Genomic DNA, 55231 nt, shown 5'->3' on the forward strand with positions numbered 1-55231 from the left:
CGCAGCATCGCCTCGTCGACGTCCCAGGGCGCGTTCGTCGCCGCCAGAACCAGTAGGCCCTCGTTCTCTGAGCCGATCGCGTCCAGTTCCTGCAGCAGTACGTCGACCAGTCGGCGTGACTCCGAGCCGCCGTGCTTGTGCCGGGCGAACGCCAGCGCGTCGAGTTCGTCGAGGAAGAGCACGCACGGCGCGTTCGCCCGGGCCCGCTCGAACGCGGCGTGCAGGTTCCGCTCGGAGACGCCGAGGTACGGGTCCATCACGTCCTCGATCCGGACGTTGACGAACGGCAGGCCGCACTCCCCCGCGGTAGCCCGCGCGAGCAGCGTCTTGCCACACCCAGGCGGGCCGTAGAGCAGTACTCCGCCACCGGACTTCCGCCCGTACCTCTGGTAGAGCTCCGGGCGGCTGAGCGGCAGGATCACCATCCGGTGGATGACCCGCTTGATCTCCTCCATCCCGCCGACCTGGTCGAAGGTCGTCGTCTCCTTCGGCGCGTCGCTGTCGAAGCCGGCCTCGTCCTCGGGCCCGATCTTGACCTTGACGCCGCTGCGCGCGGTGATCATCTCGTCCACGAGTTGCTGCAGCCGCCCGGTGCCCTCGACGACCCCGGCCTGCCGAGCCGCCTCGAGGCAACTCCGGACCAGCGCGAGCCGGCCGTTCGCCGCCGCCAGTTCGCCGACGACGACCAGTTGGTCATCGGGGAGACCCCGCTGATCGAGCAGTACGACGTACTGGTCGAGCGCGGCCTCGGTCTCCGCGGCTGAGACGAGGGTCTCGGCCAGCACCAGCCGAAGCAGCACGTCGTCCGGGCTGGCCTCGACTGCCTTTCGCAGTGCGGAGATCCGGTCGTTCGTCATGCGCCCCACTTCCGGTTGATCATGCGGTGCACCAGCGGCGGCGCGACCCACGAGTAGACACAGAACCCCAACCAGCCGAACGCCACCACCGTCGACAGCGGGCCGAGACCGACAGCACGCAGTCCGTAGATGACCGCGACCGCGCCGATCCACACCACCAGCGGGTTGAACCGCTGCATCGGCCGCAGTGGGCGGAGCAGCGGGTGATTGATCAGCTTCGCCGCCCGGGCCGCCTCGCGCAGGTCGTGGTCGTTCGGGTTCGAGGCCGCGGCGGACGCGAGCGAGCGGTATCCCGTGCGCGGATCGCCGGTGAAGAAGGACGCGGTGCCGTGCAGGGCCCGCGCGCCGGGATCCTCGGGGTCGATCGAGAGCGCTTTCTCGCTGTGCTTGCGCATGTCCTTGTGCCGGCCCTGCGCGAAGGCGATCTGCGCCCGGGCCGACGACACCGCGGCGCTCTCCGGGGCGTGCGAGGCGGCGCGTTCCACCAGAGCACTGGCCTTCTCGGTCTGCCCGGCCGCCAGGCAGACCATCGCGTAACCGAGCAGCAGGTCCGGGTCGTTCGGGTCGAGGCTCAGCCCGTTCAGGTACGCCGTCTCCGCATCGGTCAACTCGCCGGCGGCCCGGAGTGCCGAGCCGAGGACCTGGAACATCGGAACGTTCGGGCCGTAGCGGGCCAAGCCGTCCCGCAGTACGTCCGCCGCCTCCATGTTTCGGTCCAGCGAGTGCAGCGCCGCGCCCCGGAACAAGAAGGCGCGATAGTCCACGGCCGCATCGCCCCACAGGCCTTTCAGCTCGTCGAGCGTCCGCTCGGGATGGCCGATCTGCAGCCAGTGGCCGGCCATCTGGAGTCTGGCCTCTGCCGGTTCAGTCACAGCCACACCGCCACAATCGCTAGCAGGACAATCTCGAGAAAGCCACAACCGATCACCGCGGCGATCCCCGGACTCCACAGCGACCCGTAGTCCGCGTTCCGCAACTGGAACGCCCGGTCCATCGGCTGCTGGATCCGCACCTGGGCCAGGCAGGTCGCCACCGCCACCACCCGGATCGCCACCCGGACGCCGGAAGTCGCCGTCAGGTCGTCCGTCAGCAGGACCAGCACGATTGCTTCCGCCACCAGGCCGGCGCCACCGAGAGCCAGGATCAGCCGCCGCTTGGAGGCGGCGACTCCGAGGCGCCGGGCGTTCAGGAACGCGATCAGCGTCGTGGCGATCACGCCGCCGAAGAACGCGACGTACGCCTGCGACGTCAGCCGCCAGGGTCGGGCGGACAGGTCGACGTCGGCGCCGATGGTGGGGCGCAGCAACTCGTCCGGCATGGGGATCCCTCTCCGATCAGGTCAGGCCCGCGCAGTTTAACCTGGGCCGATGACCGAGAACTGCCTCTTCTGCGGGATCGTGGCCGGCACCATCCCGTCCCAGCAGATCGCCGAGAACGACCGGGCGATCGCCTTCATGGACATCAACCCCGCGACCCGCGGGCATCTGCTGGTGGTTCCCCGCGAGCACTCGACCGATCTGCGCGAGGCCGCGGCGGAGGACCTGACCGCCGCCACCCTGCTCGCCCAGTCCCTGGTGAGCCGCGTGATGGACCGCCTGGAGGCGGACGGCGCGAACCTTCTCAGCTGCATCGGCGCCGATGCCTGGCAGTCCGTCTTCCACACCCACCTGCACGTCATCCCCCGCTACAAGGACGACCCGCTGAAGCTCCCCTGGCACCCGACCTCGGGCGACTCCGACAGCATCACCGCCACCGCCGCGGAACTTCGCTGACCCGTACCGCGTAACGCCCGCGGGTGCTCATGACACTGAATCGGCGAAAGGACCTTCGCCGAGAGCACCTGGGGTCGACATGGCCGCACTTGAAGCAACCTGCGCTGTTCCTGGGGCCACTGGGTCAAGAGAGCCGCAAAGACGTGCTCTAGCCCGGCGCCTGCTTCCTCTGCAAGTGGCTGTCTTCTTGCAGGGCCTCGGGTTCTGGGTGCCGATCGAGAAGCTCTTCATGACCGAGATCGGCTTCGACGCCGCCACGATCGGCGTGATGGCCGCCGCGTACGCCGGGCTGGTGCCACTGGCCGAGGTGCTCTCCGGAGTGCTGGCCGATCGGTGGTCTCGGCGCGGGGTGCTCGGCCTCGCCTGCGTCGCGATGCTGCTCGCCGTACTGGTCGGTGCGCTCAGCCAGAACGTGATCACGTACATCGTGGCCGCGCTCATCCTCGGCATCTACTTCGCGATGTACTCCGGAACGATCGAGGCGATCGTCTACGACACCGTGCTCGAGGAGACCGGCGGCAGCGACGCGTACGAGCACCAGGTCGGCCGGGTCCGGCTGATCGAGAGCCTGGCCCTCGTGCTCAGCGCCCTGGCCGGCGGCTGGATCGCGGGCGCCACCTCCACCCGGCTCACGTACTGGATCACACTGCCGTTCATCGTCGTCTCGGTGCTCGTGCTGACCCGGTTCCGCGAGCCGCGGCTGCACCAGGCCGGCGACCGGGTGCCCCTGCGGCAGCACTTCAAGATCACTGTCAGCGCGATCGTGCACCGCGGCAGGCTGATTCCGATCGCCGCGGCCTCGATCACCGCCGCCGTGATCCTGCAGGGAGTCTTCGAGTTCGGGCCATTGTGGCTGATCGCGCTCTCCGCCTCGGCCGTGCTCTACGGCCCGTTCTGGGCGGCGATGGTGTCCACCCTCGGTCTCGGCGGTCTGCTCGCCGGGAGGCTGAGGCTGCACAAGCCGATCGCGGCGGTGGCCGTCGCGGTGACGATGCTGCTCGCCTGTCTGACCATGACCACCAGCCACAACCTCCTGGCGCTGACCGTCGCGATGGTCATCCTCACGCTGCTCGTGGTCGTCGCGGGGATCCACGTCAGCCGCCTGATGCACGACGCGGTTCCCTCGACGATCCGGACCGGCGTCGCCTCCGGCATCAGTGCGGTGTCGTGGTTGGTGTTCCTGCCGTTCGCGCTCGGCTTCGGAGCTCTCACCAAGCAGTCCGGGGTCTATACCTCCGGGTGGATGATCACGGCCATGGCGCTTCTGGCGGGCGCCGCGCTGGTGTGGGTCGTGGTCCGGCCGGTCCGGTCATGACGAGCTGCTTGCTGATGCCGATTCGTCGTACAGGCGGTGATTACTCTGAGCCGATGGAGGGCTTCCCACCGGACCAGGAACTGGTCGCCCGGCTGCAGGACGGGGACGAGGACGCGTTCGCCCTGGTGCTGGACAGCTGGTCGGGCGGGATGTTGCGGCTGGCTCGGTCGTTCGTGTCCACGGAGGAGTCCGCGGCGGAGGTTGTCCAGGAGACTTGGCTCGCGGTGATCGAGGGGATCGGGCGGTTCGAGTGCAGGTCGTCTTTGAAGACCTGGACCTACCGGATCCTCACCAACACGGCCAAGCGGCGCGGCACTCGGGAAAAGAAGGTCGTTCCGCTGAGCAGCGCCGAGGACAACGGGCCGACCGTGGATCCGGCGCGGTTCCGGCCGGCCGGGGTTCCGTTTCCGGGGCACTGGTGGGAGTTCCCGCCGGCCTGGCCGACTCCGGAGCAAGGGCTGCTCGGCGCCGAAGTACGGGAGATGTTGTCGGCCGCGCTCGCTGAGCTGCCTGATCGGCAGCGGGTGGTGATCACGCTGCGCGACGTCGAGGGCTACGCGTCCGAGGAGGTCTGCGAGCTGCTCGAGATCTCCGCCGCGAACCAGCGGGTCCTGCTGCACCGCGCCCGAGCTTTCGTCCGCGGCAAACTGGAGGAGTATTACACCCAGGAGGTGTCCTCGTGAACGATCTCGACTGCCGGCAGTTCGTCGAGCAGGTGACCACCTTCCTCGAAGGCGACCTCGGCGCCGACGCGGAACAGCGGTTCATCGAGCACCTCGCGCTCTGCGACGGCTGCGACCGCTACCTCGACCAGATCCGCCAGACCACCCAGGCGCTCCGCGACCTCCCGGCCGAGGGCATCTCCCCCGCCGCCCGTGCCAACCTCCTGAACGCGTTCCGTTCCCGCCCTTAGGGCTCTCTCCGCGCGACCAACTCGTAGACGGCGAGGATCTCGCCCACCAGAGCCTCCCAGTCATACCTCTGTACTGCGCTCAGCCCGGCCTCGCGCAGTTTGTCCCGCTCATCAGGCGAGCCGAGCAGTCTCGAAGCCCGCGCCGCCAGCGACTCGGCGTTGCCGGGCTCGAACAACTCCCCCAGCCGTCCGCCGTCCAGCACCTGCCGGAACGCGGCCAGGTCGCTCGCCAGCACGGGCGCACCGGCTGCCATCGCTTCGAGCAGCACGATCCCGAAGCTCTCACCGCCCAGATGCGGCGCGATGTAGACGTCCGAGCCGGCCAGCATGTCCGCCCGGGCCACATCGTCGATCGCGCCGAGGAAGAGCACGTTGTCCCGGCACGACGCGGGTAGCGAGCGGCGAGCCTCGTCCGCCTGCCCGGTTCCGGCCACGAGCACTTGCAGCCCAGGCCGCTCGTCCACCAGGCGCGGCACCGCCGCCAGGAGGACGCCCAGCCCCTTCCGGTGCTCGTCCATCCGGCCGAGGAAGCTGATCGTGCCGTCGGTCCCCTGCCACTCCGGGCGGACCCGGCCGGCGAACCGGCTCGTGTAGAGACCGTTCGGGATCACCACCGCCTCGCCGCCGATGTGCTGGACCATCATCGACCGGGCGTTTTCCGACACCGCGATCCGCGCGTCGATCTTCTCCAGCGCGGGGCGCAGCAGACCCGCCGCGGCACTCATCGCCCGGGACCGGACCTGCCAGGTGTGGAAGGTCGCGACGTACGGCCCGTCGCCGGCCCAGAGCGCGATGATCGACGCGCTCGGGGTGGTCGGCTCGTGCACGTGCACGACGTCGAAGTGCCCGTCGGCGAGCCAGTTCCGCACCCGGGCGGCGGTCCGCGGGCCGAAGCTGACCCGGGCGATCGACCCGTTGTACGGCACCCCGACCGCGTGACCGGCCGAGACGACGTACGGCGGGGCCTGGTCGTGGTCGACGGGGGCGAGCACGGACACCTCGTGGCCGCGGGCAAGCAACGCCTCGGCGAGATCGCGGACGTGGTTCTGCACCCCGCCCGGCGTACCGAGCGAGTACGGGCAGACCAGGCCGATCTTCATCAGTCCAGGAAGATTCGCTGCAACATGTGCCAGTCCTGCGGGTGCGCGGCGATGCCTTCGGCGAACGCGTCAGCGCAGCGCTGGGTCATCCGGGCGGGTCCACCGGTCTTGTCGATCGGGTCGTGGAAGGTGATCACCAGGTCGGGGCCGTCGTAGTGCAGCGTGGCCGGGATCAGCGGGGCGCCGGTCCGCACGCTGAGCGCCGCGGGACCGGCCGGCATCCGCGTCTGCCGGTCGAAGAACTCCACTGGCACGCCTCGCTCCGACAGGTCCCGGTCCGCGACCAGGCAGACGAATCCGCCCGCCCGAAGACGTTCCGCCAGTACTCCGAACACGTGCTCGTCGCTTCCGGTGAGTGGAAGCACCTCCATCCCGAGTTTCGCACGGTAGGCGACGAATCGGTCGAAAAGAGACTCGGGCCGGAGTCGCTCGGCGACCGTCGAGACCGGCATACCGGTCCGGCCCGCCCAGGCGCCCGCGTGGTCGTAGTTCGCGAGGTGCGGGAGTGCGCAGATCACACCCTTGCCGGCGGCGTGGGCGTCGCGCAGTACTTTCTCGTTCACGGTGCGAACCCGGCCGACGATGCGAGCGTCGTCCCACTCGGGCAGCCGGAAGGCCTCCTGCCAGTACCGCAGATACGACCGCATCCCGGCCCGCGTCAACGCATCGAGCTCGGCCGCGGTTGCCGACGGCCGAACCACGGCGAGGTTGGACCTCAGCCGCTGCACCCCACGCCCGTCCCGCCGTACGACGAAGTCAGCCACCCGGTGGAACACCGCGGTAACCACCCGCTCAGGCAGCCTCCGCACCAACCCCCAGGCCACCGCGAACGCCAGATCAATCCCCCGCTGCCGCAATCCCTCCACGACTCAGGAGGTAGCAGGTGGCGCGTCGTTGCCATCCTGCTCATTCGCGGCCGGCTTACCAGGCGCGGGCGAGGCAGGCGGCGGAGTACCGGGGGTGCCGAGGCCGGCGTTGGCTGGGTCGGCGAGGACCTGCTTGCGGACCGACAGGGTGCGCTGGACGACCGTGATGGTGCTCGCGACCGCCAGCAGGCAGAGGACGATCTCCAGCAGGATCGGGAGGTTGAGCACGTCGGAGAAGAAGCCGATCACCAGCACGGAGACCAGCCGGTCCGACCGCTCCGCCAGACCGCCGCTCGCCTGCAGGCCGAGGCTCTCCGCCTTCGCCCGCGCGTACGAGGTGGTCGCGCCCATCACCAGCGCCCACAGGGTGACCGCCGCCATCCACGGCGTGTCACCCGCGCTGCCGGCGTAGTACAGGACGAGGCCGCCGAAGATCGCGCCGTCGCCGAGCCGGTCCAGGGTGGAGTCCAGGTAGGAGCCCCACTTCGACGACGTGCCCGAGGTGCGGGCCATGTAGCCGTCGATCAGGTCGGAGAAGACGAAACACGTGATCACGACCGTGCCCAGCCAGATGTGGCCGCGCGGGAAGAAGATCAGCGCACCGGCGCAGACGCCGATGGTGCCGACCAGGGTGACGGCATCGGCGCTCACACCGAGCTTGAGCAGGAGGTTGGCGATCGGCGAGATCACCTTGGTCCAGAACTGCCGGAATCTGTTAAGCATGGCGACGCGATCGTAAACCAGCCGGGTCCCCACCCGGTGACTCGCCACCCACAAGCCTTCCCCCACCCCCCGCCGGTACCGCACCATGGGCCTCACCCCCCAACCGCCGACGGGAGGTCCAGATGGCCGAACCCGGGCACCCCACCGAGGGCACCAGCACGCCCATTTCAGCGACCTCGCAGACCGCCGGCAGTCACCAAGCACCGCCCATCACCGACCGAACGGGCCGCTGGGTGCGCGCCCTCCGACTGACCCCGTGGGTGCGCCCCGTCCTCCGGCTGGCCCGCTGGGTGAGCGGCGCCCTCCGACGGTGTCGTCGTCCCTACCCATGCCCCGCCTGTTCTCGGTTCGGACGGTTAGTACGTGGTGGCGGTTCGTGGGTGGTGGTGGGGTTGGTGGGGTTCGCGTTGGTGGCGGGGTGTTCGGTGGCTCGGAAGGCGGATGAGGCTCGACCTAGGCCGACGCCGCCGCCCGCGGTGCTGCCCAACGTGGTCGTGCCACCACAGGCCGAGGGTCTCGATGGAACAGCCGGCGCACCCGGCCCTCACGTCTGTACCGCGGTGACCTCCACGCTGACCAAGCAACTCGGGGTGAAGGTGACGGCTAATCCCAACGCGTGGAATGACGGCGGGCTGCCCGCGCTCGATCTGTGCACGTTGCTGCTCGAGGGACGGCCGGTCGTGGTCGGGGTGAGCGCACTGCCGATCCAGCCGGATTCGCTCAGCCGCCTGGCGGCCGGCGCCGGAACGCTCGAACTGGTACCCGAACTCGGACCGGAAGCACGAATCGGCGCCTCGCGGGTGGTGTTCGCGGTGCGAGACCGAGCCGTCAAGATCACCCCCGCCGGAGGGATCAACGGCGGCTATCCGGGCGGGATCGATCGCGCGAAGGCGGTCGCGATCGCCCGGGCGGTGCGCGACGTAGTACCGGCGATGGTGCGGCCCGGGCGGCAGTCGGATGCGGCCTGCCAGTTGTCGACCTCGGCCGCGGAGCGGTTCGTCGGAGTACTGGTCCAACTGCGGCGCGACTACCGGGTGAACGGGGCGCTGACCTGCATCTGGGGAACCTTCGACGCGACCGTCTCGATCGTGGAGTCGTTCCATACCGACACCATCCCGGAGGCCAAGCAAACTCCCCCGCCGCGGCTTGCGCCGATCGGGCAGCCCGGGTACTACCTGCCTGACCAGGGCGAACTCGTCTTCCGCAAGGGCCGCCGGGTGGTCCGGGTGACGGGACTGACGAACCCGCCGCGGGAGATCACGATGGAAGCGCTGCTCGAGATCGTCGAGCCTTTGATGCCGCTCTTCATAAGATAGGGCCCGGCACGCTAGATTGCGGACCGTGAGCAGTTTCCCTGCCGCCGCGAGACGAGTGCGTGACAGTAGCGCCGACCCTGTCGCGCGATTCTGGGCGCTTCGGGAGTGCTCGCTGCACTTTCCGCTGTACGGGTTTCGCGCCACTTGGCACCATCTCACCGTTCGCGCCGGGGTGCCGGCGGAGTTGTCGGAGGATCCGGAGTCCTTGACCCGGGCAATCGACGAGTTGGAGGAGGCCCGGCGGCACTGGTTGCTGCTGCGGACGACGTACGCCCGGCGGCGCCGGATCGAGAAGGCTGATGGCCAGAGGCAACCAGCCCGCACCGATCAGTGGCTGAGCGCAACGAGTCTGGCGTATTGCCCCGACCCCCAACGGCATCCGGACGAGCGACTCGTCACCGTGCTGCATCGCCTGGTCGACGCCAACATGAACAACCTCCAGCCGCAACCACTCTGCGCGGTGTGCGGGACTGCCCGTCCGGTCGACATGCTCTGCACGGCGTGTGGAGTCGATCCCCGAGGCCCGACGGCGAAACTCTCCGGCGACCTGCAAAAGCAGGCAACCGCCAACTGGCACGAGGTCTGGAACCGAACGGCTCAGAAGCCCCGCCGCTCAGCAGTCAACTAAGTGGTGGGCCAGGACTTGGCTAGTAAGGCTCGGGTGTCGGTCAGGAGCTGAGGGAGGACCTTTGTCTGGCCTATGACCGGCATGAAGTTGGCGTCGCCCTCCCAGCGGGGGACTACGTGTTGGTGGAGGTGGGCGGCTATGCCGGCGCCGGCAATGTCGCCCTGGTTCATGCCGATGTTGAAGCCGTGGGCGGCCGAGACGATCCGGATGGCCTGCATCGCCTGCTGGGTGAGGGTGGCCACCTCGACCACCTCTTCCGGTGTCAGCTCGGTGTAGTCGGCGATGTGCCGGTACGGGACCACCATCAGATGACCGGGGTTGTACGGATACAGATTCAGTACTGCGTACGCCGCGTCCCCCCGCTGCACGATCAGGCCGTCCACGTCCGACAGCAACGGGATCCGGCAGAACGGGCAGCCGCTTCCTGCTTCGGTCGTGGTCGGCTTGTTCTCCCCGGCGATGTAGGCCATCCGGTGCGGCGTCCACAGCCGCATGAACGGGTCCGGCGCCCCGATCCCGTCCTGCCGAACCACCTCCTCCGGCTCGTACGCCGAACCGGAGGAATCACCACCGGGGAGATCAGTCATACCTGAATTCGTTTCGCGACCGACTCGACGATCTCGGCGATGGCGTCGGCGATCGGGATGCCGTTCTTCTGGGTGCCGTCGCGGTAGCGGAAGGAGACCGAGCCGGCCGCCATGTCCTCGTCGCCCGCGATCAGCATGTAGGGCACCTTGGCCTTCTGGGCGTTGCGGATCTTCTTCTGCATCCGGTCGTCGGAGTGGTCGACCTCGATCCGGATGCCCTGCGCCTTGAGCTGCGCGGCCACCTCGTACAGGTAGTCGACGTGGCCGTCGGTGATCGGGATGCCGATCACCTGGACCGGCGCGAGCCACGGCGGGAAGACGCCGGCGTAGTGCTCGGTCAGGACCGCGACGAACCGCTCGATCGAGCCGAACAGGGCGCGGTGGATCATCACCGGGCGCTGCCGGGAGCCGTCGGAGGCCGTGTACTCCAACTCGAACCGCTCCGGCAGGTTGAAGTCCAGCTGGATCGTCGACATCTGCCAGGTCCGGCCGATCGCGTCGCGGGCCTGGACGGAGATCTTCGGGCCGTAGAACGCGGCGCCGCCCGGATCCGGGACCAGCTCCAGCCCGGAGCCCTCGGCGACCTCGCGCAGCGTCTCGGTCGCCTCCTCCCAGACCTCGTCCGAGCCGACGAACTTCTCCGGGTTCTTGGTGGAGAGCTCGAGGTAGAAGTCGTCCAGGCCGTAGTCGGCGAGCAGGCCGAGCACGAAGTTCAGCAGGTCGCGGAGCTCGTCGCGCATCTGCTCGCGGGTGCAGTAGATGTGCGCGTCGTCCTGGGTGAAGCCGCGGGCTCGGGTCATCCCGTGGATGACGCCGGACTTCTCCAGCCGGTACACGGTGCCGAACTCGAACAACCGCAGCGGCAGCTCCCGGTACGACCGGCCGCGCGCGTCGAAGATCAGGTTGTGCATCGGGCAGTTCATCGGCTTCAGGTAGTAATCCTGGCCCTGCTTGCGGACCTCGCCGTCCGGCCCGCGCTCCTCGTCCAGGTGCATGGGCGGGTACATGCCGTCGGCGTACCAGTCCAGGTGGCCCGAGGTCTCGAACAGCTGCGCCTTGGTGATGTGCGGCGTGTAGACGAACTCGTAGCCGTCCTCCACATGCCGCTGCCGCGAGTAGTCCTCCATCACCTTGCGGAGCACGCCGCCCTTGGGGTGGAAGACCGCCAGGCCGGAGCCGATCTCGTCGGGGAAGCTGAACAGGTCCAGCTCGGTGCCGAGCTTGCGGTGGTCGCGCTTGGCGGCCTCCTCCAGCCGGGTCAGGTACGCCTTCATCGCGTCCCGGGTGTCCCAGGCGGTGCCGTAGATCCGCTGCAGCTGCGGATTCTTCTCGCTCCCCCGCCAGTACGCCGCGGCGACGCGCATCAGCTTGAAGTTGCCCAGATACCCGGTCGCCGGGACGTGCGGACCACGGCAGAGGTCCTTCCACGCCACGCTGTCGTCGCGCCGGATGTTGTCGTAGATCGTCAGCTCGCCGGCGCCGACCTCCACGGACGCGCCCTCGGCCGCATCCGCCGAGGCGGACCCCTTGATGCCGATCAGCTCGAGCTTGTACGGCTCGGAGGCCAGCTCGGTGCGGGCGTCGTCGTCCGAGACCACCCGGCGGCTGAACCGCTGCCGCTCCTTGATGATCTGCTGCATCTTCTTCTCGAGCTTGGTCAGGTCCTCCGGCGTGAACGGAGTCTCGACGTCGAAGTCGTAGTAGAAGCCGTTCTCGACCGGCGGGCCGATGCCCAGCTTGGCGTCGGGGAACAGCTCCTGGACCGCCTGCGCGAGCACGTGCGCGGTCGAGTGCCGGATGATCGCCAGCCCCTCGTCGGACCCGGCCTTGACCGGCTCGATCTCGTCGCCGTCGGCGACCACCCGGGCCAGGTCGCGCAGCTCCCCGTTGACCATGGCGGCGATGGCGGAGCGGTCCTGGCCGAAGATCTCGGCGAACAGCTCCCCGACGGTCGTCGTCTCGGTCACGCTCCGCTCAGCCTCGCCCTCGACGCCGATCAGATGGACCTTGACTTCCGGCACGTTCACTCCTCGAGTACCCCGGTCCGCCGTGCGCGGCCCGTCACACCGCAGATGGTATCGAGTCCGGCGGCGCGCCGACGCGGCCCATCCACAGGCCACCCCTGAGGGGGACGCCGACCTGACGAAAGTCAGGGGTAGGTGCCACCCAAGGACGGATGTGCGCAGGGGTCCCGGATTCCTAGGTTCGTAGTCACACTCCGAATCGAAGGGCTCCGTGTGATCACCCTCCAAGCACTCAGCAAGCGTTACGGCGAGACCCGCGCCGTGGACGCGCTGGACCTCACCGTCTCCCCCGGCCGGGTGACCGGCTTCCTCGGCCCGAACGGAGCCGGCAAGTCCACCACGATGCGGATGATCCTCGGCCTGGACACCCCCACCGAAGGCAGCGCCCTGGTCGACGGCCGCCCGTACGCCGACTGGCCGGTCCCGCTCGCCAAGGTCGGAGCCCTTCTCGACGCCAAGGCTCTGCACCCGAGAAGGACCGCCCGCAACCACCTGATCGCGATGGCCCGCAGCAACGGCATCGCCACCAGCCGCGTGGACGAGGTGCTCTCGATCGTCGGCCTCGACTCGGTCCGGCAGAAGCGGGCCGGGGAGTTCTCCCTGGGCATGGGCCAGCGGCTCGGCATCGCCGGCGCGCTGCTCGGCGATCCCGAGGTGCTGATGTTCGACGAGCCGGTGAACGGTCTCGACCCCGACGGCGTCCGCTGGGTCCGTCAGCTGATGCGCTCGCTGGCGGCGGAAGGCCGGACGGTGTTCGTGTCGAGCCACCTGATGAGCGAGATGCAGCTGACCGCGGACCAACTGGTGGTGATCGGTCGCGGCCGGCTGATCGCGGACGCCCCGATCGCCGAGGTGATCGCGGGTTCGTCCCGCACCACCGTCCGGGTCCGGATCCCCGACCACCACCACCTCGCAGTACTGCGTGATCGGTTGGTAGGCGAGGCAGAGCAGGTCCAGTCGGTGCCATTGCTGACCCAACCCCACCACCCCGGTCAGGTAGGCGACCAGCTGATCGTGACCGGAGTACCGGCCGAGCGGGTCGGAGACCTGGCATACGAGCTCGGAGTACGGCTGCATGAGCTGCACACGGAGCGCGCGTCCCTCGAGGAGGCGTACATGGAGCTCACCGCCGACAGCGTCCAGTACGGCGTGGCGGTGGCCTCATGACGGACGCGATCCTGCACTTCACCGAGGAGCTGATGTCCTCCTGGTGGATCTACACCGCGCTCTTCGGCTTCGCCGCGCTGGACGGGTTCTTCCCGGCGATCCCGAGCGAGACCCTCGTCATCACGGCCGGGGTGTTCGCCGCGACCGGCGAGCCCAACCTGTACGGCGTGATCGCGATCGCCGCGCTCGGCGCGTTCGTCGGGGACCACGTCTCGTACTACCTCGGCCGCGGCGCGGGCGGACGGCTGCTGGACCGCCTCGAGCCGGGGACGAAGCGGCACAAGATGAGCGTCTGGGCCCGCACCGCTCTCGCCGAACGCGGTGGACTCGTCCTGGTGGTGGCGCGGTACGTGCCCGGCGGGCGGACGGCGGTGACGCTGACGATGGGAGCCGTCCGCTACCCGGCTCGCAACTTCTCCCTGTTCGCCGGACTCGCGGCCGCCAGTTGGGGGCTCTACTGCACGCTCGTCGGCTACATCGGCGGCAAGGCGTTCGAGGACAACCCGCTGAAGGGCGTCGTGCTCGGGATCGGTCTCGCCCTCACGGTGACGTTGATCGTCGAGCTCGTCCGGCACCAGCGCCGCAAGCGCCATCTGCCTGAACCTCAGGTCGAGCCTGAGTCCGCACTGTCGAAAGCAGGAGAGCGATGAGCACGGCAACCATCACGGTCCAGCAGAGGTCGACCTGGTCAGGGCTGGCAGACACGATCGAGTCGGAGTGGACCAAGCTGTGGTCGGTCCGGTCGAGTTGGCTGAACATCCTCGGCGGAGTGGTGCTGACCGGGCTGCTCGGTATCCAGTTCGGCTTCTCGACGGCCTACGACAACACCCATCCAGCGCCTGGCGAGGTTGCGGAGAAGGCTGCGGTGGGTGGCGTCGGCGTGAGCGCGGTGGTCGTCGTGCAGGTCGTGGTCGCGGCCTTCGCGATGCTTCCCGTGACCTCGGAGTACGCGACTGGAAGCATCCGCTCCACGCTCCAGTGGACGCCCGTACGGCGGAACGTGGTGCTCGGCAAGGCCGCTGTTCTCGCGCCGGTGTTGTTCGCCTACGGCCTGCTGCTGGGCGTGATCGCGGCAGTCGCCGGTGGTCTCGCGATGGGCGAATGGGCTGACTGGGATTTCGTGACACTCATGGTGGACCTGGTCTCGATCGCGGCGTACCTGACGCTGGCCGGGCTCTTCACGGCCGGGATCGCCTTCCTGATCAGAAGTACCGCGGGCACGCTCACCGCGGCGTTCCTGCTGCTCCTCGTGGTCCCGATGATGCTCGCCCAGAGCAGCCTGCGCGCCTTCATCTGGCTCGCGGCGCTCCTCCCGGGCGGCGCCGGCCAGAAATTCCTGTCCGGGGCCACGGACCCGCTCTCCCCCACCGCCGGCTTCTTCATCCTGCTGCTGTGGGCCGCCGGTGGCCTGTTCGCCGGCCTCAAGATCCTCCAACGCAGAGACGCCTGAAGCTCGCGCAGCACGACAAACCCGCGGGGTGACGGCCGGAATGGCCATCACCTCGCGGGTTGCTGTTCGTCAGCGCGGAACGTTCAGCGCGATGGTGATCTGCTCGGCGACCTTGGCGGCCAGTTCCAGCGCGGCCCGCCGGGTCGACGGCTGCAGGGCGGAGTGGTCCAGCGGGCCCTCGGCGGCGATGTGCGGATCGGTCGGGATGTCGACGACGGCGGCCGCGCGCGACTCGAAGTACGGGCGGAGTTGCTTCTCGACCTCCTTGTTCACGTCGCCGGGTCCGTTGCTGACCGCAATCACCGCGCGGCGGATCAGCCGCTGGGCGTCGGGGCCCTGGTGGTCCAGCTCCTCCAGCATCTGTACGGCGGCGGCGCAGGACAGGCTCTTCCACTTGATCGGGATCACCAGCACGTCGGACGCCTTCATCGCCTCGCGCCAGTTGCTGGAGCCCTCGTTGTTGCCGGTGTCGATCACCAGCACCTTGTAGAAGCGGCTCAGCAGCCGGTGGATCTGGTCGAAGTCCTTGGCCTCGATCTGCGCGTACGTCGTGGTCGCGGACGTGAGCACGTCGTACTGGCCCGACACCTGGTGCCGCAGGTAGGCGCCGACGTCACCGAGCCGCGCGTCCGGCTGGGTCAGCATCTGCATCGCCTGCAGCAGATCCGTCACGGTGGAACGGCTGTTGGTGTCGTGGGTGCGCAGGTGCATGTTGCCGCGCAACTCGTTGTTGTCCCAGGCCACCACACCGCCACCACGGGCCTGGCCGAGTGCGCCGGCGAGCAGCAGCGTGGTCGGCGTCTTGCCCGAGCCGCCCTTCGGGTTGGCGATGGTGATCGTCACCGGCCGGCGGAACGCGGTCGCCGCGGTCGCGCGAGCGATCCGCTCGAGCCGCTCGTTCGTGCCGGGGCGAAGCCGCAGCACGCTGCGAACGCCCTTCTCGGCCGGAGCCTCCCTGGGCAACGGAAGCGCCTGCAACAGCTCGTCGGACCGGTACGAGACCTGACGGTCGGGCTGCGGCGGGTGCTGGCCGGGGATGCCCTGCGGGAAGAAGTGCTGGGCGGCCGGGGACAACCCTGACGCCTGCGGCTCGTGCGCGGCGTGCTCCTGCGCGGCCGGCTGGGTCCACGGGTCCTGGGCGGGCTCGTGCGCCGCTGCCTTGCTCCACGAGTCACCTGCAGGCTCGTGCGCGGCTGCCTTGCTCCACGAGTCACCCGCGGGCTCGTGAGCGGCTGCCTTGCTCCACGAGTCACCGGCGGGCTCGTGAGCCGCCGGCTTGGTCCACGGGTCGGCGGCCGGGGCCGGCGCGGCAGGCTGCGACCAGGAGTCCGACAGCGCGTCGTGCTTGTCTTCCTCGGCAGCCGGCTCCTCGACCTCGTCCGGGTCGGGAGTGGCCTGGCTGCTGCGCGGCGGCTTCTGGGCGGGCGGGCTGGGGGGCGGAGCGGGCGCGGGATTGGGATCCGGCTGCGTCCAGGACGGGGTCGGCTGCCACATCCTCCGGACCTCGGCCGCCGCCGCTTCCCGGTCCTTGTGCTGTCCGGAGTTGTGCGAGTCGGTCACGACCTGGATCCCCCGATTCTGTGAGAGGGGGCGGGGCTGCCGCTCCCCTGGGGTTTGCTGGAACGTCCCAGGCATGGTCCACCCGGGAAAGGTCCACTATCCCATGACCCGGTGTCCACGCGATGTCACCCGCCGGAGCGTCGCCGTACCACCCGGCTACCGTCTGCCGACCGGTCGCTCAATCGGTCACCAGACCCGCTTCGTAGGCGACGATCGCGGCCTGCACGCGGTTCTTGACTGCCAGCCGGGTCAGGATCGCGCTGACGTACGCCTTCACCGTTCCCTCGACCAGGAACAGCCGCCTGGCGATCTCGGCGTTCGACAGTCCGGCACCGACGAGCGCGAGCACTTCCCGCTCCCGCGGGCTCAGCACCTCGACCTGTTCTTTGGCAGCCGCCGCTCGCGACATCCGGCCGCCGCCGGAGCCCGCACCGAGTTCGGCGATCACTCGCTGTGCGATCTTGGGCGACAGGTACGCGGCGCCGTCGGCAACGGCCTTCAGCCCGGCGATCAGCTCGCGCGGATCACCCGACTTCAGCAGGAACCCGCTCGCGCCGTCACCCAGCGCTTTCGCGATGTAGGCGTCCTCGGAGAAGGTGGTCAGCATCACGACCGCCGTCCCGGGCACGGTCCGCCGGATCTCCGCGCCGGCGGCCAGCCCGTCCATCCGCGGCATCCGGATGTCCAGTACCGCGACGTCAGGCCGGTGCCGCTGCGCCGCCTCGACCGCCTCCAGGCCGTCGGCCGCCTCCGCCACGACGTCGATCGCGTCGTCCGATCCGAGGATCGCCCGCACCCCCGCCCGGACCATCGCCTCGTCGTCTGCCAGCAGCACCCTGATCGTCACGGAGTTCCTTCGGTGGTGGGCTGGACCGAGCCCGTCTGGACGATGTTCTTGGCGACCAGGACGCCCTCGTGGAAGCACAGCCGGTAGGCGTAGTTGATGGAGAACGGACCATCGGGCCGGTAGAACCGGCAGGTCCAGTCCTCCGGTTCGGCCAGTCTGTCACTCGGCGGATCGACCATCTGCATCGGCGGCAGCAGCTTCTCGACCTCCGCCAGGGGAGCCCCGAGCCGCAAGGTGTCGTACTCCTTCGGCCGCAGGATCGAGTTGTACCCGGCCACCAGGTAGTAGCCCAGGGCAACTACCCCGACGACGGCCCCGAGCACCGCCGGCGCCGCGATGACGGTGATCAGCCCGCGCCGAGCGTTCCGGCGTACGGTGGCGCGTTCGTCGGCGGTCGCGGACTCCACCGGTACTTCGGGTTCGGCGCGGCCGCCCGCCGTGGGGATCCTGGCGTGGACCTCGAATCCGGCGGTGGGGCGCCGCTGGGCGGACAAGGTGCCGCCGACGATCCGGACCCGTTCGGTCAACCCGGTCAGGCCGCGACCGGTGGACGGCACCTCCGCGGGCACCCGCCGGGTGGCGCCGGTGTCGACGACCCGGACCACCACCTCGTCCGCGACGTGCGAGACCGTCACGGTCACCTCGGCACCAGGCGCGTGCTTGCTGGCGTTGGTGAGCGACTCCTGTACTACGCGGTGCACGGCGCGGTCCACCATCGGCGAGAGCTCGGCCGTGCCTTCCTGCACGAGCTTCACCGCCAGCCCCGAAGCAGCCGCCCGATCAACCAACTCCGCGACGGTCTCCTGCGCGGGAACCACCGACGCCTCGCCGTCCCGCAGTACGCCGATGATCTCGCCGAGCCGTTCCGTCGCGGTGGCGGCGGCCTCGCGCAACTCGGTGGCAGCGCGGCGATGCCGTTCGGGCAGGTCCGAGTCGACCTCCAGAGCCGCCGCCCGCAAGGCGATCAGGCTCAGCTCGTGGCCGACCGAGTCGTGCATGTCCTCGGCGATCCGGGAGCGCTCTCTGAGCCTCTCCTGATCGAGCTCCATCCGGTGCTCGCGCTCGATCCGCTCGGCCCGATCCCACCCGGCTGAGGCGAGCAAGGCCTGCTGGGCGCGGTACCGGCCGATCAGCCAGGGCAACACGACGACCAGCAGGGACATCAGCAGGATCAACAGCCAGCTGAGCACGGCCTCCGAGACGACGACCTCGGGATGGATCACCAGCGCGAGCACCAGCAGCGCGACGAGCTCCCAGCTCGCCATGATCACGAAGTGCTTGAGCTTGGTCTCCCGCCGCCCCGACAGGTAGCTCAGCACAGAGATCGCCGGCAGCAGGGCGATCGGCACACCCTTGGTCGTTCCCAGGCAGACCGCGAGGATCACCACCTCGGCGCCGATCACCAGACTCAGCGCGACGACCGGCCAGGACCGCCGGATCAGAACGGCCGCGCCGAGAATCGCCAGACACCCGGCCTGCATCCAGGCCGGATCGTTGCGAGCGCCACTCTCGGCGAGCACCACAAGCGCCAGGCCACCCCACAGCCCGAGGTCGCCCACCCGCTGCCAGTTCACGCCTAGACGCTACACAGCGCCACGGCCGGCGCAGTACTGCCGAAAGTCCGGTGTCTCAGGAATCCGCGGCATCGACCAGTTCGAACGGCACGATCGACAGCTTCGGCACCGACTCGCCCCGGAGCTGGGCCAGCAGCAGATCGACTGCCTGCCGACCCATCTCGGTCTGATTCTGGCGAACATGCAGATAGGGCGGCCCGGCGATCGGATCACCCGGGGAATCGAAGCAGCTGATCACCTGCTCGCGGGGCCGTCCGAGCGCCCGATCCAGCATCCGCGCCAGGTTGTACTCACACGCCACGTACGCCGTCACCTCAGGGAAGCGGTCCCGGAAGGCCCGGATCAGCTCCAGGTCGGACCGCACGCTCTCCGGCGTGAACGACCCCGGCAAGGTACTGCGCAACTCCGTCAACTGATGCGCCTGGTAGTTCCCCGGCTCGCGCTCGGCGAACGCCGCCCGGAAACCCTCCAGCCGATCCTCGATGCTGGACGTGTTCAGCGGCGGCGGCGACACGAACGCGATCTGGCGATGCCCGAGATCGAGCAGTCTCTCGGTCAGCGCGCGCGACGCCGCGACGTTGTCGGTGTGCACCGCCGACACCGGGATGCCGGACAGATGCCGATCGACCAGCACCAGCGGATACCCGTCCAGTACCTGCCGCAGCAGGCTCGCGTTGTAGAAGTCGCCGTGCACGGGGAAGACGATCAACCCGTCCACTTCGCCTGACCCGACCAGCGATTCGACGGCTTGTTCCTCATCGGCCTGACGACCGCGAGTACGCCGTACGATCAGGTTCGCGCCTTCCTCGGCGCAGCGCTCCTCGATCGCCTGGAGCAACTCCAGCCCGTACGACTCCGACAGATCCGGTACTACGAGCGCGATCGTCCCCGGCCACTGGTTCCGCCGGGCCGGGCGCAGGGCTCCCCTGAGCGGCGTGGTGACGCCGTCCAGATCGGGCAGATGCTTCACCACGAACGAGCCCTTGCCGCGGATCCGCTCGATCAGGCCGGCCTCCCGCAGTACTTCGAGGGCCCGCTTCGAGGTGATCCGGCTGACCTCGAACTGGGCGGCGAGTTCCATCTCCGAGGCGACCCGGTCGCCCGGGCCGAGCACGCCGCTGCGGATCTCCTCGAGCACGTGGGTGCTGATCCGCTCGTAGAGCAATGCCACCGTGATCGCCTTCCTGCCGAGTCAGGTTGATATACCATCACAGGCTGGCCGCGCTGAGGCAAGAGGGCGGATCCGGCATATTGACCTATACCAAGTCGGCTCTCTAGCATCCGAGCACCCCGACTCCGATAGGCGGCCCGCATGAGTTCTCCCGCCGACCAGGTTCTCGCCTCGTTCCTGGAGAGCTTCTGGGATCCCGCGGCGCGGTACTTCACCACCTACAGCGACCGGCGGATCCACCCCGAGCACGCGATCGGCCCGCGGGACGGGCTCTACACCGACTTCTGGTGGGAGGCGCAGCTCTGGGATCTGGTGATGGACGCCCACGAGCGGACCGGGCTGTACGAGGAACTGATCCACGACATCTATGACGGCTTCGCCGGGTTCTACCCGGATTTCCTTATCGATTACAACGACGACATGGGGTGGTGGGCGCAGGGCAGTGCTCGCGCCTACGAGCTCACCGGACAGGACCGCTATCTCGACCGGGCTCGCAGCATCCTGGATTCGATCTGGGCGCACCGAGACGCCACCTACAACGGCGGCATCTGGTGGCGCCGGTCCGTGCGGGACCAGAAGAACGTGGCGACGAACGGGCCGGCCGCGATCACCTCGGTGAAGGTGTACGCGGCGACCGGCGATACGCAGTACCTGGATCGGGCGCAGACGCTCTACAGCTGGATCAAGAGCAACCTGCAGGCCGGCGGCGCTGTGTACGACCGGATCGAGCAGGGCACGTCGGTGAAGACGCTGCACACCTACAACCCGGGTTACTACATCGGGGCCGCTACGGCGCTCTACAAGGCGACGCGTGATGGCAGCTATCTGTCGGATGCGCTGTCTACTGCGGATTGGGTCCTGGGTGAGTTGCCCGACGGCCTGCCGTTCGAGGGCATTGGGGATGGTGCTGGCTTCAAGCCGGTGCTGGTGCGCCACCTCCATCGGCTCGCGGTCGACCTGGGCCAACCGCAGTACCTGCCGTACTTGCGCCGGAACGCTGCTCGCGCCTGGGAGAACCGCCGAGTTGGCGATGGCCTGATCGGGCCGGACTGGTCGAGCCCTGCGCCCGACGGGCCGCTGCAGAGTCTCACCGCCGGGGCAGGCGCCGCCGTACTGCAGATCGTCGCGCTCTGAGCTATTTCTGTCGGAGGCCTCCTGCAGGGTGGGGTTTTGGAGGTTTCGGATGCAGATTTCCGGCAAGGTCGCGGTCGTGACGGGTGCGGCGGTCGGCATCGGTCGAGCAGTCGCGCAGCGGTTGGCTGCCGACGGTGCCGAGGTTGTGCTCGCTGACATCGATGAGGACGGCCTGCGCCAGACGCAGGCGTTGATTGGCCCAGCGGCTCGGTACGTGGTCGCTGATCTGCGCGATGACTCGTCGGTGGCGAAGCTCATGGCGTCTCGCCCGCAAATACTGATCAACAACGCGGGCGGCGGCGCAGTACTGCGGCCGTGCTTTCCCGAAGCGAGCGTCGACCGCTGGTCCGCCGCGCTCGACCTCAATCTGCGCGCGCCAATGCTCGCCACCCAACTGGCTTTGGACTCGATGCGCGAGGCTGGCGGCGGCGCGATCATCATGATGAGCTCGACCGCGGGCTTGGGCTTCGACCCTCACGTCTCCCCCGAATACAGCGCCGCCAAGGCCGCGCTCATCCGCCTGACCGCGACTCTCGCACCGCTTCGGGACACCCACCAAGTGCGAGTCAACTGCATCGTCCCCGACTGGGTGGCCACCGAGCGCGGCATCGCCGAACGCGCCGCTCTCCCTCCGGCTGATCGCGGCCCGACCCAGGTGCCTCTGCAGACCCTCACCGATACTGTCGTCCGACTCGTCACCGACGACTCGCTCGCCGGCAAGTCCCTGCTCCTCGATCGTGAGGAGGACCCACACTTTCTGAACTGAGTGGCTAATTCCAGACGAAACGTGTCCGGCGACCCCCGGTGGCTGTCAGCATGCGGGGATGACTGACACTCGCCCGTCGGTGCCTGCCTTCGCTACTCGTCCTGTTGCGGGAATCGCCCTCGCGCTGGCGGTCGTCCTGACCGCGCTGTCGGGGCGCTACGGCTTCCACCGGGACGAGCTGTACTTCCTCGTCGCGGCGGACAACCTCGCCTGGGGATACGTCGACCAGCCGCCACTCACTCCCCTGCTGGTCAAGATCTCGACGACGATCTTCGGCAGTACTCCGATGGGCCTGCGGGTGCTCTCCACGCTCGCGGCCGCCGCGACCGTGGTGGTCGTCGCGCTGATCGCCAGGGAGTTCGCGAACGACCGGCGCGCGCAGGTCCTCGCCGCTGTGTGTGCCGCGCTGTCGGGGTTCCTGCTGGGCGTCGGCCACCTCGCCTCGACCGCGACGTACGACTTGCTGGCATGGATGGTCATCGCCCTGCTGGCTGTGAAGTTGCTCCGTACCGGCGACGGCCGCTGGTGGCTCGCCCTCGGTCTGGCGACCGGGATCGCCCTGGAGAACAAGTATTTGGTCGTTCTTCCGCTCGCGGCGTTGCTCGTCGCCGTCCTGATTCTCGGCCCGCGGCAGATCCTGCGAACGTGGTGGCTGCTCGCCGGCATCGGCGTGGCCGCGGCGATCGCCGCCCCCAACCTGATCTGGCAGGCGACGCATGACTGGCCGCAGCTCACCGTTGCTGGAGGCATCAGCGAGGACGACGGCACCGAGAACCGGATTATGTTCATCCCGCTCCAGATCCTCCAGCTCTCCCCGTTCCTGGTGCCGATCTGGATCGCCGGATTCCTCCGCCTGTGGCGCTCCCCCGCCCTCCGCTGGTCCCGCCCCGTCGCCCTGGCCTACCCCATCCTCTGCGTACTCGTCCTAGCCCTAGGCGGCAAGTCGTACTACGCCCTCCCGCTACTCCTGGTCCTGGTAGCAGCCGGAGCACAACCCACGATCGACTGGGTTACCCGCACCCGCTCCCGCCGTACTCCGCTCGCAGTCGGCCTGGTCCTCACCGCCCTGACCTCAGCCCTCTTCACCCTGCCGGTGCTCCCCACATCGGCCGTCAACTTCGTCATCCCCGTCAACCAGGAACAAGGCGAGCAGATCGGCTGGCCCGAACTCACCTCCGCCGTAGCCGCCGCCTGGCAAACCATCCCCGAGGACCAGCGCGCCCGCGCCACCCTCTTCGCCGGCAACTACGGCCAAGCAGGCGCCCTCATCAAGTACGGCCCCGACCACGGCCTACCCACGGCCTACTCCGGCCACATGAGCTTCTACGACTGGTCCCGCCCCGCCGACACCCAGGACGGCCCGGTCCTCCTGGTCGCCCAGGAGCGCAGCCCGCAGTACGAAAGCAACTTCAAGGACTGCAACCAGGTAGGCACGGTGGACAACCACCAAGACGTAGACAACGAAGAACAAGGCACCGCCCTCGTCCTCTGCGCAGCCCCCGCATCCCCCTGGTCCACCCTCTGGCCCAACCTCCGCCGCTACTACTGACCCCCCAGCAAGCAAAAGAAGTAACCAGCCCAGCCACAAATGCCCGACAGACAGCACCCGCCACAGATCACCCGACAGACAGAACCCCAGCCACAGCAGTCACCCGACAGACCCACCCCGACCACAGCGTTCAGCCGACAGCCCGCCCCCGCCACAGACAGGGGGGTGCGGGTGGCGAAGCCCCCGCCCGGCGCCGGCGAAGCCCGGCGCACAAAACGACGATGGCGACCAGGCCCACGCTTCCGGTGGGCACAGGTCGCCGATCGACATCGTGGGCGATACTGGGTTCGAACCAGTGACCTCTTCGGTGTGAAGGCGGATTGTGCGTATCACTGGTTCGCCGCACGTCTCGGGAACTGCTGCGCTGCGTGACAGCCCTCACCTGAACCCGTGGAGCCTTACCGCGTTCGCTGCCTTCTCGCTGCCCATAAATCCGACAATCATGTGCCCGGCGCTCTAGGCTGACCTACGTGACGGAACCCAGATCCGCTGACGACGATGGTGCGAGTGTTCTCCCGCAGGTGCCAGCCTCCGCGCGGGTGAACCTTGGCGGCGCGTGCTGGTGGTGCGGCTCCGTCGCTGACTCGGGTGAGCACAAGTTCAAGCGGTCTGATCTGGTGCGCGCATTCGGCGCTGGTGTGTGGACTGGCTCAGATGCGGTCAGCCACGGTTCTGGGGGTCGCGCCTCCCCAGTGAAGTCGTCGCGCGCCGATCGACTCAAGTTCCCGAAGGTAATGTGCCAGAACTGCAACAACGCCCGCAGTCAAGCGATGGACGCTGCGTACGACACATTCTCTGCGTACATCGCCAACAACGAAGAGCAGATCTTACGGGATGCACGCTTCCAATGGTCTGACATCTTTACTGGCGATTGGAAGTCTGGCAGGGAGGAAGTTGCGCGATACTGGGTGAAGCACATCTGTACCAGGTTGGCCACCGAGGGCGTTTCGATCAGCGCAGAGGTGATTGAATTTCTGGACGGCGTGCGTGATTCGCCAACACATCTTGAGATGGAACTCGGCATTCGCCTCGACATCGTCGAACTTGCGAAACACCTGCGCACCGTCCACGGCGAGGAATTCGGAGAATCGTTCTGGATGGGCGACGTGACGTGCTATTACGACCCGGATCGCAATGTCGTCGAGGCTGCCTGGAGCCATTGGGGCCTGCTCTGGCTGCGGTTGGAGTACGTGTACCGTCTGGATGACTCCAGTAGTCGCCTCAACTTTTGGCGCAAGAAGGTAGGCCTTCCCAGGGGGGTACTCCGTGGATCCGTCCGGCATTCCAGATCAATGCGGAGATTGCAATCCGAAGTAGTTGCTCACCGCGCCGCCCCCGTGCCTGTATCCGCGCGCCTAGATCGAGGCTCTAGATGGGCTCACTGAGACGAGGCGTGGCCGGTATGCGACCGCCGATGATCTCGTACGTCAACACCCTATGGGTGACGGCGTTGCTTTGCAGCCATTCAGCTGCTTGCCGCAATGCGGCAGGGATCACGTCGATATCCGGCGCGTCGGCTCCTCTGTCGCTGACGATGACGACTCTCACAAGCACACCTGATCCGTCGAACCAGTGATCGAAGCGCGATATTACTGCTCTTGCAGGTATCTCCCCGCGCCGCATCTTGCCCCACAGTTTTCGTACTGCCGGGCCGACGACCTTGGCGTAGAGCTGCTCACCCAACGCGTCGATCGTGGGATCACTGAGCTTCTTGGCGAGATATACGCCGAAACCAACAAGCGCAGCGATCTCCAAACCGGACGCCCGAGGCCGGAAGACAGGGAATGGGGGAAGACTTGGAAAGCTATCTTCGATCGAGGCAGTATCGTCCGCGAGGGTCAATCCGAGATCTCCGACCGACAAACCCACCTCTGTTTGAAATGGTATTCCCAGCTCGTCGATGTCATGCGAGTTACCGCCGGTCATCCCAATAATTAGAGCATCGCCCAGGCTGGCATCTACACGATTCGATTGATCAGAATCATCAGTCTGCGCCATCTCGTTGAGACCCTCCCTCACTGCCGCCACTGGGATTCACTCACCAACGGAGCCGTTCCTCTCGGCCGGGACGGTCTCAGCCGCCCCCCTGGGCTCCGGTTGCCGGCCAAATTCCGCGTAGATCGGAGCACCCTGCTCAAGCGCCTGCTGCGCACGCGACAGCCGCCGGACCATGGACGGCCGCATGCGGGGAGCCGCCTCATCGAGCGTCATGAACTGGAAGCGGCGAGCTTCGGTCGCGTCGAGGGTGATCTGAGCGATCTGATCGTCTGTCAGCACTCCCCCGTCGAAGATGAACATGATTCCGTCGAACCAAGGGCCAGAGGCTGGAATCCAGTCCACGACAAGCGGTGAGCCGATCTCGATGTCAATGCCGATCTCTTCCCGAGCTTCCCGCCGGACCGCATCCAGAGGCGACTCATCGAACTCAGTCACGCCGCCGGGGATTTCAAGGGTCGGCTTGTAGACCGCCTCCAAGAAGAGGATCAGGCCCTCGCTGTTGCGCACGAGAGCGCCCGCCGCCGTTGTCTTCTTCGGGAGCCGTCCGGCGATACCGGGGTTGAACTCCTTCTCGGGTTCACCATCGGCCGCTAGGTCGACGTCACGATAGGGGTGGGTCATTTACCTGCACCTTCTAAGTTGAGCCCGCTTTGGTCATAGAAGTCTCGGACAGCATTTGTGGTGATGAACGGTTTGAGCTTCACGGCTAGGCGTTCGAGGTGGCGGTGCGCACGGATGGAATCAACGTGCCCCGTCAGCGCGACTATTTCCGCTCCGTAGTGACAAGCGAGTTCCAATTCGCCTTCTCGCGCTGCCGCAATCCCAAGTTCGGCTGCGCTATAGATTCTGCGCCTGGGCCGGTCTCTCGATCCTTCCCAGACCTGAGTGAGGTGCCTCCTCGCTTCCGTGGTGTTGCCGAGGTCGTTCCAGCACGTCCCTGCATGGCTGGCGAACATGATTTCATCCCACTGCGGCTCCCAGGCGCGCGGTGCCACCGCATCAATCTGCTCGTATGACCGCTCGGCTCTGTGGAGTGCGGATGTCGCATCCCCCACGGCTCCGAGTGCGGCGTGTGATCGAGCAACCAACAGGTCGGCCTCAACCAGGACCTGCGGGCTACCGGCCGACTCGGCAACGTTCTGGGCGGCTTTGGCTACACGCAAGGCTGAGGCGGCCTGCCCAACGTGAAGCGCCTGGTGCGTGATGCTCGTCATCAGGTACGCCGACAACGCGACATCCCCGACCTCGCGGGCAAGCCGGAGCGCCTGAGTGAAGTACGCCTGGCCCATGCCGTGGTGTCCGGCGTCGTAGTACATCCAGCCAACGACTTCGCATAACTCAGCGACGGCGGAGAACAGCTCGGAGCGAGACTGCGCCTCGATCTCCTTTTGCAGCATCGGCAAGGCGACATCGTGCAGATACCTGCGGGCAGTCGCTCGGCACTCCGCACCGCCTGCCCGCCGTTCGATGGTGTCGATCGCAGTGATCATCGTTCGGACTTGCTGCACGTTCGCGCTTGTAACGCGGCTTCCGTCGGCGCTGACAACCGCCTGCCCTACCGCCGACGTGAGCCAGTCGAGCACCGTTGCAGCAAGGCCCTCGGGGCGATACACGACGCTGTCGGCCGACGGCTCTGCAAGGTTCTGGAGGATCGTCACAGCCACGTCCAGGCCGGAAGGGTAAACAGTCAATGAGTGGCCAGCCTCGGGCGCAGCGCTCCCGGCCGCCAGTGCGGGCCGCATCTCCCTGAATCGCTCAATGACGGCCTGCGGTGCATCTGCCAATGCCCGGGACAGAACCCCCTGCATGTCTTGCCTGAGGGTGGCCTGCGGGCGCTTCCGCCAGTTGTACAGGGTGCGGGGGGCGACCCGGAGAACGTCCTGTGCAAACGTCTCATCCGTCATCGCCGGATCGACGGCACGGTAGGCGTCTTGTAGCACCTGAACGGCCTCCGAGGTCCACGCCTTGCTCTGCACATTCATTCAGCTAGACCGCCGATGTGCAGGGCAATGTGCAGACGAGTTGCAGGCGCCTTTCATGGTTTGACGCCTCGATCGGCCGTTGACTTATCGCTATGAGATTCCAGCGTTTCAAGCCTCACGGTGAGGTCCTCGACGGTCCTGCGCAGCTCGGCGAGCTGGTCCTGAACGGATGGCTGAGCGCCTTCGAGATCGAGGCCGGACAGGTCCTCACTGACAAAGGTGCCCCGGCCCCGGGAAGACACAAGCAGTCCGTCTCGCTGCAGCTCCCGGATCGCGTTGTGGAGCGTCATTTCGGCCACGTCGTACTCGGTCGTCAGCGCACGGAGCGGCGGGAGCTTCGCTCCCGGCGGGAACTCCCCCGCGCGGATTCGACGGCGGATGTCATCTGCCAACTGTGCTTGCAGCGGCTGTGCGCTGCTCCGGTCGATCGCCACCCCACAACCGTACCGGAAACCACTAGGGCACGCCGGTGTATTGACAAGATTCAAAACCCTAGGGCACGCTAGGGCAATCGAGATGACGCCCCGGTGGCTGGCACCACCGAGGCGTCTGGGTCGCACTAATCCATTGCGTAGAGGAGCACCACCCAATGAGCATCATCCACCTGTCGGCCGTCAATGACGAAGAGCCGACCCCTGCGGACCTCGCCGCTATCGAGCGGGAGTGGCCGCAGATCGCTGCCGATCTGGAGCTGTTGAACGCACAGATTGAGCTGATGAACGCGGGTCCGTTCGCGTCGGTCCTGGACTGGCGGCGGGTCCGCCGGGCCGAACGCCGGATGCTGGACATCGCCGAGGGATTCGCCGACCGCCGCGCAGAGATGGAGGGCGTCGCATGAGCGCCCACCTCTTGCGTAGCAAGACGATCGCGAACCGCCGCCTGAAGACGCTGCCCGAGCGGTGGGCCGACGAACTCGGCACCGACTCCCCCGCCGCCGTGAATGAAGAGCTAGGCGCACGTTTCGAGCACCTGTCCCGGTTCGTGCTGAACAACGAGATGCGCCCGCACGGTGAGGTCTCAGATGAGACCGCGACCGCCTATGGCGACCTGTGCGTTCTGGTCGGCTTCCTGGCCGACGCCCACGACCTGCTGACCCGGAAGGAGACGCACCGATGAGCACCCCGCTTCGTACGTCGTACCCGGTCCCGGTAACCGACCTGATCCCGGCTGGACGCCGCCTCGCGGCCGAGCTGGGCAGGGTCCCGTCACAGAACCAGTTGATGAAGGCACTGCATGTTGGCAAGGACAAGGCCAAGGCCGTCCACGCTGCCCTGACCACCGAGGACCGCCACGAGACCCGGCTGCACTCGGTGCCAGACCCGGACGAGACCGCCACCGAGACCGACCTGCCCGAGACGGCTCCCGAGGTTGCCCCGGAGGAGTTTTCGCAGGTCACGGAGCCTGTAGACCCGGTCTCGGCTGCCGATGCCGAGCCGGGCGAGCTGGTCCCCGCGGCTTCCGATGGCGGGGGCATCTCCTCGGCCGTTGAGGCGACCACGAAGACCGCTGCTGAGACTGAGGCTGACGCGCGTCCGGTGCGGTCGTGGCCGGTGCTGTTGCTGGCGCTGCCCGCGTTCGTCGCGGTCTGGTCGGGCTGGGTCGGCCTCGGTGAGCTGACCGGGTTTGGGGTCGTGCATCCGCTGCCCGGTATCGCGGACGATTTCACGATCAACTCGGCGATCACGCTGCCGATCGGTGTCGAGACCTACGCCGCGTTCGCGCTGCGGGTGTGGCTGTCCGGCCGTGTCCCGGCTCGTGCTCGCCGGTTCGCGAAGGTGTCGGCTCTGGCCGCGCTCGGACTCGGGGCGCTGGGTCAAGTCGCCTATCACCTGCTGGAGGCCGCTGGCGTCACTCGTGCGCCGTGGCAGATCACCACTGTCGTGGCCTGCCTGCCCGTCGCCGTACTCGGCATGGGTGCCGCGCTGGCCCACCTCATTCACGCCCGTCCCGCCCACAGTGAGGGGAACTGACATGACCGAGCTGCCGACCGAGACCGTGCCCGAGCCGATCGACCTGGACGCGCACCGCGCCCGCCGCGACGACGCCTCGCAGACCCCGGACGACGATGCCGGCAAAACCGTCACGCTGTCGGCCGGTGAGGTCGAGCGGATGGACACCGCCTACGAAGTCGCCCTGGACGACGAGACCGACACCGCACCCGGTGCGGGCAAAGTGCTGGTCCCGGTGGACACAACGGCTGCCACGCCGGTCGCTGTGGCGGTCGGGGAGCGGCTGCCGATCATCCCCGTACACCTGCGCCCGGAGAACCTGCCCGCGACCGCGCGGCGCGCGCTGGCCCGTGCCGGTCATGTGGCCGCGTTCCACGCGGTCCGCTCGCCTTGGTACGGCTGCAAGCTGGCCTGGTTCGCGGGACGCGGGCTGTCGCGGGTGGTGCGTAACCAGTTGCGGTGGTGGTGGGTGCCGAACTCGTTTGCCCTTGAGCAGAAGGCCGCTGACGGCAACGAGCTGAAGGAGTGGGAGAAGATCCACCGCGAGCTGAAGCGCACCCGGCTGTGGCGTGGCTTCGTTCTCGCGGCTCAGAACCTCGGCCTAATGGTCAGTGCCCCGATCGCCCTGAACGCAGCTCCTACGGCCGCTGTAGCGGCTGCCGGTGCCGGTCTGGTCGCCGCTGCCGCGCACTACGGTCGCCCGGCTGGTCAGACGCTGGTCGGTACTGCGGTGGTCGCGCCTCGGTTTCGGAAGCTGAACTCTGACATTGTGCTGCGGGCCTACTACGCGGCCGGACTCGGCAAGCCGGACAAGGCCGATCAGGAGATCCGGTTCGGGTCCCAGATGTCGCGCGATGCCCGCGATACCGGGTCACAGGTGCTGGTGGATCTCCCGTACGGCAAGGGCTGGTCCGATGTGCAGGGCGCGCGGGAGAAGATCGCGTCCGGGCTGGACGTGCACGTGAACCAGGTGTTCCTGTCCCCGGACAAGACCAGCTCGCGGCGCCACATGCTGTTCGTCGCCGACCGTGACCCGCTCGCGGTCCCGGTTGGCCGTACGGACATGCTCGACTGCAAGCCACGTTCAATTTGGCGTCCGGCGAAGTTCGGCAAAGACGAACGCGACGCACCCGTCAGCCTGTTGCTGATGTGGATCTCGCTTCTAGTCGGTGCGCAGCCGCGCAAGGGCAAGACCTTCGCGGCCCGCCTCGTCGCGCTGCATGCCGCGTTGGATCCGTACGTGAAGCTGATCGTTGTCGACGGCAAGAACTCCCCGGACTGGCTGAAGTTCAAGCTGGTTGCCCACCGCATCGTTTTCGGCACCCACCCCAGCCCGAATGACCCGGACCCGATCGCCAACCTGATGGCCATCCTGGACGAAGTCCTGGCCCACATCGACCGCGTCAACACCCAGCTCGCCACGCTGCCAGTCAGCGTGTGCCCGGAAGGCAAGCTGACCGAGGAACTCGCCAGGGATGCCCGCTACCCGGATCTTCGGGTGCTGGTGATGGTGATGGAGGAGTTCCAGGTCTACTTCGAGACCGAGGACCAGGAGGTCAACAAGCAGATCGCCGCCAAGCTCTCGCGGATTCAGGCGGTTGGGCCGAGCGCTGGTGTGGTGATCGTGTCCAGCTCGCAGAAGCCGTCCGGGGTCGGCGCCGGTGATGTCGGCCGGTTGTTCAACCGGTACAGGGACAACCACGCCGTACGGTTCGCGCTCAAGTGCGGCAACCGGATCGTGTCCGAAGCCGTGCTCGGTGGTGACGCCTACGCCGAAGGCTTCGACGCCGCCTCCCTGCCGGTCGGTGATGAGTACCGGGGCGTCGGCTACCTGTACGGCGCCTCCGACGCCACCCCCACCGTCCGGACCTACCTGGCCGATCACAGCGACGCGGAGAAGATCCTCACCGCCGCCCGAGCGCACCGCGAACGGCTCGGGTTGTTGACCGGCATGGCAGCAGGCGAAGACATCGAGCGCGCCACCCGCGACGTCCTGGCCGATGTCCTGGCCGTCATGGGCGCCGACACCGCCGCGCACTGGGACACCATCGCCGGACGGCTCGCTCAGCAGATGCCCGAGCAGTACGACGGCACCACCCCCGAAGCCATCTCGGCTCAGGCCCGCGCGCTGAACGTGCCCAGCGTCAACGTCAAACGCGACGGCGCCACCCGCAAGGGCGCCAAAGCCGACGACATCCGCGCCGCCATCGCCCGCCGCGACACCTAACCGCGGGGCAACACAGAGTAACCAACTCAACAGGGGTGCGGGACGAGTTGAAGTAGCGGCCCGACCGCTACCGGTAGCGGCAACGCTACCCGTCCCGCTACCCCGCAACCCAGACCTGACCAGGCCGTTCGTTCCCGCGTAGCGGGTAGCGGCCACGGCTCTCCACGCCCAAAAACAGCCCTCTGGAGGCTTCCCATGTCCAGCACTGCCGCTACCGCTATCCCGAATGCCGCTACCCACGGTAGCTACCTGGGTAGCGCCTCGATCGACCTCACCACCACCGCTCAGACGGCCGGACAGGTCGCCACCGTCGCCCTGGTCGTCACCGTCTGCATCGCGTTCTACCTGCTCACCTGTGCCGTCTGGCCGTTCGGGAAGTGCCGCCGCTGCAAGGGCGTCGGCAAGTTCAAATCCCCGTTCGGCAACGCCTACCGCCACTGCGGCCGCTGCGACGGCTCCGGGCTGCGGGTCCGGTTCGGCCGCAAGGTCATCAGCTACTACCGGCGCACCCACGCCGCTGCCAGCAACGCGACCAGCAAAGGCGCCCGGAAGTGACCGCGCCGCTGATCGACCGCGCCAGCCTCCACCCGGCCGCCTCGCAGTGGATCACCTTGTGGAACGGCAAACAGGCACTCGGCTGGAACTGGCACGGAACCCCGGTGTTCCGGTTCAAGTGGGCACCCGCAGGACTGGCCACCCGCCGCCAGCTCCGCGCCCTGCGCATGTGCCCCGGAGGCCACGAACCCTATGCGGTGCTGGTATGGCGCAACGGGCAGCGCTGGGCCTGGCTCTACCGCCTCGACCTCGCCAAACCCTCCCGCGTCGCCTCACCGGCCCAGCTCAACGCACTCGACAAGGCCATGGAAGCGCGCCGCCGCTGCCGCCTGTGCGGGCAGGTAGCCGACCACTGCATTCCCACCAGCGATGGGCGCTGTGTCGAGTGCATGACCGGCGACTACCGCAACACCACCCCCAACTCCTACGCCGCCTGAATCCCTCGAGGGGAGACCAGACAGATGAACGAGATCCTGACCGCTGCACTCGCCGCCGCCAACCGTGGCTGGCCGGTGTTCATGCTCGGACGCTCCAAGCGGCCCGTAGCCAACTGCGACGCCTGCCGGGTTGCCACCGACCATGACCCCGCGACCTGCGGACACCTGACCTGCCACGGCTTCTACGCCGCCACCACCGACCCGCACCGCATTACAGCGCTTGTTGCCGCTGTCCCGTACGGGCAGCTCGCCGTTCGCACCGGCGCTGTGTCCGGGCTCCTAGTGGTCGACGTCGACCCCGCCCACGGCGGCAACGAAAGCCTTCACCAGCTCGTAAGCGATGGACTGCTCCCACGCACGTTGCGGGTGATCACGGGCTCTGGTGGACAGCACCTGTACTACCGCCACCCCGGAGCGTCGATGCCGTCCCGGCCGATGCCAGGCCGACCCGGGATCGACATCAAAGCCGATGGCGGTTACGTCGTCCTCCCGCCCTCGCTCCACCACCGCACAGGGCTGCCGTACCGGTGGGCGTCCACCACCGGACCCGAGGTGGAGGAGATGCCCTCCGCTCTCGTCTCCGCCTGCCTGCCGCCTATGCCGGCCGAATCGTCCACCCCGCAAACCACCCCAGCCCCAACGCAACCGGGCGGGGGCATCTCCCACCCCGACAAGCTCCTAGACGCCCACCTAGACGCTGTGCGCCGCGCCCCCAAGGGCAGGCGCCGCACCACCTTGTACGGGGCCGCACGTGGCGTTGCGCGGATGGTCGCGGCCGGAGTCATTGACCAGGCCGCAGCCGTCACCGCACTGACCTACGTAGGACACCAAGCCGCCCAAACCGACCGGGATATCAGGACCGCCATCGCTGGCGGTTTCCGTGACGAAGGGATTGCAGCATGACCGACGACAACGACCAGGGCGACGCCGTCGACGGCGCCGAGCTGCTGGACGACGTGGCCGCGACCATCACCCGTTACGTCATCTTGCCCAGCACGTCCGCGCTGACCGCAGTCGTGTTGTGGGTGGCTGCCACGCACGCCGTACCGGCCTGGAACTGTGCTCCCCGCTTGGTGATCCGCGCACCCGAGCGGCGCTGTGGGAAGTCGCGGCTGCTCGACACGGTCGAGGGCATGTCGCACCGGCCCCTGATGACTGTGAATGCCTCCCCGTCAGCGGTCTATCGGTCGATCGGTGTTGCGCCGTCCGATCCGCCGACGCTGCTGATCGATGAGGCCGACACGATTTTTGGCCCCAAGGCCGGAGACAACGAAGACCTGCGCGGCCTGCTCAACGCCGGTCATCAGCGCGGCCGCCCGGCACTGCGCTACGACGCCGGGTCGCGGTCGGTGGAGAAGATCCCAACGTTCGCCATGGCCGCACTCGCTGGTATCGGCGCGATGCCCGACACGATCGAGGACCGGGCAGCCGTCATCCGCATGCGTCGCAGAGCACCCGGCGAGAACGTCGCCCCATACCGCGTCGGCCGCGACGGACCCGAGCTGGACGCACTACGGCAACGGCTCAGCCAGTGGCTTAGCCCCCACATCGAGACGCTGCGCAACGCAACCCCCGACATGCCACTAGAAGACCGTGCGGCCGACACCTGGGAACCGATGATCGCCATTGCCGACCTGGCAGGCGGGCAATGGCCACGGGCCGCCAGAAAGGCCGCTGTAGCCCTCACCAGCGACCGCGACGCGGGCGACGAGACCTCGATCCCCACCCGGCTGCTGGCCGACTGCCGCACAGTCTTCGAAGACGCCGACGCGCTGCCCACGCAAGAACTGCTGAACCGGCTCAAGGCCCTCACCGAAAGCCCTTGGGCAACGATCGGCAAAGACGGACTCACCGGGATGAAGCTCGGCAACCTGCTACGCGATTTCGAGATCCGCAGCGACACCATCCGCTTCCAGACCGGGCAAGCCAAGGGCTACTACCGCAGCGACTTCACCGACGCGTGGAACCGCTACTGCCCCGAGCCAAAACCAGCCGGGGAGGAAGCCGTACCAGACGTACCAGCCGTAACTTCCCAGGTCAGCCCCGAAGAGGCTTCCACCACTGGTACGGCTCAAGCCGTACCACGCGACCAAGCCTCCTTGGCCCTGACCTGCGAAAACGAGGCTGGTACGGCTGGTACGCCTTGGACCCTCCGAGCTGTCGGCAGTGATTCGACCTCTGGAGCCGCATGAAGAGCGAAGCGGCCGTGCCGCATCTGATCCCCGTCCCCGATGACGAATCGACGGCGACCGTTCACGACTTCCGTGCGCTCGTTTACACGGTCCCGGAGGTGGCTCGCCTGTTGGCCGTCTCCCGGAACACCGCCTACCTGATGGTCCGCACTGGCCAGATTCCGGCGCGCCGACTCGGAACGCGTTGGGTCGTGCCGCGCCGTGCTTTCCACACGTGGCTGGATGCCACCCCGATTCCCGACGACACCTCAACCCTCGCCACCGCATCGAACTGGAGCTGACACCGCAATGGGTTACGTCCGAAAGACACAGGCAGGATCCTGGAAAGCATGCTGGCGCGACGCAACCGGCCGCCAGCCGTCGAAGACCTTCACCACTCGCCGGGAGGCTGCGGCCTTCCTGGCAACGATCGAAGCGGCGAAGAACACCGGGACGTACGTCGATCCTCATGCCGCCCGCCGCATCAAGTTCGGTTCATACGCTGCGCAGTGGCTGGAATCGCACAATGTCGAACTCACGACGCGAGCGCGTGATCTGTCTCTGCTGAAGAACCACGTGGTCGCTCACTGGGCGAATGCGCCGCTGTCGGCGATCGACCATTCATCGGTGCAGAAGTGGGTGATGAGCCTTTCCCGTCAGCTATCGCCGTCGACGGTTGGCGAATGTCATCGCTTGTTCAGTGCCGTTCTCAAGGCCGCGATTCGGGATCGCCTGGTCGCAGTGAATCCGGCCAAGGATGTTCGTCTGCCGAAGAAGCGGCAGACGGCGGGCGACCGGCAGACGATTAGCCGGGAGGAGTTCACGGAGCGGCTTCTTCCGGCGGTCCCGGAGCGGCACCGGGCGCTGGTCGCTCTCGCTGGTGGCACCGGACTGCGCTGGGGTGAATGCGTCGGGCTCCGCTGGGAGTCGGTCGATACGGCGGCTGGGACAATCCGGGTCGAGCGGGTCGCGGTCGAGGTCAACGGGCACGTCACCCCGAGGCCCTATCCGAAGTCGCGGGCGGGCCGACGAGTGGTGCCCCTCCCGTCGATGGTGGGGCATCTCCTGGAGGGGTACCGCGAGCTGTACGGGACTGGCCAGGCGGGAGAGGTGTTCATCAATGAGGCAGGTACGCCGCTGCGACGGACGCTCTTCCGGGCGCGGATCTGGCGGCCGTCGCTGGTGCGGGCCGGATTGCTCGGATGCGTCACGGAGGAGAGCGACAAGTTCCGAGGGAGCTGGCCGACCCCAGCCGGGGACGAAAGCGAGTTGTTCCAGACTCGGGCTCAGGCCGTGAAGGCGGTCTCACGCCGAGCCGATGGTGGGCTGCGGTTTCACGACCTCCGGCACTCGTACGCGTCGTGGCTGATCACCTCGGGTGTGCCGGTTCCCGACGTACAGCGGGTCATGGGGCATGAGCGGCCGACGACCACGCTCGCGATCTACACCCACGTCCAGGGAGGGTCTCAGGAGAGGGTTTTGGGGGCGCTCGCTGCCTTTTCGCTGTCTGACGAGGGCTGAAACGACGAGAGCGGGGACTCGGCTTCTGCCGGGTTCCCGCTCTGACCTGCATGTTTCAGGGGTGGGCGATACTGGGTTCGAACCAGTGACCTCTTCGGTGTGAACGAAGCGCGCTACCACTGCGCCAATCGCCCTGATGTCTGTGTTGCACTGTGTTGCGGGTGAAACCATAGCGCATTGGTCCGCGACGTACGAATCGGGCCGGGCTACTCTTGCTGCAAGACGGAGACCCCGTCGCGTTGGAGACATGACTGTGACTTTCTCGCACGACACCGAGCACGCGCTCGCCACGTTGGTCCGGCTGGTCAACACTCTGCCCGGGCCGAACACCCAGGTCGACACGATGGAAACGCTCGAGGATCTGGAGAAGTTCGTCCACGAGCGGGAGTTCAGCGCGGTCAGCAACCTGACGGAGACCGATCTGCAGGACGTTCGCGAGTTGCGGCCGTTGTTCGCGCCGGTCTTCACGACCGGGTCGGACGCGGAGGCGGCGGCGATGATCAACGCGATCGTCGCGAGCGGTACGACGACGCCGCGGCTGACGAACCACGACGGGCATCCGTGGCACATCCACTATTCGCGCGACGGGGCGTCGCTGACCTGCCGGATCACGGTCGAGTGCGGTATCGCGCTCGCCCAGGTGATCTCGGCGGGCGAACGCGAACGTTTGCGTCGCTGCGAGGCACCGGACTGTGACGATGCGCTCATCGACCTGTCCCGAAATCGCTCCAAGCGGTACTGCGACGCCCGCACCTGCGGCAACCGCCTCCACGTGGCGGCCTACCGCGAGCGCCGCAAGTCCGCCGGCGAGTAGACGAGAGGCAGCGTCCGGAGCACCCCAGGGGGCTCCGGACGCTGTCGTTTACGGGTTGCGCAGCCGTGCCAAAACCGGCTGCGCGCCCGAGCGACCGGCGTCGTGTCGCCTGATGGGTCGACCGGCATGCGGCGACGTTGCGGGGTCGTGTCGACCGCCGCCCGTCGATGGTTACGGGTCGAGGTCTTCGGCGGAGCGGGCGGCGAAGACCTTCGCCGCGGCGGCGGTTACCTCGCCTGGTGTTGCCAGGTCGCGGGCGTCTGCGCGGTGGATCGCCTGGACGTCGCGGGTGGTGGACGTGAGGAAGATCTCATCAGCCTCGGCCAGCTTCGCCAGCGGCACGTCGCGCTCGACCGCGCCGAACCAGGCGATGACCAAATTGCGGGTGACACCCGACAGCGCGCCCGACTCGAGCGTCGGCGTGACCAGTTCGCCGTCGAAGACGCAGAAGATGTTCGAGCCGGTCCCCTCGCAGAGGTTGCCGACCGTGTTCGCGAAGATCGCCTCACTCCCGCCCCGCGCCTTGGCGTAGGCGAGCGCGCGGACGTTCTCGGCGTACGAGGTGGTCTTGAGGCCGGCGACGGCACTGCGCTCGTTGCGGACCCACGGCACGGTGACGATCGCCGAGGTCGGCGCGGGCCGTTCGATGGCTTGCGACGCCACGATCAAGGTCGGGCCGGCCGACCCGCGATCCGAGGACAGCGGCGACACACCGCCGGTGTAGGTGATCCGCAGCCGGCCGAAGGCGATATCCGGGTCCGCCTTCACCACGGTGGCGATGGCGTCGCGGACCTGCGCCAGGTCGGGCTCGGGCAGACCGAGCCCGGTCGCCGACACCACCAGCCGCTCCAGATGCCTGGTCACCGCGAACGGCTGACCGTCGACGATCTTCAGCGTCTCGAAGACCCCGTCGCCGGTGGTCAACCCGTGGTCCAGCGGTGAGACGGCGGCCGACTCGTCCTGCAGCGCGCCGTTCAGCCAGATGATCATTCGTGCTCCTTCCACACGCGGAACACCTTATGCCGCAAGGCTTCGGAGCTGCCCGACGAGGCCGTGCGTGATGAGGCGATGACCGGCAGTGGGCCGGTAGGTGACCCCGGTTTTTGAACTCCGGCGCAGATGGGCTAATGTTCTTCTCGCACCGAGGGGAACGAAAAACCCGGTCGCAATGCGAACGTAGCTCAGTTGGTAGAGCGCAACCTTGCCAAGGTTGAGGTCGCCGGTTCGAACCCGGTCGTTCGCTCGGAGAGGGTTCGGCAGGCCAGCTTTCTCACTTGGTGGAGTGGCCGAGAGGCGAGGCAACGGCCTGCAAAGCCGTGTACACGGGTTCGAATCCCGTCTCCACCTCTAGAACCCCGAACAATCTTGGACGATTGGCGCAGCGGTAGCGCGCTTCCCTGACACGGAAGAGGTCACTGGTTCGATCCCAGTATCGTCCACGCAGTCGACAGGCGACGTGTGTCCGCAGAGGGAATGCGGACCACGTCGCCTGCGTCACTTGTGCGGCGGCTTCGCCGCCGCGGAGTGGGGGCTCCGCCACCCACACCCCCTTGCCTGGGCTGGGGTGGCTCGTCGGCCTTCCGTTATGGCTGAGCTAAATCCGTTATGGCTGAGCTAAATCAGCCAGTTGCCGTCCTGCATCAGGGTCCTCTCCTGGAGCTCGTTCACCTCTCGCCAGGCCTGGATGCGGGTCGGGGTGACGCGGAAGTACAGGTACGGGCTCTTCAACGCGCGGGGGTCGAAGCCGGACTTCTCGGCGAAGGCGTCGCCTGTTTCCACGGTCAGGTCTTCTGGTTTGAGGACCTCGCAGGTGCCTACCACCAGGACCACGTCTCGGGTGCCGCCTATGGCCAGGTGGACCTCGGGGTTGGCCTGGAGATTGAGGCTGGTGGGGTTGTTGAGGGCTGTGGAGAGCAGGATCGCGCCGTCCTCCCACAGGAACGACAGCGGCATCAGGTACGGCGTACCGTCGGCTGAGGCGGTCGAGACCCAGGCGTCGACGGTGTCGGTCAGGTGCCTGAGCGTGTCCTGCTTGCGGGTCTCCAGGCTCCGGGCTAGGTCTGTCACGGGGGCTCCTTCTCGGGTGCGGTCCTGCAGTGTCACATCTGGCGGGTTCGTTACGTCACCCTCATGACGAACGCCGGACAGAGGTTGTGACCGAGGATGGGTGGCATGCGCGAAGACGACTGGCTCGCCGAGCGGTTCGAGGAGAATCGGGAGCATCTGCGGGCCGTGGCCTATCGGATGCTCGGGTCGCAGCAGGAGGCCGAGGACGCCGTCCAGGAGGCCTGGATCCGGCTCAGCCGGTCCGAGGCCGGCGCGATCGACAACCTGGGCGGCTGGCTGACCACTGTCGTCGGGCGGATCTGCCTGGACATGTTGCGGGTACGGCGGGCCCGGCCCGAGCAGGTCGTCGAGGAGCACTCCCCCGTGCTCGCCGACCACGAAGTACCGGATCCCGAACTCGAGGCGGTCCAGGCGGACTCAGTGGGGATGGCTCTGCTCGTCGTACTGGAGACGTTGACACCGGCCGAGCGGCTCGCGTTCGTGCTGCACGACATGTTCGCCGTACCGTTCGACGAGATCGCACCGATCGTCGGCCGATCCCCCGCCGCCACCCGGCAACTGGCCAGCCGCGCCCGGCGCCGGGTCCAGGGCCCGCCGCAGATCCCCGAGGCCGACGCGAACCGCCAGCGCGAGATCGTCGAGGCCTTCCTCGCCGCCTCCCGCTCCGGGAACTTCGCCGCGTTGCTGGAGATGCTCGATCCCAGCGTCGTACTGCGGTCCGACGAAACCGCGGCCGGCCGGGGAGCCGCGCCGATGGTTCGTGGGGCGGCGGCGGTCGCCGAGACCTTCTCCGGTCGCGCGAAGGCCGCGAGGCTCGCGGTCGTGGACGGTCTGACCGGTGCCGTCTGGATCCATGACGGTGAGCTGAAGGTGGTCCTGTCGTTCACCCTCACCGACGGCCTGATCACCTCGATCGACCTGCTCGCGGACCCCGACTACCTGGCCCAGGTGGAGCTCACGGCGATCGAGAACCAGTGAAACTGGTGTGACAGGAGAGGCGATCTCCCCGCTGGACGGTGGTTCGGCGACACCCCGGATACCCAGTTTTCACTCGCTGCGGAAATGCGCTACTGTTCTGCTCTCGCACCGAGCAGAAACAACAGCTCAGCGAGATGCGAACGTAGCTCAGTTGGTAGAGCGCAACCTTGCCAAGGTTGAGGTCGCCGGTTCGAACCCGGTCGTTCGCTCGGTACAGGTCAGCAGGCTGAGACTCTGTGGTGGAGTGGCCGAGAGGCGAGGCAACGGCCTGCAAAGCCGTGTACACGGGTTCGAATCCCGTCTCCACCTCGAACACCTTTGGACGATTGGCGCAGCGGTAGCGCGCTTCCCTGACACGGAAGAGGTCACTGGTTCGATCCCAGTATCGTCCACGCAGTCGACAGGCGACGTGTGTCCGCAGAGGGAATGCGGACCACGTCGCCTGCGTCACTTGTGCGGCGGCTTCGCCGCCGCGGAGTGGGGGCTCCGCCACCCACACCCCCCTTGCTTGGGTTGGGGTTGCTTGTCGGCTTTCTGTTCTGGCTGAGGTTGCCTGTGGCTTTCCTCTGTGGCTGGGGTTGCTTGCGGCTTTGTTGTGTGGCTGGGGTTGCTTGTTGTGTGGTTGCGGTGGGCAACTAAGGTGGGCGGCTGCGGATCGGCGTATTTGCGTGGACCTTGGGGTGGGGTGCTGGTTTTATCTTGAGTATGGGTTCGATCTGGGTGGGTGAGCGGGTGCGGCTTCGGGGGATTGAGCCGGAGGACTGGGAGGAGTTCCGGCGGTTCGACGAGGACTCCGAGGTGCAGCGGGATGCCGACATGGTGCAGCTGCCTCGGTCGGATGCGGCGTCGTTGCGGTGGGCTGAGGAAGAGTCGGTCCGAAAGGCTGAGAACGACCAGTTCCAGTTGGCGATCGAGGCGTTGGAGACCGACACGCTGGTCGGCGCGCTGTCCACCAACGGGACCTCTCGACGGGCCGGCCGGTTCAGCTACGGGATCGCCATCGGACGGGACTTTCATCGGCGCGGGTATGCGAGCGACGCGGTTGTCCTCTTGCTCCGGTTCATGTTCGGCGAGCGGCGCTATCACAAGGCTGAAGCGGGCGTCTACGGGTACAACGAGGCCTCGCTGGCCCTGCACCGCCACCTTGGGTTCCAGGAGGAGGGGCGCCTTCGCGATCACGAGTTCCTCGACGGCGGCTTCGTGGACCTGGTGCTGATGGGCATCACGGCCAAGGAGTTCGGCGAGCGTCACATCCGTAGGTGAGAGCCACCGTTGAAGTCGAGGACGGTGCCAGTGGCGAACTCAGCGGCAGGTGAAGCCAGGTAGAGGATCGCGGCCGCCACCTCGTCAGGTGCGGCGACACGCTCGAGAGGGCTTTCCAATCTTCGCCGGTCGTAGCCGTCGCCGGAGAGGGCTTCGGCGGCCATGTCGGTGGTGGTCCAGCCCGGCGCGATCGTTGTCACCGCGATGCCTTCCGGTCCGAGGGACCTGGCCAAGGACTGGCTGAACGACACCAGCGCGGCCTTGCTGGCGCCGTACGCGGGCTGGTTCGGTTCGCCGCGGAACGCGCCGCGTGAGGAGACGTTCACGATCCGCCCGCCGCGGCCCATGTGCCGTACCGCGCACCAGGTGACGTTGGCCGCGCCGACCAGGTTCACGCCGAGGGTGCCGGACCACGCCTGCTGCCATTCGTCGTACGACGCCCGCCGGATCGGGTGTGACGCGTAGATGCCGGCGTTGTTCACCAGTACGTCGATACTTCCCAGCGCCGCGGCGGCTCCGTCGACCATCTCGAGGATCGCCGCGGGATCGGCCAGATCGGCATGCGCCAGGACATGCCCGTCCCCGGGTAGTTCCTTCAGCACAGCCTCGGCGGCGTCCTTCGAGGACCCGTAGTGGATCGCCACCCGATCCCCCGCCGCTGCGAAAGCGTGAGCCGTCGCCGCACCGATCCCCCGTGATGCTCCGGTCACCAACACAGAACGATCCATGCCCCGAGTCTTTCACCCGGGGCGGAACCTAGTGCCGGGGCTTGATGTCGCGTCGGTAGTCCTTGGTCTGCCGAGCCCAGGCCTTCTTGGCCTCAGCACGCAGCCGCAGGTCCGTACGCCGGGCCATGAACGCCGCCTCGCGCTGCAGCCTCAAGTAGCTCTCGTAGCGCCTCACTGGCAGCGTGCCGTCCTCCAGAGCAGCCTGTACTGCGCACCCCGGCTCCGAGGAGTGCGCGCAGTCCGTGAACCGGCATTGCTCGGCCAGAGTCGTCACATCCGGGAACGCCGCCGCCAGGCCCTCACCAGACTCCTGCAGTCCGATCCCCCGGAGTCCTGGGGTGTCGATGACCACGCCACCGGCCGGCAGCACGATCAACTCTCGCCGCACCGACGTGTGCCGCCCCTTGCCGTCCTCACGGATCGCCTGAACATCCAGAAGCTCCACACCGGCCAGTGCGTTCACCAGCGACGATTTGCCCGCGCCACTGCCCCCTAGCAAGGCCAGGGTGGCGTTGCCGTCCAGGAGGTCCCTTACGGCCTCCAGACCCTCGCCTGTCGTCGCACTGCACACCAGTACGTCGGCGCCAGGCGCGGCGGTCGCCACGTCCTCCGCGATGGAGTCCGCGTCCACGACCAGATCGGCCTTGGTCAGTACGACGACCGGCCGCGCGCCGCTCTCCCAGGCCAGCGCGAGGAATCGCTCGATCCGGCCGATGTTCGGTTCCGGGATCAGGCCGACCACGATCGCGATGACGTCCACGTTGGCGGCGAGCACCTGGCCCTTCGACGTACCGCCGACCTCGGCCCGGACGATCGCAGTACGGCGGGGTGCGACGGCCTCGACGGTGACGCGGTTGTCCGGCCAGTGCCGGAGAGCGACCCAGTCCCCTGTCGTCGGGGTCGCCTGGCCGTCGGCGGCGATGGTGGCGAGCAGTCCGCCGGACCAACTGGCCCGGACCGGCCCGTCTTCGGTGAGGACCGTGGAGAGGCCCTTGTCGACCCGCACGACCCGTCCCCGCACCAGTTCGGCGATGCCGGGAAGCGAGTCGAAGTAATCGGCCGTCGACGGGTCGAGTCCGAGGGCCTGGAGTTCTGCTGACATCGTGCGGCGAACCTTTCGGGAGGTCCGGCCGCGAGTTCAGCTCAGCGGACGGACGGTGTGCGAGACGACGGCCCGGTGGGCCTGCTCGAAGCTCATGGCGGTGTCATCTCCCTTCCATGTCCTGCCGCCCCGGAGGTCCGGAACGGTCTGTCGCGATGCGATCAGCCTAGGTCGTCGGGTTCGGTCGGCGCACCGGGTTTTCCAACCGGCTCCGGCTTGCGCTTCGCGGCGTCCGGCCGCTTGTCCGCAGCCTTGTCCTTGGGCTTGTCCTTCTTGTCTTTGGGCTTGTCCTTGGGCTCGGGCCCGTCGCCGTCCGGCCGGACCACGGGAGCCGGCGTCCCGATCGGTGTCACCGTCGGCTGCCCCGCCGGACTGGGCTCCGGTTTCGCGCCGTCGCCCCCGCCGCCGAGCGCCTCCACCGCGCGCGCCATCCGTACCTCGGGTCGCAGCTCGCCCTCGGTCACGACGTGTTCGTGCTCGTGCTCGTGCCCGGACTCGACCTTCATCACCGGTTCGGGGTGTTCGGCCGCCCGTGCGTCCTTGCGGGACTTGTGCGGCCAGGTCCGGTCCACGACCGCGTTCAGCGCCGCGCCGATCAGTACCGCGATGGAGGTCAGGTAGAGCCACAGCAGCACCGCGATCGGCGCTGCCAGCGGTCCGTAGATCGACGTGCCGCCGACCGTGGTCTGCAGGGTCCAGCGCAGGATGAAGCTGCCGAGGATCCACAGCGAGAGCGCCAGGAACGAGCCCGGCAGATCCGACACCCACGGCGTCCGCACCGGCACCGACAAGTGGTACAGGGTGTTCAGGAAGCCCGCCGACAGGATCGTGACCACCGGCCAGTAGAGCTGGTTGAGGAAGTCCACCCTGGCCGGAAGCATCGCATCGACCGCGCCAGGTCCGGCCAGCACCAGCGGGAGCACGATCACTCCGATGATCAGGGCGACGCAGTAGAGGCTGAACGAGAGCGCCCGAGTCTTGATGATGCCGCGCCGGCCACCCATCCCGTACATGATCGTGATGGTGTCGACGAAGACGTTCAGCGCCCGGCTGCCGGACCACAGTGCGAGCAGGAAACCGATCGAGATCACGTCGAAGCGGCCGCCGCTGCCGAGCACGTCGTCCAGCGTCGGCACGATCACCTGCTGGACCGAGTCGGCGGTCAGCGCCCGCTCGGCCAGTTCGATGATCTGCTGCTTGATGTCCGCGATCGTCTCGAGGTCGAACTCGTTGGCGATGAAGCCGATGCTGCCGGCCAGCCCGAAGATCAGCGGCGGCAGCGAGAGGATCGCGAAGAAGGCCGCCTCCGCGGCGAGGCCGGTCACGCGGTACCGCAGACAGGTACCGACGGTCTGGGTGATCAACATCCAGATCGTGCCGGGGATTCGACGGGCCCATGCCAGTGAGACGGAGGTCTCGGACCCAGAGCGTGCCATACCGCTTACCGTACTGACATGGCGGACCCATTCGCGGTAACGAATCAGGCTCCCCCACTTCAGGGGGTGAACTTCTTCACCAGCGACACGGCTCTGGGTGACGCTCTGCGACCACACGCTGACCTCAGCGGTGATTCCGGGCTGATCGAGATCGGCGAACTGGCCGGAACGCAGGAAGCGCTCGCGCAAGCCCTGCCCGCCAACCAGAACTCACCCGTACTGCGTACTCACGATCGCTACGGCAACCGCATCGACGAGGTCGAGTTCCACCCGTCCTGGCACTGGCTGATGGAGAAGGCCGTCGGCTTCGGCCTGCAGGCCGCACCATGGACCAGTAAGAGCCCGTCGCCACATCTGACCAGGGCCGCGGGCTTCTACCTCTGGTCCCAGGTCGAGCCAGGTCACGGCTGCCCGATCTCCATGACGTACGCCGCGGTCCCGGCCCTGCGTGCGTCCGAAGAACTGGCCGCCGAGTGGATCCCCCGCCTCGCCGCCACCCAGTACGACGCTCGCCGGCTGCGCGCGGCTGACAAGGCCGGGGTCCTCGCGGGCATGGGAATGACCGAGAAGCAAGGCGGTTCGGACGTCCGGGCCAACCTCACCACCGCCACTCCGTCCGGCAGCGACGGCGAGTACCTGCTCAAGGGGCACAAGTGGTTCTGCTCCGCGCCGCAGGTCGACGTGTTCCTCGTGCTGGCGCAGGCACCGGAGGGGCTGACCTGCTTCGTGGTCCCCCGGGTGCTTGCTGACGGCAACCGGAACGCGTTTGCCCTGCAACGACTGAAGGACAAGCTCGGCAACCGGTCGAACGCCTCCAGCGAGGTCGAGTTCCACGGCACGATCGGTTACCGGCTCGGCGACGAGGGTGCTGGGGTTCGCACCATCATCGAGATGGTGGCCGCGACCCGGCTGGACTGCGTGCTGGGCTCGGCCGCGCTGATGCGCCGCGCCCTGGTCGAGGCGACCTGGCACACGTCGCACCGCAGCGCCTTCGGTGGCCTGCTCCGGGACAAGCCCGCGATGCAGAACGTGCTGGCCGACCTCGCCCTCGAGAGCGAGGCGGCAACCGCTCTCTCGATGCGACTGGCCGCCGCGGTCGACGCATCGCTCGCCGGTGACGAACAAGCCGCGGCCTTCCGGCGGATCGCGTTGCCGATTGCCAAGTTCTGGGTCTGCAAGCGCACCTCGATGACGGTGGCGGAGGCGCTCGAGTGCCTCGGCGGCAACGGCTACGTCGAGGAGTCCGGCCTACCCCTGTTGTTCCGCGAGTCACCGCTGAACTCAATCTGGGAAGGCTCGGGCACGGTCAACGCGCTCGACGTACTGCGTGCGCTCCGGCGGCCCGAGTCCCTCGACGCCTGGCTGACCGAGGTGGGCGCTGCTCGCGGGGCGGATCACCGCCTGGACGCGGCGATCACCGGAGTACTGGAGTCGCTCGCGGACCTCAGCGGGGCAGAGGCCGGGGCACGGCGGCTGGCGGCTCGAATGGCCGTTTGCCTGCAGGCGTCGCTGCTCGTCCGCCACTCCACGCCCGAGGTCGCGGACGCCTTCGTCGCGTCCAGACTGGGCGACGACTGGGGCGGCGTGTTCGGCACCCTCCCGCGAACCACACCGTTCACCCCCATCGTCGACCGCATCGTCTGACCACACGCTAGGGTTACGAACGTCGCGACTGGCGCTGAGGTGGGATCGACCACCGGGGAGCGAGAAGACGTCGGCACCGTGCGCCTGGGTGCCGCGACCCTGTCACAGGACAACCCTGTGCGACCTCAGGAGAGACAACGATGACTCAACCCTTCGACGCCGCTAAGGCATCGGCCGCGTACCGCAACGCGCTCGAGGTGATCGGCGCGGTGGAACCCACCATCGCCGGCGCGATCAAGGCCGAACTGGAGGACCAGCGGTCCTCGCTCAAGCTGATCGCGAGCGAGAACTACGCCTCCCCCGCCACCTTGCTGACGATGGGCAACTGGCTCTCGGACAAGTATGCCGAGGGCACCATCGGGCACCGCTTCTACGCCGGCTGCCAGAACGTCGACACCGTCGAGCAGACCGCCGCCGACCACGCGAAGGCCCTCTTCGGCGCCCCGCACGCCTACGTCCAGCCGCACTCCGGCATCGACGCGAACCTGGTCGCCTTCTGGGCGATCCTGGCCCAGCGGATCGAGTCCCCGGCGCTGGCCGAGGTCGGCGCCAAGCACGTCAACGACCTGTCCGACGAGGACTGGGCCAAGCTCCGCAAGGCGCTCGGCGACCAGAAGATGCTCGGCATGTCGCTGGACGCCGGCGGCCACCTCACCCACGGTTTCCGGCCGAACATCTCCGGCAAGATGTTCCACCAGAGCTCCTACGGCACCGACCCGCAGACCGGTCTGCTGGACTACGACCTGGTCGCCCGGACCGCGCGTGAGTTCAAGCCACTGATCCTGATCGCCGGCTACTCGGCCTACCCGCGCAAGATCGACTTCGCCAAGATGCGCGAGATCGCCGACGAGGTCGGCGCCACCCTGATGGTCGACATGGCGCACTTCGCCGGCCTGGTGGCGGGCAAGGTCTTCACCGGGAACTTCGACCCGGTCCCGTACGCGCACGTCACCACGACCACCACGCACAAGTCGCTCCGCGGCCCGCGCGGCGGCATGGTGCTGTGCCAGCCGGAGTACGCCGACGCCGTCGACCGCGGTTGCCCGATGGTGCTGGGCGGCCCGCTCAGCCAGGTGATGGCGGCCAAGGCCGTCGCGCTGGCCGAGGCCCGTCAGCCGGAGTTCCAGACGTACGCGCAGAACGTCGCGGACAACGCGGTGACCCTGGCCGAGGGCCTGATGAAGCGTGGGGTCAAGCTCGTCACCGACGGTACGGAGAACCACCTGGTGCTGCTGGACGTCTCGGCGTACGGGATCACCGGCCGGCAGGCCGAGTCGGCGCTGCTGGACGCGGGCATCGTCACCAACCGCAACGCGATCCCGCGCGACCCGAACGGCGCCTGGTACACCTCGGGCGTCCGGATCGGCACGCCCGCGCTGACCACCCGCGGCTTCGGCGGCGACGAGTTCGACCGAGTGGCCGAACTGATGGTCGACGTGCTGTCCAGCGTCACCCCGACCACCACCTCCGCCGGCGCCCCCTCGAAGGCGAAGTACGTCCTGGCCGACGGCGTGGCCGACAAGGTCCGCGCCGCCTCCGCGGAGCTGCTCGACAAGCACCCGCTGTACCCAGGCCTCGACCTGAACTGACACCTGAGCTGAGACCTGAATCGGCACCTGAATCGGGGCCGACCTGACGGCGCCCGCCTCTCGCACTCGAGCGGCGGGCGCTTTCCTTTTATTTCAACTTTGTAATACTTCCGGTACTCTGCGGCCATGACCCCGGAGCCGTCGCCCGCCGAGATCAGCCAGTTCGTCGAGCGCTTCGCCGGCGTCCTGGTGAACAGCGGCGTCCCGTCGATGTCGGCCCGGGTGATGGCGCGGATGCTGGTCAGCCCGACCGGCACGATGACCGCCGCCGAACTCGCCGAGTCCCTCCAGATCAGCCAGCCGGCCGTCTCCGGCGCAGTACGCCAACTGCTGCAGGTCTCGTTCATCACCCGCGAACGCCACCCCGGCTCCCGCAAGGACCACTACCGCATCCGCGAAGACGTGTTCGCCGCCATCCTCGAACGCCGCAACAGCGCCCTGGCCGAATGGGAATCGAGCGTCCGCACGGGAGCCGACCTCTTCGGCCCCGAAACCCCGGTAGGCCAACGCCTCTGCGAAGCCGTCGAGTTCTTCGCCTTCATCCACGCCGACCTCGACCAACTGATCAAGAACTGGCGAAAGAACCCGGGCAACTGAGGCGGTCCTCGATTTCCTTGTCCTGTTCTTGTGTCTGTTCTCGAATAATTTGGTTTTACCGGGTCAGGGCGTAGACGGCGATGGCGGCGAAGTCGTCGGCTGGTTCTGAGGCTTGCCAGGAGCGGACGTCGTCGACGTAGCGGGAGCCTCGGCCGGTGAACTGTCCGAAGCGGTCGACTCCGTCCGCGGGGCAGGGAGCCATGTTGTCCAGGTTGTCGCCCAGGCCGTCGGTGAAGAGGTCTTCGGAGTTCGGCCCGTTGACGACGGCGCCGGTCAGCGGAACGCCTTTGATGTTGGCGATCTGGTGGTGGGGGCAGCGCTTCGCGGTCTCGCCGACGCCGATCATGAACGAGACACCCCAGGGGTTCGCGCCGAAGGTCCAGTTGAGTTGGCCGGCGCCGAACGCGTCGTACCGACGATCTCCAGTGGCGCGCTCGTAGAGACGTGCGGTCGCGGCAAGGCCGAAGGCGTGCGGAACGGCATCGAAGTTGTCGTACTGCGCTCCGGCGCCGAACGGGTCCTTCGCGGCCCGCTGTACGCCGATTTCCAGTTGCGCCCGCAGGTCGTTCTTCAAGGCGGTGACATCAACTCGACGGTCGGCCCGGGCCGCGCGGATCAGGTCGGCGTGGGCGAGAGCGCTGACGTCATAGAGGTTCAGCGTGTCCCCACCGGCCTCGTGTGCCAGGTATTCACCGGCCCAATGGGACGCCAACTTCAGCCAGCGGCCGGCCCGTGGATCCTTGAGTCTCTGCGCCGCCAACGCGAGCTCGGCCGCGCCGAGTTCCAGGTCGTCGCGCCACGCGCTCTCGGGATAGAAGGCGAACGGCAGCGAGGTGACCAACTGCGTCACACCGGTGGTCTGTGCCTGAGCGAAGATCTGCGCCCGTCTCGAGGTGGCGTCGGGCCTTCGCGGGCGAGGTTTCGACCTGCGCGGCGAGGGCGAACGCGGCCGCCGTACGGCCGGCCAGGTTCGGGCTGATCGGCTGACCGGGGGCGGCAGCACGGAAGACCGGGCAGTTCTTGAGGAATTGGTGACCAGGTGCGGTGTCGAGATCGTCGGCCTCCGGCAGCCGCCAGATGTCGTGGTCGCCGACGAAGGTCTCCTCGACGTTGCCGGTGCCCACGCCGACCTGGATGTACAGGGTCTTGGTGCGCTCGTCCCACATCTTGTCCAGCCAGTCGAGGCCGTGCCGAGCTTCCTTCAGGAGCTGGGAATCCGGCCGCCGCGCATCCCGTGCTGATGCCCAGAGCAACGATTCGGAGTACGCCGCGATGTGGGTGAACTTGAGGTAGTCGCCGGCGTCGTACCAGCCGCCCTCGACGTCGACCGGACCACCGATCCGGCGCAGTGCACCCACGCTCTGGTCGGTGTCGGGACCCGCGAAGGTCGGCCAGTCGTAGACCTGCGCGGCCCGATCCGTCAGGTGTGACGGCTGCCGCCCGAGCGGCCCCGGTACTACGTTCGCCCCGTCCCGCTGCTCGGCGAAGAACTGCACCGCCTTGTCCCTGGCGCCGGTCGCCAACCGGTCGCCACCAATCTCGAAGGACGGCGACAACCCGGCGCCGGACGCCTTGATCCGATACCTGCCCGGCTTCTTCAAGGTCGACAGATCAAGCCGATACACATGCTGAAACGCCGCGTTCCACTCTCCCGCGTCCCTTCCGGCTCGTCCCGAGAACACTCGCCGACCCCACCGATCGAGCACCTCGAACGAGGCCTCCGGCGAAGCCGATTTGCTCATCAGATAAGCCCATTTCGGTCCGTCGGCTCCATATCCAAGCTGATTGACCCGGACCAATCCATCAGCCACGACGGACGAGTTACCCGACGACGGACCGGCCGCCGCTGTCACAGCGGTGACGGCCAATCCGGCGGCCAAGGTGATCGAGATGACGCGGCGGAACGTCCTCATCGCAGGCTCCTCTGGCGACAACTATTAGGAAGGTTTCCTAATGGTTGCGGACACGCTAGCGCAGCCGGGCCGCGGAGTACACCATCAGAACGCCGAACCCACGCCGAGCAGCTGCCACGACGGCGCTCATGGCTTCGCTGGGACACCGTGGGAGAACACGAACACCGACTCCGCGTCGTCGCCCTCGCTCGGCTGGTCGGCGTACTCCTGGATCACCGCCTGGATCCGCTCGCTCAGTTCTACGAGGCGTTCCGGGGTGACTGTGATCCAGCTCTCGGTCGAGAACGCGGCCCGGACCCACGGCTCGTCGTACTCCTGCCGATCCTCGAACCAGCGCCGCACCTTGGCCGCATGGTGGGCCAGGTTCGCCTCCTCGGCGGTGGCCGCGACGAGCTCCGCGGCCGGGTCACCGCCCGCGTCCGCGATCGACCACGAGGACGCCGTACGGGAACTGCGCCACCACCGCTCGCGGCGGTTCTTCGCCAGCTCCGGAGCCTCCTCGATCACGCCGGCCGCAGCCAGCACCTTGAGGTGATGACTGATGTTCCCGGCCAGTTCGCCGGTCGCCCCGGCCAGCCGGGACGCCGTCGACGGGCCGTCGACGGCGAGCAGGTCGATCAATCGTCGCCGCAGCGGGTGGTGGATCGCGGCGATCACCGAAGCATCCGCCGACCGTCTGTTCGCAGGCGCCATAACCGCCACGGTACTGTCAGCAAGAGTTCTTGCACAAGAATTCTTGCAGATAACGATTCACGCCTGAAACAATCTGCACCGACTCAGTTGACATAGTCACATCATGAGATCGCGTCTCACGATGGAAGATTGGGAGTTGATTTGTCAGCTGAACACGCCGAGTCTTATCAGCATGCTCGCTGCCCGCTCGACTCATCTCGTAGGTCGGATTCACGTCGACCTCGGTCGCATGCGCAGCGCCATCTGTTGTCCTTCGATGCTCTGACAGCCACCCCGCCGGGCCAATGACGGCCCTCTGATCACCTGATCACACCGCTGGGTGCGCACGCGCAGACCAGATCGAATCGACGACGCTTCGAGCTCGCCTCGCGGACGCACCTGTCTCAAGCAGACAAGGACACGTTCCGGATGACTGGCGTCACCTCTGCTCCCCGCAAGCCCGCCCGCCCGCGCAAGGGCAAGGGCGAAGGCCAGTGGGCGCTCGGCTATCGCGAGCCACTGAACAAGAACGAAGAGAACAAGAAGAACGACGACGGCCTGAACGTCCGGGCCCGGATCGAGAACGTCTATGCCCACCGCGGGTTCGACTCGATCGACCCGGCCGACCTGCGCGGCCGGTTCCGCTGGTGGGGTCTCTACACCCAGCGCAAGCCCGGCATCGACGGCGGCAAGACCGCCACGCTCGAGCCGGAGGAGCTGGACGACAAGTACTTCATGCTCCGGGTCCGGATCGAGGGCGGCCAGCTCAGCACCGAGCAGCTTCGGGTGATCGCCGAGGTGTCCAGCACCTACGCTCGCGACACCGCGGACATCACCGACCGGCAGAACATCCAGCTGCACTGGATCCGGGTCGAGGACGTGCCCGCGATCTGGCAGAAGCTGGAGGCGGTCGGCCTCTACACCACCGAGGCCTGCGGTGACGTGCCGCGCGTGATCATCTCCAGCCCGGTCGCCGGGATCGCCGCGGACGAGATCATCGACCCGACGCCGGCCATCGACGAGATCGTCGAGAAGTACATCGGCAGCAACGAGTTCTCCAACCTGCCGCGCAAGTTCAAGACCGCCATGACCGGCCACCCGTCGCACGACGTGGTGCCGGAGGTGAACGACATCAGCTTCGTCGGCGTCGTGCACCCCGAGCACGGCCCCGGCTTCGACCTGTGGGTCGGCGGCGGCCTGTCCACGACGCCGATGCTGGCGCAGCGCGTCGGCGCCTGGATCCCGCTGGACGAGGTGCACCTGGCCTGGAAGGGCGTCGTCAGCATCTTCCGTGACTACGGGTACCGCCGGCTCCGGAACCGGGCCCGGCTGAAGTACCTGGTCGCCGACTGGGGGATCGAGAAGTTCCGCGAGGTGCTCGAGGAGAAGTACCTCGGGTACAAGCTGATCGACGGACCCGCGCCCGAGATCCCCGCGGTACAGGGCGATCACGTCGGCGTGCACCAGCAGAAGGACGGCCGGTACTACGTAGGCGTCGCACCGGTCGTCGGCCGGGTGGCGGGCAGCACGCTGGCGAAGGTGGCCGACGTGGTCGCCGCGCACGGCTCGGACCGGATCCGCACCACCGCGCAGCAGAAGCTGATCGTGCTCGACGTCGAGGAGTCCCAGGTGGAGTCCCTCGTCACGGCGCTCGCCGATCTCGGCTTCAAGGCCCGGCCGTCGGCCTGGCGGCGCAACACGATGGCCTGCACCGGCATCGAGTTCTGCAAGCTGGCGATCGTCGAGACCAAGGCCCGCGCGGCCCAGCTGATCGACGAGCTGGAGGAGCGGATCCCCGACCTGGACGTGCCGATCACCGTGAACGTGAACGGCTGCCCGAACTCCTGCGCCCGGATCCAGGTCGCCGACATCGGCCTGAAGGGCCAGCTGGTCATCGATGCCGACGGCAACCAGGTGCCGGGGTACCAGGTCCACCTCGGTGGCGGGCTCGGCCTGGACGCCGGCTTCGGCCGCAAGCTGCGCGGCCACAAGGTCACCTCCGACGGACTCGCCGACTACGTCGAGCGGGTCACCCAGAACTACCTGAAAGAGCGGTCCGAGGGCGAGCGGTTCGCCCAGTGGGTCGTCCGTGCCGAGGAAGGAGCTTTGCAATGAGTGAGCGAGCTGCGCCGTTGTACTGCCCGTACTGCGGTGATGAGGACTTGCGTCCTTCCGAGGAGGGGCATGGCGCGTGGGAGTGCCGGCCCTGTGCACGGGTGTTCCAGCTGAAGATGATCGGACTGCGGGTGACGGTGGAATGAGTACGAATCTGAAGACGCTCGCCGAGGAGGCGAACGAACGACTAGCCGACGCCTCGGCGCTGGAAGTGCTGGCGTGGGCGCGGGAGACCTTCGGCGACGAACTCGTGGTGACCGCATCGATGGCAGACGGGGCACTCCCCCACCTGGCGGCCGAGGCGGCCCCAGGTGTCGACGTGCTCTTCCTCGACACGGGCTACCACTTCGCCGAGACCATCGGCACCCGGGACGCGGTCGCCGCGACCCTGCCGATCAACCTGATCAACGCCACCCCGAAGCAGACCGTCGCCGAGCAGGACGCGGAGTACGGCAAGGATCTGTTCGCCCGCGAGCCCGACAAGTGCTGCGCGATGCGCAAGGTGGAACCGCTCAACCGCGTGCTGTCCGGCTACAAGGCCTGGGTCACCGGCGTACGCCGCGAGGAAGCGCCGACCCGGGCGAACACGCAGGTCGTCGAGTACGACGAGAAGCGCGACATGGTCAAGCTGAACCCGATCGCCCCCTGGACCCAGGACGACCTCGACACCTACATCGCCGACAACGGCGTGCTGGTGAACCTCCTGCAGTACGACGGCTATCCGTCGATCGGCTGCCAGCCGTGCACCAAGCAGGTCGCTCCGGGCGAAGACCCTCGCAGTGGCCGCTGGGCCGGCCAGGGCAAGATCGAATGCGGGCTGCACGTATGACTCTGCTTTTGGCCGCGCCTCCGGCACGACGGATCATCGGGCTGAACTCCCGCCCTTCCCTCGTCGCTCCGGTCGCTTCGCTCCCTCCACTCCTCAGTCCAGGCCGGGAGGCCCGATGACCGCGACCAGCTTGCCCCCAGCTACCCGACCTACTCAGGTGACCGAACTCGACGCTCTCGAGAGCGAGTCGGTCTTCGTCTTCCGTGAGGTGGCCGCCGAGTTCGAGCGGCCGGTGATCCTGTTCTCGGGTGGCAAGGACTCGATCGTGATGCTGCACCTGGCGCGGAAGGCGTTCGCGCCGGCGCCGGTGCCGTTCGCGCTGCTGCACGTGGACACCGGGCACAACTTCCAGGAGGTGCTGGACTACCGCGACGCCACCGTCGACGCCCTCGGGCTGCGGCTGGAGGTCGCCCGGGTCGAGGACTACCTGGCCGACGGTCGGCTGCGGGAGCGGTCGGACGGCACCCGCAATCCGCTGCAGACGGTTCCGTTGCTCGACGCCATCAACGGTCACCGCTTCGACGCGGTGTTCGGCGGCGGCCGCCGGGACGAGGAACGCGCCCGGGCCAAGGAGCGGATTTTCAGCCTGCGCGACGAGTTCGGCCAGTGGGACCCGCGCAACCAGCGCCCCGAGTTGTGGTCGCTCTACAACGGCAAGCACCGGCCGGGCGAGCACGTCCGGGTGTTCCCGCTGTCGAACTGGACCGAACTGGACATCTGGAACTACATCGAGCGCGAGCAGATCCCGCTGCCGAGCATCTACTACGCCCACGAGCGGGACGTGTTCGAGCGCGACGGCATGCTGCTTGCCGTCGGCCCCTACTCCCAGCCGCGCGAGGACGAGCAGGTCACCCGCCGGGTGGTCCGGTACCGCACGGTCGGCGACATGTCCTGCACCGGAGCCGTCGCCAGTACTGCGGCGTCGCCGGCCGAGGTCGTCGTCGAGGTGGCCGCCAGCGAACTGACCGAGCGCGGCGCCACCCGCGCCGACGACCGGGTCAGCGAAGCCGCGATGGAAGACCGCAAGCGAGAGGGGTACTTCTGATGGGCACACCTGAGCACACCTTGCTGCGGCTTGCCACCGCCGGCTCGGTGGACGACGGAAAGTCCACCCTGGTCGGGCGGCTGCTGCACGACTGCAAGGCGATCCTCGCCGACCAGATCGCCCACGTTCAGCACGTCTCCTCGTCCCGCGGGTCCGGTGACTTCGACTTCGCGTTGCTCACCGACGGCCTGCGCGCCGAACGCGAGCAGGGCATCACCATCGACGTCGCCTACCGGTACTTCGCGACCGACAAGCGCTCGTTCATCCTGGCCGACTGCCC

57 protein-coding genes, 7 tRNA genes, 1 pseudogene and 1 riboswitch (2 of these 66 running past the window's edge) are annotated in these 55231 nt (G+C 67.8%); of the genes and pseudogenes, 40 read left to right on the forward strand and 25 right to left on the reverse strand.

Annotation, left to right across the window (positions count from 1 at the left end; all coding sequences use genetic code 11):
- The 3 genes in view from ABD255_RS13070 to ABD255_RS13080 are tightly spaced (each overlapping or abutting the next) and all read right to left on the reverse strand, a layout consistent with a single transcriptional unit that may run on beyond the window.
- Window positions 1-857 carry the 5' portion of an AAA family ATPase gene (locus ABD255_RS13070; RefSeq protein WP_344213373.1) on the reverse strand. The gene continues 388 nt to the left of window position 1, outside the view, so the window shows 857 of its 1245 coding nt (coding positions 1-857); the start codon lies at window positions 855-857; its stop codon lies beyond the left edge, outside the window.
- Complete coding sequence (locus ABD255_RS13075; RefSeq protein WP_344213375.1) at window positions 854-1729, reverse strand: tetratricopeptide repeat protein; 876 nt, start codon at window positions 1727-1729, stop codon at window positions 854-856. The genes ABD255_RS13070 and ABD255_RS13075 overlap by 4 nt, the downstream gene beginning before the upstream one ends.
- Window positions 1726-2175, reverse strand: a complete 450-nt coding sequence (locus ABD255_RS13080; RefSeq protein ID WP_344213377.1) for a hypothetical protein — start codon at window positions 2173-2175, stop codon at window positions 1726-1728. Before ABD255_RS13080 ends, ABD255_RS13075 begins: the two co-directional genes overlap by 4 nt.
- A 49-nt stretch (window positions 2176-2224) precedes the next feature.
- Between ABD255_RS13080 and ABD255_RS13085 the strand changes: the two genes are divergently transcribed.
- The 4 genes from ABD255_RS13085 to ABD255_RS13100 all read left to right on the forward strand — a co-directional run bounded on the left by ABD255_RS13085 (window position 2225) and on the right by ABD255_RS13100 (window position 4857).
- Window positions 2225-2629, forward strand: coding sequence for an HIT family protein (locus ABD255_RS13085; protein WP_344213379.1), 405 nt, complete (start codon window positions 2225-2227; stop codon window positions 2627-2629).
- A gap of 175 nt (window positions 2630-2804) precedes the next feature.
- Window positions 2805-3944: an MFS transporter gene (locus ABD255_RS13090; RefSeq protein ID WP_344213381.1), complete on the forward strand. Its 1140-nt coding sequence runs from the start codon at window positions 2805-2807 to the stop codon at window positions 3942-3944.
- 53 nt (window positions 3945-3997) lie between these two features.
- Window positions 3998-4627, forward strand: a complete 630-nt coding sequence (locus ABD255_RS13095) for an RNA polymerase sigma factor (protein WP_344213383.1) — start codon at window positions 3998-4000, stop codon at window positions 4625-4627.
- Window positions 4624-4857 (forward strand): anti-sigma factor family protein, encoded by a 234-nt coding sequence (locus tag ABD255_RS13100; RefSeq protein ID WP_344213385.1) that lies wholly within the window; start codon window positions 4624-4626, stop codon window positions 4855-4857. Before ABD255_RS13095 ends, ABD255_RS13100 begins: the two co-directional genes overlap by 4 nt.
- Here ABD255_RS13100 and ABD255_RS13105 read toward each other — a convergent pair.
- From ABD255_RS13105 to pgsA, 3 genes are read right to left on the reverse strand one after another with little or no spacing between them, the layout of a single operon-like run.
- Window positions 4854-5957 (reverse strand): glycosyltransferase family 4 protein, encoded by a 1104-nt coding sequence (locus tag ABD255_RS13105; protein ID WP_344213387.1) that lies wholly within the window; start codon window positions 5955-5957, stop codon window positions 4854-4856. The genes ABD255_RS13100 and ABD255_RS13105 overlap by 4 nt on opposite strands.
- Window positions 5957-6823, reverse strand: coding sequence for a phosphatidylinositol mannoside acyltransferase (locus tag ABD255_RS13110; RefSeq protein WP_344213389.1), 867 nt, complete (start codon window positions 6821-6823; stop codon window positions 5957-5959). Before ABD255_RS13110 ends, ABD255_RS13105 begins: the two co-directional genes overlap by 1 nt.
- A 3-nt stretch (window positions 6824-6826) precedes the next feature.
- Complete coding sequence (pgsA, locus tag ABD255_RS13115; RefSeq protein ID WP_344213391.1) at window positions 6827-7546, reverse strand: phosphatidylinositol phosphate synthase; 720 nt, start codon at window positions 7544-7546, stop codon at window positions 6827-6829.
- 395 nt (window positions 7547-7941) lie between these two features.
- On the opposite strand from pgsA, the gene ABD255_RS13120 reads away from it, so the two are divergent.
- Both ABD255_RS13120 and ABD255_RS13125 read left to right on the forward strand, forming a co-directional pair.
- Window positions 7942-8862, forward strand: coding sequence for a hypothetical protein (locus tag ABD255_RS13120; RefSeq protein WP_344213393.1), 921 nt, complete (start codon window positions 7942-7944; stop codon window positions 8860-8862).
- A gap of 25 nt (window positions 8863-8887) precedes the next feature.
- Entirely contained in the window at window positions 8888-9490 is a 603-nt protein-coding gene (locus ABD255_RS13125; RefSeq protein ID WP_344213395.1) for a hypothetical protein, read from the forward strand.
- Here the strand turns inward: ABD255_RS13125 and ABD255_RS13130 are convergent.
- Together ABD255_RS13130 and thrS are read right to left on the reverse strand one after the other, a co-directional pair.
- The gene (locus ABD255_RS13130; protein ID WP_344213397.1) at window positions 9487-10077 is read right to left on the reverse strand and encodes an HIT family protein; all 591 of its coding nucleotides are present in this window, start codon (window positions 10075-10077) and stop codon (window positions 9487-9489) included. The two genes, ABD255_RS13125 and ABD255_RS13130, sit on opposite strands and share 4 nt — an antisense overlap.
- On the reverse strand, window positions 10074-12098 hold the full coding sequence (thrS, locus tag ABD255_RS13135; RefSeq protein ID WP_344213399.1) for a threonine--tRNA ligase: 2025 nt from the start codon (window positions 12096-12098) through the stop codon (window positions 10074-10076). Before thrS ends, ABD255_RS13130 begins: the two co-directional genes overlap by 4 nt.
- 216 nt (window positions 12099-12314) lie before the next feature.
- On the opposite strand from thrS, the gene ABD255_RS13140 reads away from it, so the two are divergent.
- From ABD255_RS13140 to ABD255_RS13150, 3 genes are read left to right on the forward strand one after another with little or no spacing between them, the layout of a single operon-like run.
- Window positions 12315-13268, forward strand: coding sequence for an ABC transporter ATP-binding protein (locus ABD255_RS13140; RefSeq protein WP_344213400.1), 954 nt, complete (start codon window positions 12315-12317; stop codon window positions 13266-13268).
- On the forward strand, window positions 13265-13918 hold the full coding sequence (locus tag ABD255_RS13145; RefSeq protein ID WP_344213402.1) for a DedA family protein: 654 nt from the start codon (window positions 13265-13267) through the stop codon (window positions 13916-13918). Before ABD255_RS13140 ends, ABD255_RS13145 begins: the two co-directional genes overlap by 4 nt.
- Window positions 13915-14718, forward strand: a complete 804-nt coding sequence (locus tag ABD255_RS13150; protein WP_344213404.1) for an ABC transporter permease — start codon at window positions 13915-13917, stop codon at window positions 14716-14718. The genes ABD255_RS13145 and ABD255_RS13150 overlap by 4 nt, the downstream gene beginning before the upstream one ends.
- Window positions 14719-14787: 69 nt before the next feature.
- On the opposite strand, the gene ABD255_RS13155 is transcribed toward ABD255_RS13150, so the two are convergent.
- From ABD255_RS13155 to ABD255_RS13170, 4 genes are all read right to left on the reverse strand, one after another.
- Window positions 14788-16278: an AAA family ATPase gene (locus tag ABD255_RS13155; RefSeq protein ID WP_344213406.1), complete on the reverse strand. Its 1491-nt coding sequence runs from the start codon at window positions 16276-16278 to the stop codon at window positions 14788-14790.
- Window positions 16279-16456: 178 nt separating this feature from the next.
- Window positions 16457-17125 (reverse strand): response regulator, encoded by a 669-nt coding sequence (locus ABD255_RS13160; protein WP_344213408.1) that lies wholly within the window; start codon window positions 17123-17125, stop codon window positions 16457-16459.
- A complete protein-coding gene (locus ABD255_RS13165) occupies window positions 17122-18699 on the reverse strand; it encodes a sensor histidine kinase (protein WP_344213410.1) in 1578 nt (525 codons plus the stop codon). Before ABD255_RS13165 ends, ABD255_RS13160 begins: the two co-directional genes overlap by 4 nt.
- Window positions 18700-18754: 55 nt before the next feature.
- Complete coding sequence (locus ABD255_RS13170; RefSeq protein WP_344213412.1) at window positions 18755-19870, reverse strand: GntR family transcriptional regulator; 1116 nt, start codon at window positions 19868-19870, stop codon at window positions 18755-18757.
- Between the two features lie 141 nt (window positions 19871-20011).
- Here ABD255_RS13170 and ABD255_RS13175 point away from each other — a divergent pair, with 141 nt between their 5' ends.
- The 4 genes from ABD255_RS13175 (at window position 20012) to ABD255_RS13190 (ending at window position 24704) form a co-directional block, all read left to right on the forward strand.
- A complete protein-coding gene (locus ABD255_RS13175; protein WP_344213414.1) occupies window positions 20012-21004 on the forward strand; it encodes a glycoside hydrolase family 76 protein in 993 nt (330 codons plus the stop codon).
- 49 nt (window positions 21005-21053) lie between these two features.
- Window positions 21054-21770, forward strand: coding sequence for an SDR family NAD(P)-dependent oxidoreductase (locus ABD255_RS13180; protein WP_344213416.1), 717 nt, complete (start codon window positions 21054-21056; stop codon window positions 21768-21770).
- A gap of 58 nt (window positions 21771-21828) precedes the next feature.
- Window positions 21829-23319: an ArnT family glycosyltransferase gene (locus ABD255_RS13185; protein WP_344213418.1), complete on the forward strand. Its 1491-nt coding sequence runs from the start codon at window positions 21829-21831 to the stop codon at window positions 23317-23319.
- A 539-nt stretch (window positions 23320-23858) separates the two neighbouring features.
- A complete protein-coding gene (locus ABD255_RS13190; RefSeq protein WP_344213420.1) occupies window positions 23859-24704 on the forward strand; it encodes a hypothetical protein in 846 nt (281 codons plus the stop codon).
- Here ABD255_RS13190 and ABD255_RS13195 read toward each other — a convergent pair.
- Genes ABD255_RS13195 through ABD255_RS13210 form a run of 4 tightly spaced genes read right to left on the reverse strand, consistent with a single transcriptional unit; the run spans window position 24688 to window position 27733 of the window.
- On the reverse strand, window positions 24688-25317 hold the full coding sequence (locus ABD255_RS13195) for a hypothetical protein (protein ID WP_344213422.1): 630 nt from the start codon (window positions 25315-25317) through the stop codon (window positions 24688-24690). The genes ABD255_RS13190 and ABD255_RS13195 overlap by 17 nt on opposite strands.
- A 36-nt stretch (window positions 25318-25353) precedes the next feature.
- The gene (locus tag ABD255_RS13200; RefSeq protein WP_344213424.1) at window positions 25354-25938 is read right to left on the reverse strand and encodes an NUDIX domain-containing protein; all 585 of its coding nucleotides are present in this window, start codon (window positions 25936-25938) and stop codon (window positions 25354-25356) included.
- Window positions 25935-27299: an NsdA family TPR-like regulatory protein gene (locus ABD255_RS13205; protein WP_344213426.1), complete on the reverse strand. Its 1365-nt coding sequence runs from the start codon at window positions 27297-27299 to the stop codon at window positions 25935-25937. The genes ABD255_RS13200 and ABD255_RS13205 overlap by 4 nt, the downstream gene beginning before the upstream one ends.
- 53 nt (window positions 27300-27352) lie before the next feature.
- Window positions 27353-27733 (reverse strand): GntR family transcriptional regulator, encoded by a 381-nt coding sequence (locus ABD255_RS13210; RefSeq protein WP_344213428.1) that lies wholly within the window; start codon window positions 27731-27733, stop codon window positions 27353-27355.
- Between the two features lie 155 nt (window positions 27734-27888).
- Between ABD255_RS13210 and ABD255_RS13215 the strand changes: the two genes are divergently transcribed.
- From ABD255_RS13215 to ABD255_RS13260, 10 genes are all read left to right on the forward strand, one after another.
- Window positions 27889-28137 carry a DUF6284 family protein gene (locus ABD255_RS13215; RefSeq protein ID WP_344213430.1) on the forward strand — a complete coding sequence of 83 codons (249 nt, stop codon included), beginning with the start codon at window positions 27889-27891 and terminating at the stop codon, window positions 28135-28137.
- Window positions 28134-28415 (forward strand): hypothetical protein, encoded by a 282-nt coding sequence (locus ABD255_RS13220; protein WP_344213432.1) that lies wholly within the window; start codon window positions 28134-28136, stop codon window positions 28413-28415. Before ABD255_RS13215 ends, ABD255_RS13220 begins: the two co-directional genes overlap by 4 nt.
- Window positions 28412-29269, forward strand: coding sequence for an ABC transporter permease (locus tag ABD255_RS13225; RefSeq protein WP_344213434.1), 858 nt, complete (start codon window positions 28412-28414; stop codon window positions 29267-29269). Before ABD255_RS13220 ends, ABD255_RS13225 begins: the two co-directional genes overlap by 4 nt.
- Window position 29270: 1 nt before the next feature.
- On the forward strand, window positions 29271-31475 hold the full coding sequence (locus tag ABD255_RS13230) for a cell division protein FtsK (protein WP_344213436.1): 2205 nt from the start codon (window positions 29271-29273) through the stop codon (window positions 31473-31475).
- Between the two features lie 195 nt (window positions 31476-31670).
- The gene (locus ABD255_RS13235; RefSeq protein ID WP_344213438.1) at window positions 31671-32030 is read left to right on the forward strand and encodes a hypothetical protein; all 360 of its coding nucleotides are present in this window, start codon (window positions 31671-31673) and stop codon (window positions 32028-32030) included.
- On the forward strand, window positions 32027-32467 hold the full coding sequence (locus ABD255_RS13240; RefSeq protein WP_344213440.1) for an RRQRL motif-containing zinc-binding protein: 441 nt from the start codon (window positions 32027-32029) through the stop codon (window positions 32465-32467). Before ABD255_RS13235 ends, ABD255_RS13240 begins: the two co-directional genes overlap by 4 nt.
- Window positions 32468-32491: 24 nt before the next feature.
- Complete coding sequence (locus ABD255_RS13245) at window positions 32492-33370, forward strand: bifunctional DNA primase/polymerase (RefSeq protein ID WP_344213442.1); 879 nt, start codon at window positions 32492-32494, stop codon at window positions 33368-33370.
- Window positions 33367-34659, forward strand: a complete 1293-nt coding sequence (locus ABD255_RS13250; RefSeq protein ID WP_344213444.1) for a DUF3631 domain-containing protein — start codon at window positions 33367-33369, stop codon at window positions 34657-34659. Before ABD255_RS13245 ends, ABD255_RS13250 begins: the two co-directional genes overlap by 4 nt.
- Window positions 34656-34940, forward strand: a complete 285-nt coding sequence (locus ABD255_RS13255; RefSeq protein ID WP_344213446.1) for a helix-turn-helix domain-containing protein — start codon at window positions 34656-34658, stop codon at window positions 34938-34940. The genes ABD255_RS13250 and ABD255_RS13255 overlap by 4 nt, the downstream gene beginning before the upstream one ends.
- Before the next feature lie 7 nt (window positions 34941-34947).
- Window positions 34948-36159: a tyrosine-type recombinase/integrase gene (locus tag ABD255_RS13260; RefSeq protein WP_344213448.1), complete on the forward strand. Its 1212-nt coding sequence runs from the start codon at window positions 34948-34950 to the stop codon at window positions 36157-36159.
- A 62-nt stretch (window positions 36160-36221) separates the two neighbouring features.
- Here ABD255_RS13260 and ABD255_RS13265 read toward each other — a convergent pair.
- Window positions 36222-36293: transfer RNA gene (locus ABD255_RS13265), tRNA-Val, on the reverse strand.
- 113 nt (window positions 36294-36406) lie between these two features.
- Between ABD255_RS13265 and ABD255_RS13270 the strand changes: the two genes are divergently transcribed.
- Complete coding sequence (locus ABD255_RS13270; RefSeq protein ID WP_344213450.1) at window positions 36407-36973, forward strand: CGNR zinc finger domain-containing protein; 567 nt, start codon at window positions 36407-36409, stop codon at window positions 36971-36973.
- Window positions 36974-37144: 171 nt separating this feature from the next.
- On the opposite strand, the gene ABD255_RS13275 is transcribed toward ABD255_RS13270, so the two are convergent.
- The gene (locus ABD255_RS13275; protein WP_344213452.1) at window positions 37145-37963 is read right to left on the reverse strand and encodes an aminotransferase class IV; all 819 of its coding nucleotides are present in this window, start codon (window positions 37961-37963) and stop codon (window positions 37145-37147) included.
- 180 nt (window positions 37964-38143) lie between these two features.
- Here ABD255_RS13275 and ABD255_RS13280 point away from each other — a divergent pair.
- The 3 genes from ABD255_RS13280 to ABD255_RS13290 all read left to right on the forward strand — a co-directional run bounded on the left by ABD255_RS13280 (window position 38144) and on the right by ABD255_RS13290 (window position 38412).
- Window positions 38144-38216: transfer RNA gene (locus ABD255_RS13280), tRNA-Gly, on the forward strand.
- 33 nt (window positions 38217-38249) lie between these two features.
- A tRNA-Cys gene (locus ABD255_RS13285) sits at window positions 38250-38320 on the forward strand.
- Window positions 38321-38340: 20 nt separating this feature from the next.
- A tRNA-Val gene (locus tag ABD255_RS13290) sits at window positions 38341-38412 on the forward strand.
- 175 nt (window positions 38413-38587) lie between these two features.
- On the opposite strand, the gene ABD255_RS13295 is transcribed toward ABD255_RS13290, so the two are convergent.
- Entirely contained in the window at window positions 38588-39040 is a 453-nt protein-coding gene (locus ABD255_RS13295) for a pyridoxamine 5'-phosphate oxidase family protein (protein WP_344213454.1), read from the reverse strand.
- A gap of 105 nt (window positions 39041-39145) precedes the next feature.
- Between ABD255_RS13295 and ABD255_RS13300 the strand changes: the two genes are divergently transcribed.
- The 5 genes from ABD255_RS13300 to ABD255_RS13320 all read left to right on the forward strand — a co-directional run bounded on the left by ABD255_RS13300 (window position 39146) and on the right by ABD255_RS13320 (window position 41281).
- Window positions 39146-40018: a sigma-70 family RNA polymerase sigma factor gene (locus ABD255_RS13300; protein WP_344213456.1), complete on the forward strand. Its 873-nt coding sequence runs from the start codon at window positions 39146-39148 to the stop codon at window positions 40016-40018.
- A gap of 136 nt (window positions 40019-40154) precedes the next feature.
- Window positions 40155-40227: transfer RNA gene (locus ABD255_RS13305), tRNA-Gly, on the forward strand.
- A 29-nt stretch (window positions 40228-40256) separates the two neighbouring features.
- Window positions 40257-40327, forward strand: a tRNA-Cys gene (locus tag ABD255_RS13310).
- A gap of 11 nt (window positions 40328-40338) precedes the next feature.
- Window positions 40339-40410, forward strand: a tRNA-Val gene (locus ABD255_RS13315).
- A gap of 313 nt (window positions 40411-40723) precedes the next feature.
- Complete coding sequence (locus ABD255_RS13320) at window positions 40724-41281, forward strand: GNAT family N-acetyltransferase (protein ID WP_344213458.1); 558 nt, start codon at window positions 40724-40726, stop codon at window positions 41279-41281.
- Here ABD255_RS13320 and ABD255_RS13325 read toward each other — a convergent pair.
- From ABD255_RS13325 to ABD255_RS13335, 3 genes are all read right to left on the reverse strand, one after another.
- A complete protein-coding gene (locus tag ABD255_RS13325; RefSeq protein WP_344213460.1) occupies window positions 41266-42009 on the reverse strand; it encodes an SDR family NAD(P)-dependent oxidoreductase in 744 nt (247 codons plus the stop codon). The two genes, ABD255_RS13320 and ABD255_RS13325, sit on opposite strands and share 16 nt — an antisense overlap.
- A gap of 28 nt (window positions 42010-42037) precedes the next feature.
- Window positions 42038-43111: a ribosome small subunit-dependent GTPase A gene (rsgA, locus tag ABD255_RS13330; protein ID WP_344213462.1), complete on the reverse strand. Its 1074-nt coding sequence runs from the start codon at window positions 43109-43111 to the stop codon at window positions 42038-42040.
- 161 nt (window positions 43112-43272) lie between these two features.
- Entirely contained in the window at window positions 43273-44547 is a 1275-nt protein-coding gene (locus ABD255_RS13335) for a YihY/virulence factor BrkB family protein (protein WP_344213464.1), read from the reverse strand.
- A gap of 18 nt (window positions 44548-44565) precedes the next feature.
- On the opposite strand from ABD255_RS13335, the gene ABD255_RS13340 reads away from it, so the two are divergent.
- The 3 genes from ABD255_RS13340 (at window position 44566) to ABD255_RS13350 (ending at window position 48377) form a co-directional block, all read left to right on the forward strand.
- Window positions 44566-46191 (forward strand): acyl-CoA dehydrogenase family protein, encoded by a 1626-nt coding sequence (locus ABD255_RS13340; RefSeq protein ID WP_344213466.1) that lies wholly within the window; start codon window positions 44566-44568, stop codon window positions 46189-46191.
- Window positions 46192-46205: 14 nt separating this feature from the next.
- A riboswitch (ZMP/ZTP riboswitch) is annotated at window positions 46206-46288 on the forward strand.
- 43 nt (window positions 46289-46331) lie between these two features.
- Entirely contained in the window at window positions 46332-47780 is a 1449-nt protein-coding gene (locus ABD255_RS13345; RefSeq protein ID WP_344213468.1) for a glycine hydroxymethyltransferase, read from the forward strand.
- 126 nt (window positions 47781-47906) lie between these two features.
- Window positions 47907-48377, forward strand: a complete 471-nt coding sequence (locus tag ABD255_RS13350) for a GbsR/MarR family transcriptional regulator (protein ID WP_344213470.1) — start codon at window positions 47907-47909, stop codon at window positions 48375-48377.
- A 55-nt stretch (window positions 48378-48432) separates the two neighbouring features.
- Here ABD255_RS13350 and ABD255_RS13355 read toward each other — a convergent pair whose 3' ends face one another.
- The 3 genes and pseudogenes from ABD255_RS13355 to ABD255_RS13365 form a co-directional block, all read right to left on the reverse strand.
- Window positions 48433-49380 carry a glycoside hydrolase family 9 protein gene (locus tag ABD255_RS13355; RefSeq protein ID WP_486336044.1) on the reverse strand — a complete coding sequence of 316 codons (948 nt, stop codon included), beginning with the start codon at window positions 49378-49380 and terminating at the stop codon, window positions 48433-48435.
- A pseudogene (locus ABD255_RS13360) lies at window positions 49319-50290 on the reverse strand (glycoside hydrolase family 9 protein); the annotation flags it as partial. The pseudogene ABD255_RS13360 and the gene ABD255_RS13355, both read right to left, overlap by 62 nt.
- Window positions 50291-50416: 126 nt before the next feature.
- Window positions 50417-50983 carry an ArsR/SmtB family transcription factor gene (locus ABD255_RS13365; protein WP_344213474.1) on the reverse strand — a complete coding sequence of 189 codons (567 nt, stop codon included), beginning with the start codon at window positions 50981-50983 and terminating at the stop codon, window positions 50417-50419.
- Between the two features lie 408 nt (window positions 50984-51391).
- Here ABD255_RS13365 and ABD255_RS13370 point away from each other — a divergent pair, with 408 nt between their 5' ends.
- The 5 genes from ABD255_RS13370 to ABD255_RS13390 all read left to right on the forward strand — a co-directional run.
- Complete coding sequence (locus ABD255_RS13370) at window positions 51392-53077, forward strand: nitrite/sulfite reductase (protein ID WP_344213475.1); 1686 nt, start codon at window positions 51392-51394, stop codon at window positions 53075-53077.
- Window positions 53074-53223, forward strand: a complete 150-nt coding sequence (locus tag ABD255_RS13375) for a hypothetical protein (RefSeq protein ID WP_166665480.1) — start codon at window positions 53074-53076, stop codon at window positions 53221-53223. The genes ABD255_RS13370 and ABD255_RS13375 overlap by 4 nt, the downstream gene beginning before the upstream one ends.
- Window positions 53220-53906: a phosphoadenylyl-sulfate reductase gene (locus ABD255_RS13380; RefSeq protein ID WP_344213477.1), complete on the forward strand. Its 687-nt coding sequence runs from the start codon at window positions 53220-53222 to the stop codon at window positions 53904-53906. Before ABD255_RS13375 ends, ABD255_RS13380 begins: the two co-directional genes overlap by 4 nt.
- Before the next feature lie 115 nt (window positions 53907-54021).
- Window positions 54022-54951 carry a sulfate adenylyltransferase subunit CysD gene (gene cysD / locus ABD255_RS13385; RefSeq protein WP_344213479.1) on the forward strand — a complete coding sequence of 310 codons (930 nt, stop codon included), beginning with the start codon at window positions 54022-54024 and terminating at the stop codon, window positions 54949-54951.
- Window positions 54951-55231 carry the 5' portion of a sulfate adenylyltransferase subunit 1 gene (locus ABD255_RS13390; protein WP_344213481.1) on the forward strand. 1021 nt of this gene lie beyond the right edge of the window, so 281 of the gene's 1302 nt are visible here — the first part of the coding sequence; the start codon lies at window positions 54951-54953; its stop codon lies beyond the right edge, outside the window. Before cysD ends, ABD255_RS13390 begins: the two co-directional genes overlap by 1 nt.

The organism is Kribbella sancticallisti (genome assembly GCF_039530625.1).
Classification (GTDB): domain Bacteria; phylum Actinomycetota; class Actinomycetes; order Propionibacteriales; family Kribbellaceae; genus Kribbella; species Kribbella sancticallisti.

Coding starts and splice junctions, on each gene's coding strand:
- ABD255_RS13080 (WP_344213377.1), bottom strand. CDS start 2,175: ATGCCGGACGAGTTGCTGCGCCCCACCATCGGCGCCGACGTCGACCTG.
- ABD255_RS13085 (WP_344213379.1), top strand. CDS start 2,225: ATGACCGAGAACTGCCTCTTCTGCGGGATCGTGGCCGGCACCATCCCG.
- ABD255_RS13095 (WP_344213383.1), top strand. CDS start 3,998: ATGGAGGGCTTCCCACCGGACCAGGAACTGGTCGCCCGGCTGCAGGAC.
- ABD255_RS13105 (WP_344213387.1), bottom strand. CDS start 5,957: ATGAAGATCGGCCTGGTCTGCCCGTACTCGCTCGGTACGCCGGGCGGG.
- pgsA (WP_344213391.1), bottom strand. CDS start 7,546: ATGCTTAACAGATTCCGGCAGTTCTGGACCAAGGTGATCTCGCCGATC.
- ABD255_RS13130 (WP_344213397.1), bottom strand. CDS start 10,077: ATGACTGATCTCCCCGGTGGTGATTCCTCCGGTTCGGCGTACGAGCCG.
- ABD255_RS13145 (WP_344213402.1), top strand. CDS start 13,265: ATGACGGACGCGATCCTGCACTTCACCGAGGAGCTGATGTCCTCCTGG.
- ABD255_RS13150 (WP_344213404.1), top strand. CDS start 13,915: ATGAGCACGGCAACCATCACGGTCCAGCAGAGGTCGACCTGGTCAGGG.
- ABD255_RS13175 (WP_344213414.1), top strand. CDS start 20,012: ATGAGTTCTCCCGCCGACCAGGTTCTCGCCTCGTTCCTGGAGAGCTTC.
- ABD255_RS13180 (WP_344213416.1), top strand. CDS start 21,054: ATGCAGATTTCCGGCAAGGTCGCGGTCGTGACGGGTGCGGCGGTCGGC.
- ABD255_RS13185 (WP_344213418.1), top strand. CDS start 21,829: ATGACTGACACTCGCCCGTCGGTGCCTGCCTTCGCTACTCGTCCTGTT.
- ABD255_RS13195 (WP_344213422.1), bottom strand. CDS start 25,317: ATGGCGCAGACTGATGATTCTGATCAATCGAATCGTGTAGATGCCAGC.
- ABD255_RS13200 (WP_344213424.1), bottom strand. CDS start 25,938: ATGACCCACCCCTATCGTGACGTCGACCTAGCGGCCGATGGTGAACCC.
- ABD255_RS13205 (WP_344213426.1), bottom strand. CDS start 27,299: ATGAATGTGCAGAGCAAGGCGTGGACCTCGGAGGCCGTTCAGGTGCTA.
- ABD255_RS13215 (WP_344213430.1), top strand. CDS start 27,889: ATGAGCATCATCCACCTGTCGGCCGTCAATGACGAAGAGCCGACCCCT.
- ABD255_RS13220 (WP_344213432.1), top strand. CDS start 28,134: ATGAGCGCCCACCTCTTGCGTAGCAAGACGATCGCGAACCGCCGCCTG.
- ABD255_RS13225 (WP_344213434.1), top strand. CDS start 28,412: ATGAGCACCCCGCTTCGTACGTCGTACCCGGTCCCGGTAACCGACCTG.
- ABD255_RS13230 (WP_344213436.1), top strand. CDS start 29,271: ATGACCGAGCTGCCGACCGAGACCGTGCCCGAGCCGATCGACCTGGAC.
- ABD255_RS13235 (WP_344213438.1), top strand. CDS start 31,671: ATGTCCAGCACTGCCGCTACCGCTATCCCGAATGCCGCTACCCACGGT.
- ABD255_RS13245 (WP_344213442.1), top strand. CDS start 32,492: ATGAACGAGATCCTGACCGCTGCACTCGCCGCCGCCAACCGTGGCTGG.
- ABD255_RS13250 (WP_344213444.1), top strand. CDS start 33,367: ATGACCGACGACAACGACCAGGGCGACGCCGTCGACGGCGCCGAGCTG.
- ABD255_RS13255 (WP_344213446.1), top strand. CDS start 34,656: ATGAAGAGCGAAGCGGCCGTGCCGCATCTGATCCCCGTCCCCGATGAC.
- ABD255_RS13260 (WP_344213448.1), top strand. CDS start 34,948: ATGGGTTACGTCCGAAAGACACAGGCAGGATCCTGGAAAGCATGCTGG.
- ABD255_RS13270 (WP_344213450.1), top strand. CDS start 36,407: ATGACTGTGACTTTCTCGCACGACACCGAGCACGCGCTCGCCACGTTG.
- ABD255_RS13275 (WP_344213452.1), bottom strand. CDS start 37,963: ATGATCATCTGGCTGAACGGCGCGCTGCAGGACGAGTCGGCCGCCGTC.
- ABD255_RS13300 (WP_344213456.1), top strand. CDS start 39,146: ATGCGCGAAGACGACTGGCTCGCCGAGCGGTTCGAGGAGAATCGGGAG.
- ABD255_RS13320 (WP_344213458.1), top strand. CDS start 40,724: ATGGGTTCGATCTGGGTGGGTGAGCGGGTGCGGCTTCGGGGGATTGAG.
- ABD255_RS13325 (WP_344213460.1), bottom strand. CDS start 42,009: ATGGATCGTTCTGTGTTGGTGACCGGAGCATCACGGGGGATCGGTGCG.
- rsgA (WP_344213462.1), bottom strand. CDS start 43,111: ATGTCAGCAGAACTCCAGGCCCTCGGACTCGACCCGTCGACGGCCGAT.
- ABD255_RS13335 (WP_344213464.1), bottom strand. CDS start 44,547: ATGGCACGCTCTGGGTCCGAGACCTCCGTCTCACTGGCATGGGCCCGT.
- ABD255_RS13340 (WP_344213466.1), top strand. CDS start 44,566: ATGGCGGACCCATTCGCGGTAACGAATCAGGCTCCCCCACTTCAGGGG.
- ABD255_RS13345 (WP_344213468.1), top strand. CDS start 46,332: ATGACTCAACCCTTCGACGCCGCTAAGGCATCGGCCGCGTACCGCAAC.
- ABD255_RS13350 (WP_344213470.1), top strand. CDS start 47,907: ATGACCCCGGAGCCGTCGCCCGCCGAGATCAGCCAGTTCGTCGAGCGC.
- ABD255_RS13365 (WP_344213474.1), bottom strand. CDS start 50,983: ATGGCGCCTGCGAACAGACGGTCGGCGGATGCTTCGGTGATCGCCGCG.
- ABD255_RS13370 (WP_344213475.1), top strand. CDS start 51,392: ATGACTGGCGTCACCTCTGCTCCCCGCAAGCCCGCCCGCCCGCGCAAG.
- ABD255_RS13375 (WP_166665480.1), top strand. CDS start 53,074: ATGAGTGAGCGAGCTGCGCCGTTGTACTGCCCGTACTGCGGTGATGAG.
- ABD255_RS13380 (WP_344213477.1), top strand. CDS start 53,220: ATGAGTACGAATCTGAAGACGCTCGCCGAGGAGGCGAACGAACGACTA.
- cysD (WP_344213479.1), top strand. CDS start 54,022: ATGACCGCGACCAGCTTGCCCCCAGCTACCCGACCTACTCAGGTGACC.